The organism is Synechococcus sp. J7-Johnson, assembly GCF_024345795.1.
Taxonomy (GTDB): domain Bacteria; phylum Cyanobacteriota; class Cyanobacteriia; order PCC-6307; family Cyanobiaceae; genus Regnicoccus_A.
Genome location: NZ_JAGQBU010000014.1, coordinates 1 through 55450, shown reverse-complemented (window position 1 = coordinate 55450; position 55450 = coordinate 1). Strand labels below are relative to the sequence as shown.

Here is a 55450-nt window from a genome sequence, read left to right as displayed (position 1 = left end):
CGTATCGGCGCCCAGCTCCAGCCCAACGGCAGCGAAGTGTTCCGCCCCGCCAAAGGGCCCCTGGAACTGCTCACTCAGACCAATCGCGTCTTTGTGCAGCTGATCCGCCGCACCGTCGATGGCTTCGTGGCCCTGGTCACCCACTTCGGTGAAACCGCTCCCCAGGTGTCGGGGCCGGTCAAGATCGTCGAGATGGGCGCCAGCCTGGCCCGCCAGGGCGGCAGCAGCCTGTTCATCTTCACCGCACTGATCTCGATCAACCTGGCGGTGCTCAATGCCCTGCCCCTGCCCCTGCTCGATGGGGGCCAGTTCGCCCTGCTGCTGCTCGAAGGCCTGCGTGGCCGCCCCCTGCCCGAGCGCCTGCAGCTGGCCTTCATGCAATCGGGCTTCCTGTTGCTGATGGGGCTGAGCGTGGTGCTGATCGTCAAGGACACCAGCCAGCTCTCGGTGGTGCAGCAACTGCTCGGCCGCTGAGGTGCCACGGTTTGCCACGGCCCGCCAGCGGACTCCCCTGATCCTGGAGCGCCTGGAGCTCCACTACCCCCACGCCACCTGTTCCCTCAACTGGCGCACCCCCTGGGAGCTGCTGGTGGCAACCATGCTCTCGGCCCAGTGCACCGACGAGCGGGTCAACCTGGTCACCCCGGCCCTGTTCGAGCGCTTCCCCGATGCCGCCGCCGCCGCCGCGGTTAGCTCCAGCGAGGTGGAGCCCTACGTGAAGTCCACCGGCTTCTTCCGCAACAAGGCGAAGAACATTGTTTCTGCCTCGCAGCTGTTGATGGAGCGCCATGGCGGCGCGGTGCCGGCCTCGATGGAGGAACTGCTAGAGCTGCCGGGGGTGGCGCGCAAGACAGCCAACGTGGTGCTTGCCCATGCCTTCGGCATCAACGCCGGCGTCACTGTCGACACCCATGTGCGGCGGCTGAGCAACCGGCTCGGGCTCACCCGCCAGAGCGATCCGCGCCGGATCGAGCCCGACCTGATGAAGCTCGTGCCCCAGCCGGAATGGGAGAACTTCTCGATCCGGCTGATCTTCCATGGCCGCGCCATCTGCAACGCCCGCAAGCCCCTGTGCGCGGGCTGCCCCCTCGCCGATCTTTGCCCCAGCCATCCCACGCGCTAAGCTTGCCCCTCACCGAAAGAAGTGCAGCAGCCGCATGGCGAAGAAGTCGATGATCGCGCGGGATGTGAAGCGCAAAAAAATTGTGGCTCGCTTCGCCGACAAGCGCGCGGCCCTCAAGGCTGCCTTCGAAGCGGCTGCCGATCCGATGCAGCGCCTGGAGATCCACCGCAAGATCCAGAATCTGCCCCGCAACAGCGCCCCCACCCGCGTGCGCAACCGCTGCTGGGCCACCGGCAAGCCCCGTGGCGTCTACCGCGATTTCGGTCTCTGCCGCAACCAGCTGCGTGAGCGCGCCCACAAGGGTCTGCTGCCCGGCGTCACCAAATCGAGCTGGTAATCCGGCCTGGCTTCTGCCTGCATGACCGCGAGGGTGGCCAGGCGCCACCCTTTTTTGTGCATTCAGGCCCCCGCGGGCCCGAATGCGAGAATGGAGAGTGATAAAAAACGAACATAAGACGAAGTGCCAGGACAGATTCAGACGATCTCCTTCGACGGTCGGGAGATCAAGCTGACCACAGGCTTGTATGCCCCCCAGGCCGGGGGTTCGGTATTGATCGAATGCGGGGACACTTCCGTGCTGGTCACGGCCACCCGCGCCAAGGGCCGCGAAGGGATCGACTTCCTCCCGCTCACCTGTGACTACGAAGAGCGCCTCTACGCCGCCGGCCGCATCCCCGGCAGCTTCTTCCGCCGTGAAGGCCGCCCCCCCGAGCGGGCCATCCTCACCACCCGCCTGATCGATCGCCCCCTGCGGCCCCTGTTCCCCTCCTGGCTGCGCGACGACCTGCAGGTGGTAGCCACCTGTCTGTCGCTGGATGAACGGGTGCCGCCCGATGTGCTGGCGGTAACCGGCGCCTCGATCGCCACCCTGCTGGCCAGGATCCCCTTCAACGGCCCGATGGCTGCCGTGCGCGTCGGCCTGCTCGGCGACGACTTCGTGCTCAACCCCAGCTACCGCGAGATCGAGCGCAGCGAGCTGGATCTGGTGGTGGCCGGCACCCCGTCAGGTGTGGTGATGGTGGAAGCGGGCGCCAACCAGCTGCCCGAGCAGGACGTGATCGAGGCGATCGAGTTCGGCTACGAAGCCGTGGGTGAACTGATCAAGGCCCAGCAGACGCTGCTGACCGAACTGGGCATCGAGCAGGTGTTCCCTGAAGCCCCGGTGCAGGACCCCGCCCTGCCGACATTCCTGGAGCAGGAATGCGGCGCCGGCATCGGTGAGGTGCTCAAGCAGTTCTCCCTCACCAAGGCCGAACGCGACAGCCAGCTCGATGCCATCAAGGCAGAGGTGGCCGGCAAGATCGCCACCCTCTCCGACGACGACCCCATCCGGGTGGCCGCCGCCGGCAAGGCCCTGGGCAACACCTACAAGGGCATCACCAAGAAGCTGATGCGCGCCCAGATCCTCACCGATGGCAAGCGGGTCGATGGCCGCAACCTCGATGAGGTGCGCCCGATCAGCGCCGCCGTGGGCGTATTGCCCAAGCGGGTGCATGGCTCTGGCCTGTTCCAGCGCGGGCTCACCCAGGTGCTCTCCACCGCCACCCTCGGCACCCCCAGCGATGCCCAGGAGATGGACGATCTCAACCCCATGGGTGAGAAGACCTACCTGCACCACTACAACTTCCCCCCCTACTCCGTCGGTGAAACCCGGCCGATGCGCTCCCCCGGCCGCCGCGAGGTGGGCCACGGCGCCCTCGCCGAGCGGGCGATCGTGCCCGTGCTTCCTCCCAAGGAGTCCTTCCCCTATGTGCTGCGGGTGGTCTCGGAGTGCCTCAGCTCCAACGGCTCCACCTCAATGGGCTCGGTCTGCGGCAGCACCCTGGCCCTGATGGATGCCGGCGTGCCCCTCAAGGCCCCCGTGAGCGGCGCCGCCATGGGCCTGATCAAGGAGGGCGATGAGGTTCGCATCCTCACCGACATCCAGGGCATCGAGGATTTCCTCGGTGACATGGACTTCAAAGTGGCCGGCACCGAGAAGGGCATCACCGCCCTGCAGATGGACATGAAGATCAGCGGTCTGGCAGTGAGCACCATCGCTGAGGCCGTCAACCAGGCCCGCCCGGCCCGGCTGCACATCCTCGAGAAGATGCTCGAAGCGATCGACAAGCCCCGTGACGTGCTCTCCCCCCATGCCCCACGCCTGCTCAGCTTCCGCATCGACCCGGAACTGATCGGCACCGTGATCGGTCCCGGCGGCCGCACGATCAAGGGCATCACCGAGCGCACCAACACCAAGATCGACATCGCCGACGGCGGCATAGTCACGATCGCCAGCCATGACGGCGCCGCCGCCGAGGAAGCCCAGCAGATCATTGAGGGGCTCACCCGCCGCATCAGCGAGGGCGAGATGTTCAACGGCTCCGTCACCCGGATCATCCCGATCGGTGCCTTCGTCGAGATCCTCCCCGGCAAGGAGGGCATGATCCACATCTCCCAGCTCTCCGAAGCCCGGGTCGAGAAGGTGGAAGACGTGATCAAGGTGGGCGATGCCGTGACCGTGCGAGTGCGCGAGATCGACAACCGCGGCCGCATCAACCTCACCCTGCGGGGCGTGGCCCAGGAAACTGTGCCGGTGGCCTGATCAGAACTTGGTGCGCCTGATCCAGTAATCAACAATCGAACCGCTTTCAGCTCAGCTGAAGGCGGTTTTTTATGGACTGAACATTGGCTTATGCCGCTCAGATCAACAGTCCACCGCTAAAGCTCGAGAGGTCGGCAGAAGCGGTGAAGATCTGAAGGCTCGGGTCGAAGAGCGGATCCTGCAGCGTCCGCTCGATCGTGGGATCCCACACGTAGATGTCAGCGCCCACCACGGTGGTCACCCCAAGAACATCGCCCCGCACGATCAGTCCGTCGGTATCCCTGATGAAGCGGCCATTGCTATCGGTGGAAGGCTCATACCGGGTGATCGCCACCCCATCAGCCACTTCGTCGTACTCGATCAGATTGCTGTAATCAAGAAAGCTGCCGAAGCCGAAAATCAGCACCTTGTCGCCTTCAGCGGCATTGAAATCCTCGATGCGATCATTACCGCGCGAGAGGGCAAAGCGATCAGCGCCGAGGCCACCGAAGAGGCGATCATCGCCGCGATTGCCATTTAGGAGATCATCACCTCCGCCGCCGTAGAGCCAGTCGTCGCCCTGACCTCCGGAAAGCGAATCGAAGCCGGCTCCACCGCGCAGGGTGTCGTTGCCAGCGTTCCCCCGCAGCACATCATCCAGCTGACGGCCCAGCAGCAGGTCGTCGCCCGCCAGGCCTCGGATCGTGTCCATGCACTCGGTGCCGGTGAGGGTGTCGTTGCCCTCTGTGCCGGTGATCTCCTGACCAACCAGAAAGTTCTCGTTAAGCGCTGGATCAACAAACGCCGGCTGGCCCTGCTCGGCCAGAAACTGGTTGAGGATCTGCTGGGCCTGCAGAACCTCGAGGGCAGGATCGAGCATTGGTGCGCTCAGGGAACCACAACGCTAGCGAGCGACGAACCAGGCTTCAATCCCAGCCTCCCAGGCCAGGTCATGGGACAGAAGCCAGCAGACGAGCACAGGCTGGCGGCTCAGCCTGATCAAAACCCTCTTGCAGACTCATCTGGCCGGATGAACGCTGCAGACAGCCAACCAAGGCTTTCCCGGCAAAGTCCCTGGAAGGCAAGCCCACCGCCTTAAGCCGGTAGCTATCCAGGCTGGTTTCGAGAGTATAAGCGAACGGTCCCGCAGAGGGGTTGTCAATGGAGGCTCCACCCTGAACCTGGGCCATCTGCAACTGCTGGCGAATAGTGGTGCGCAGCGTCAGTTCAGTGAGGCGATCCCGGAACTGGCTGGAGAGCTGTAAGCAAGCAACAAGAACAATTGTCAATCCAAGGCCATAAAGCATGACGCCTTGAACGAAACCGACATCAGCAGATTCATCGGCGTGAGAACGTCCCCTGGCGCAGTGGGTGACGCTGGAGTGATGGCTGGGTGGAGGCGAATGGGCGAGGTGAAACAGAAACGCGTGACAGGCCATGGAAAGCCCTCGGTCATTAATCAAACCGTAATCACCCGCTTTTCAACAGGCGGTCTTATCTGCTACCAGCAAGCTTGCTGATACTCATTCATAGGCGAGCTTCACACCACAAAGCCCGGATCGATCCGCGCCATGGCGGCAGCAGCCCGCTCGCACAGCTCCGCATGGGACAGGCCATGGCTGGCGATCAGGCAGCCAGCCTGCAGTCCGTCGCCGTTGTTGTACCGGAGGGGGCGGCCATCGGCATGGCTGAACGCACCACCAGCCGCCCGCAGCACCGCCTCCGGTGCCGCCATGTCCCAGTCCTTGGGGGCGCTGCGGCCCGAGAGCGAGAGGTAGAGGTCGGTTTCACCGCGCAGGATCGTGGCAACCTTGCAGCCCACGCTGCCCACCGCCAGCGAGGAGCCCAGGTCCAGGGCCTGCACCAACTGCTCCAGCCGCTGGTCGCGGTGGTTGCGGCTGGCCACCAGCACCAGCTCAGCCGGTTCGCGGCGTTCACTCAGCTGGGGCGCAAACCGCTCACCGGCCGGATTCTCTCGCCAGGCACCCCCGATCAGATCCTCAGCCGCCGCCCCCACCAGACCGAACCAGAGCTCCTCCTTCTCGGGCAGCAGCACCACGCCGAGCACCGGCTGGCGCTGGTGCACCAGCGCCAGATGCACCGCATACTCGCCGGTGCCCTGCAGGAAATCCCTGGTGCCGTCCAGCGGGTCAAGGATCCAGAGCCAGTCGGCCTCCAGGGACACCCCAGCGCTGAGCTGCTCCTTGGCGGTCTCCTCACTCAGCAGGGTCCAGGGGGCGTCTGGGAAGGCCTGGGCGAGACCCTCGAGCAGGTGCTGGTTCACCGCCAGATCGGCCGCCGTCACCGGCCCCTCACCCCCCTCATCCACGCTCAGCGCTGCTCCGTAGCCGAAGGGGGGCTGTTCACCGCGCGCGTAGGCCCTCAGAATCGCCGCCGACTCCCAGCAGAGGCGCCGCAACAGCGCCAGCAACTCCTCCAGATCGAGGCCGGCGGGCAGACAGCAGGAGGCAGCCATCATGGATACGGCCAGGGTCGGACAGAGCCGCATTGTGGAGCAAGCCAGCGAGCCCGCCGCCGGAGTGTTGTACCTGGTGGGAACACCGATCGGCAACCTCGGCGATCTCTCCCCCCGGGCCCGGCGGGTGCTGGAGGGGGTCGACCGGATCGCCTGCGAAGACACCCGCCACAGCGGCCAGCTGCTGGCCGGCCTGGGCATCCGCAGCCGCCTGCTCAGCTTTCACCAGCACAACCAGACCGCCCGTATCCCCGAACTGCTCGCCGCCCTGGCTGCGGGGGAAAGCCTGGCGGTGATCAGCGATGCGGGTCTGCCGGGCATCTCCGATCCGGGCGAGGTCCTGGTGGCGGCCGCCCGCGCCGGCGGCCATGCGGTGATCTGCGTACCTGGCCCCTGCGCCGTGACCACGGCCCTGGTGAGCAGCGGCCTGCCCAGTGGCCGCTTCTGCTTCGAGGGGTTCCTGCCGGCCAAGGCCGGCCTGCGCCGCCAGCGGCTGCAGGAGCTGGCGGCAGAGCAGCGCACCCTGGTGCTCTTCGAGGCACCCCACCGGCTGATCGAGCTGCTCGACGACCTGCTCACCACCCTGGGTGACAGGCCATTGCAGGTGGCGCGGGAGCTGACCAAACGCCATGAGCAGCAGATCGGGCCCAGCGTCAGCGCCGCCCTCGAACACTTCCGCCGGGTGCCACCCCGGGGCGAATGCACCCTGGTGCTGGGCGGCGCGGCACCGGAGCAACCACCCCTGCTCAGCGACGCCGAGCTGACCCAGGAGTTGCGCGAGAAGGTGGCCGCAGGCCTGAGCGCCAGTGATGCAGCTCGCCAGCTCGCGGCTGAAACCGGCCTCTCCCGCCGCAGCCTCTACGCCCTGCTGCACCAGCCGGAGTGAAAGCGGGCGCTGCCTGCGCTGGGCCTGAGCTGGATGGGTCATGCTGAAGGCCGAGCTGCCCCACTCCCCTCCGCCCTGGCCATGCTGCTGCGCCTGCGCCTGTTGCTCACCAGCCTCGGCGGCGGATTGCTGCTGCTGCTGATCCTCTGCCTCGGCGCCCAGAACCTGGAGGAGCGCCCCAGCCTGCGGCTGGGTATCGGCCGCAGCGCCCCCCTGCCCAGCGGCTTCCTGGTGGGGCTGGCCCTGGCGGCTGGGGTGATCAGCGGCGGCAGCGCCACCGCCCTGTTGCTGCCCCGCCGGGATCAGCCGCCGGGGAGGGCGTAGAGCGCACCTTCCAGCACCACCCGGGTGATGCCCTGCCCCACGAGGTAGGTGGCCGTGCGCTGAATCACCTGGCTGTCGGGCATCTTGATCACCCGCTGGGTACGGCCGCACTGACGCTTGGCCTGGCGCGGATTGGCGAACACCACCAGGGCCTGGCGCGCCTGTTCGTCGTCGGGGAGGGCGCCGAGCTCGGGGAAATCACTGAGGGGGCGAGCCTGCAGCTCCACCGTCTTGTCCACCAGCATGTACAGGCTGGCGGGCAGGGGAGCGTTCTCCAGCGGCTGGCAGACCACCGCCGAACCCTGCTGCAGCCCCGAGCTGAGGTTGGCGCCCGCCATCACCGGCACCATGGTGAACACATTGCCTTCCGCGTCGGTGTCATCACCGTCGCCGTCGTCGCTCTCGCCGTCGTCAACCTCGACGTCGTCGCCCTCGGCATCCTCGCCGAAATCATCAGCGTCATCGATCGCCAGCACAGCGGGGCCGGAGCCGTCCTCGTCAGTGTCGGGCTCGATCTCCACCAGATCGAAGTCGGCTTCAGCCTCGAACAGTTCTGCCCCTGGCAGTTCGGGCTCTGGCAGTTCGGGCTCGGACAGCTCGACCTCTGGCAGTTCTGCTTCAGAAAGTTCTGCTTCAGAAAGATCGGCGATGGCAGGCGCCAGCGGCAGGGGCATCTCCTGCTGATCCAGCAGCTCCGCGGGGCGGCCGCGCTCTTTTTTGAGCTGCTCGTAGAGCTCGGGGGTGAAGGCACCCTTCACCACTCGGGTCACGGTGTTGGGGCTGCAGCCGAAGCTGTCTGCCAGGGCCGCGCTGGACTCACCAGCCCGCCACCGCTGCACCAGCTCCTGTTTCTGGGCGTCACTGAGCCGGGAGGCCGCCATCTAGCAAGTTGCGCAGCAGCCCAATCTAGGCTGATGCAGTGGGCCGTTAGCTCAGCTGGATAGAGCATGCGACTTCTAATCGCACGGTCGCTGGTTCGAATCCAGCACGGCCCGTTCCCCCACCCGCCGGCGTCTGGCGCTCCAGAAGCCACACCAGCATTCCCTGACTGGACCCCATTTCGGTAGCAGCAGCGCCGACAGCTCCAGTGATTTGTCAACAATCTTGACAAAACCATTGAACCCGAGAGGCCCGCCCCATGGCCCTCGCACGACGCGTCGAACTGGTGCCGCTGGAGCGCACCTCCTCAGGCAATGCCCTCTTCAGCCAGGCCCAGCCCAGCGACGAAACCCTGATCGCCGATCTGGCCCCCCATCAGCCCGTCTCGCTCTTCTGCCACCGCCGCCAGACCGATCAGCTGATCCTCCTGCGCGGTTCCCTAGAGCTGGTGGTGCTGGAGGACGGCCGGCTCGTGCGCATTCCCCTGCGGGAAGACGAACCCCTGCTGGTGCGCATCCCCCCGGGCGTGCCCCACGGGGCGGTCAACAGCAGCCGCCACTACGCCACGGTCGTTAATGCCGTGCTGCGTCACGGCCCTGCCGACCCGCGCGACTACAGGCCGCGGCCACTGCCCCACAGCCTGCGGGCTCAGTGGCAGCAACTCATGGGCGTGCCCGCGCCAGCAGATCCTCCGCAGCCGGCAGGCGCAGCCGATCCGCCCAGCCACACCGACCATTGGCAGGCGTGATTCAGGTTGTGCCAGTCCTCGCCGAGGGTGATGAACGGCCGCTCACCGGCGAGGTGGGCCAGGTGATGGGCTTTCCACCAGCTCGGTCCCAGCTGCCCTGCCGAGGTCCCCATCAGACAGGGAAACTGGAGCTTGCGCGACGCCTTGCTCTGGGCAAACAACGGCTGCACGGTGATCTTGGAGAGGGCGTATCACCTGACGGGGTGCAGCTACAGGGATTTGTGCAGATTTACTGGCGTCTGTTATAGGGGCGGACAGCAAGAGACTCTCAGGGTCTGCCTAGACAGCCACTTCGGGCTGTTGGAGGTTCTTCTCAGCAGTCAGACAGGGAACAGGCATGGTCACCGTTCCATCCGAACTCACCAGGGTCACGGCATCGCGGTAAAAACGCGGGGTGGAGAGCATCAGCCGCCAAGCCTGACCCATTCCCATCAGCTGAAAAAGACTAGGGTGATGAGCCAACAACAACTCTCTTACTTTAGGATAATAGTTGGTATTTAGACCTGGAAAAACATGATGTTCGGAATGGTGGGAAAAGTTGAAGTGCAGCAGATCGATCCATGCCGGCACCAGAAGGGAGAGCGAACTCACCAATGGATCATTATCCTCGGTGAGCGGGGAAAGCATGTGATTGGTGTAGATATAGACCATCGAAATCGCATAGCCTACCCATAGGGGCAAGAAGTACCCAAGCAATAGTGGAACTGGCCGAAGACCGATCCAGCTGATTAACCCAGCATGGAGGGCAACCACAACCATCAGCTCAAGGGCGATGGCCTTGCGCTCAACCTTGCTCACCTGAAAGGCTGCCGGAGTGAAAAGAGTATTGGCGGTGTTGAAGAGAAGCACCGAACAGGTCGTGCGGAAGTGGTGCAACGGCCAGGCACTGGTCATACCTAGGGCCAGGATCAACGGATGCACCTCGCTGGAGGGCGCGATCCAGCGAAACAGGCGCTTGCCCCAGCTGCTGGGTTGACTCTCGAGATAGCTCCGATCAGTATCCACCAAGCCATTGGTGTGGCCATGGTGTTCGCGGTTATGCACTGCCTGCCAGAGGGTTGGGGTCATCCACGACACGCTGAATGCCACCAGCCCAACCAGCCGCCGCAGCGGCCGCTGCCGCGGCAAGCTGCCGTGCATCAGGTCATGAGCTAATAGCCCCAGGACGAAGACGCTGTTACCCATCACCACCGCAAAGGGGAGCCATAGCAGCAGCGCGGCCAGGGGAAGACGGTCGAGCTGGGAAGCGATTTGCCATCCGAGCGCCAGGATTGCCAGGTTGATAGGAATCAGACCCAGCCTGGCCGGGTCGGTCTTAAACGCCTCAGCAGGCAGCAAGGGACGCAGTTGACGAGCAACTGCCAGGGGCTCCAGAGGCGGCCATGCCAAGGCTGAACCAGAAGCTTCGACGGGCGCTGCGGAAATGGTGATATCGGACAAAGAGATTCGGAACGAGCCCGCAAAGAGCCTCGTGCTCCCTACTTGGCGATCACCATTCTTAACAGAAAGCCACCCCAGACGGGTGAAGGGCACCTCTGGATGGTCTGAACCGGCGGGATCGCGCTGGCTCCGGGACCGGAGACTCAGGCTGCCAGAGCCGCGGCCACCGCCGGGTTGCTGTACCAGCTGCGCACACCCTCACGCACCGGGATCACGCCCAGCTCGGCGCGCAGTTCCTCGAGGTCCTGCCCCATGCGCTCCTCCCAGATCACCGGGAAGAGCCGCTGGGCGGCGGCACCGGTATCGAGGCCATCCACGATCAGCCGCAGAATGGCCCTGGCCGTGCGTGCCTGATCCTCAACGCTGCTGAGTTCGGCGGCGGGGGTGCTGCCCATCAGCCAGCTGAGCATCAGCGACACCAGATCGGTGAAGCCCAGACCTGGATGGTTGAACTGTCCCACGCTGATGCTGATCACCCCGATCTCCCCGTAGTTGTCGAGGCTGTAGCCGCTGAGGATGTGGTGGAGATCGTGGGTGGCGAACACCCGGTAATTGATGTAGTCGGCTTCGGTCTCCAGGTTGTTGTAGAAGGCTGGTTCAGGGAAGAAGTTGATGTCGTAGCCGTGGGCGTTGAGCACCGAGGCGTAGGTGTGTCCGAGCGTGCCCTTGGGCAGGGCTGCCAAGGCCTCCACGTCGTAGGGGCCGCAGAGCCGGCGTTCCTTGATCAGGGCGGCGGAGGCCGGGTCCTTCTCCAGGATCCGGGTGCACAGTTTCATCGGATTCGACTCCCGCAACCGATGGGACAGCAGAAACACATTCCCCGCGTCCTTACCGCCCCCCACCGCCAGGTCGACGAGTTCGAGGAAGTCCTGCAGGTTGTGCTGGGAGGCGATCGAGTTGAGGAAGCGGAAACCCATGGCGTGTGGCGCAATGTGAAGCTGTGGTGCTGTGGAGCTGTGGTGCAGGCCGACGGCCGTGGCGAGCCCTTCTGGCCTGGAGATGACGGCCTGATCTGGCCAGTCAGCCGCGATCCTGATCGATAGGGTTGCGCCGAGTAGCGCGAACGGCATCAGGCCGATGTCAGCAATCCCCCGCACGTCCCCCCGGCTGAATGCCTGCGGCCGAAACCGTGGCTAACAAATGGATGGAGTGCGGAAAAGCGCATGACCGCAACCAGCCCGGCCCGACCCGCCGCATCCAAGCCATCCCCTTCGGCCGAGGAGATCGCCAGCCGCAAAATTGCCCAGGTCATCCGCCGGCATGGGGCCCAGCCCGATGCCCTGATCGAGGTGCTCCACCAGGTCCAGGAGATCCATGGCTATCTCCCGAAACAGGCTCTTGATCAGGTGGCCCGCCAGCTGCGGATGCCCTTGAGCCGGGTCTACGGAGTGGCCAGCTTCTATCACCTCTTCACGCTGGAGCCCCCCACACCCCACCGTTGCGCCGTCTGCCTGGGTACAGCCTGTTTCGTCAAAGGGGGGGCCGACGTCGCTGCCCGCCTCGAGCAACGGCTCGGGGTCAAACTCGATGACCCGGCCGGCAACGGCATCTGGGCCGTCCAGCATGTGAGCTGCCTTGGTGCCTGCGGCCAGGCGCCGGTGCTGGTTGTCGACGGTGTGCTGGTCACGAAGCTGCCGATTGATCAGCCCGAGGCCCTCGATGCCGTGCTCGAGAGCACGGGCATGCCGGCAGCAGGAGCGGTGCCCGCATGAGCAGCTCTGGCTCAACCACCCCTGCCCGTCAGCTGCGCTGCTGCGGGGCCAGCGGCTGCCGCAGCGCCGGCAGCGAGGAGTTGCAGGCCGCCCTGGAAGCGGCCCGGGATGCCGCAGGCCACACGGCCCAGGAGCTTGCGATCAAACCGGTGGGCTGCCTGCGGCTGTGCGGCAGGGGGCCACTGGTGGCCTGCGACGGCCCCGGCGGCACCACCCTCTATGGCGCCGTTCCACCCACCGAGGCGGGCGCCCTGATCGAGGCCGCCCGCCTCGGCGACCACGGCAACGACACCCTTCAGACCAGCCGGCTTGACCCCCAGCTGCCCTTCTTCGCCCTCCAATCGTCCGTGGTGCTGGAAGGCTGCGGCCAGGTGGATCCCGAATCGATCGACGATGCGATCGCCTTCGGGACCTACAGCCAGCTGCGCCGCTGCCTGCATGAACTCACCCCGGAGGAGGTCCGGGAGCAGGTGAAGCGCAGCGGTCTGCGCGGACGGGGAGGCGGGGGTTACCCCACGGGTCTGAAGTGGGACACGGTGGCCCTGCAGCCGCCCGGTCCCCGCTATGTGGTCTGCAACGCAGACGAAGGCGATCCCGGTGCCTTCATGGATCGCAGTGTTCTCGAGAGCGATCCGCACCGGCTGCTGGAGGGTCTCGCCATCGCGGCCTATGCCGTCGGTGCCGACCGGGGCTACGTATATGTCCGCGCCGAATACCCCCTGGCGGTGGAGCGGCTGCGCAAGGCCCTGCAGCAGGCCCGGCGCGCCGGGCTGCTCGGCAACGGCATCGATGGCACCTCCTTCTCTCTGACGATCGAGGTGCGCGTCGGGGCGGGCGCCTACGTCTGCGGCGAAGAAACTGCCCTGCTGCAGTCGATCCAGGGGCAGCGAGGCATGCCCAGGCCCCGCCCCCCCTACCCGGCCCAGTCCGGGCTGTGGGGCGCGCCCACCCTGATCAACAACGTCGAGACGATGGCGGCCGTGCCGGTGATCCTGCGCGAGGGCGGCGACTGGTACGCCTCGATGGGGACGGCCGGCAGCAAGGGCACCAAGGTGTTCGCGCTCTCCGGCGCCGTGACCAACACCGGCCTGGTGGAGGTGCCGATGGGTACCACTCTGCGCAGCGTCGTGGAGGTGATCGGCGGCGGCGTCCCCGACGGCTCGCCGATCAAGGCCGTGCAGACCGGCGGCCCCTCCGGAGGCTGCATCCCCGCCGAGCTGCTCGATACCCCGGTCGACTACGAAAGCCTGATGGAACTGGGTTCGATGATGGGCTCGGGCGGCATGGTGGTGATGGGAGAAACCACCTCGATGCCGGAAGTGGCGCGCCACTTCATGCGCTTCAGCGTCAACGAAAGCTGCGGCAAATGCGTGCCGTGCCGCGCCGGCACCGTGCAGCTCGCCCAGCTGCTCGACAGATTCGTCGAGCGGCGCGCCAGCCCCGCCGACATGGCGAAGCTGGATGCGCTGTGCCGCATGGTGAAAGCCACCAGCCTCTGCGGCCTCGGGCAGTCAGCTCCCAACCCGGTGCTCAGCACCCTGCGCTACTTCCGCCACGAATACGAAGCGGCCTGCCGTCAGCCCGCCCTGTGTGAGCAGCCATGAGCGTCATCACTCTCAGCGTGAACGGCAAGGAGGTCGCCATCCCGGAGGGTGTCAGCCTGCTGGAGGCCACCCGGGCCGCCGGGGTGGATATTCCCCTGCTCTGCCACCTCGACGGGCTCGAGCCCGTGGGGGCCTGCCGGCTGTGTCTGGTGGAGGTGGAGGGAAGCAACCGGCTCATGCCCGCCTGCACCACCGCTGCCAGCGAGGGGATGGCGATCCACACCCACACCCACCAGCTGCTCGACTACCGCCGCATGGCCGTGGAACTGTTCTTCGCGGAAGGCAACCACATCTGCGCCTTCTGCGTGGCCAACGGCAACTGCGAACTGCAGAACGTGGCCGTGCAGGTGGGAATGGACCACTCCCGCTTCCCCTATCAATACCCCCAGCGCGTCGTCGACGCGTCCCATCCGCTGTTCGCCATCGACCACAACCGCTGCATCCTCTGTACCCGCTGTGTGCGGGTCTGCGATGAGATCGAAGGGGCGCACGTCTGGGACGTGGGCAGCCGCGGCAGCCATTGCCACATCGTGGCCGGGCTGGATCAGCCCTGGGGAGAAGTGGAGGCCTGCACCAACTGCGGCAAGTGTGTCGACGTATGTCCCACCGGAGCCATCTTCCACAAGGAAGACACCACCGCCGAGAAGCTGCGCCACAGCGACCGCCCCGCCCTGCTCAAGGCCGCCCGCGACGAGCACGTCTGGAGAAACCAATGACCACACCCGACCCATCCACGCCTGAGCCAGCCGCGCCTGAGCCATCCGCCGCAGGGCTCCCGGATCGACCCAAGCTGCGGCTGGCCACCGTCTGGCTGGCGGGCTGCTCGGGCTGCCACATGTCGTTTCTGGATCTCGACGAATTTCTCTTCGATCTGGCCGCTGTGGCCGATGTGGTCTTTTCACCCGTGGGGATCGACACCAAGACCTACCCCGAGAACGTCGATGTGTGCCTAGTGGAGGGCGCGGTGGCCAACGTGGACAATCTCGAGCTGGCCCGCATCGTGCGCCAGCGCACGCGGCTGGTGATCTCGTTCGGTGACTGCGCCGTCACCGCGAACGTGCCGGGTCTGCGCAACCTCTTGGCCAGCGCCGATGGCAGCAGTCAGCAGGCGGTTCTGGAGCGGGGCTATCTCGAACTGGCTGACACCGGAGCCCAGCTCCCCTTCGCCCCCGGGATCGTGCCCGAGCTGCTGCCACGGGTGCTGCCCCTGCATGAGGTGATCGCCGTCGACCTGTTCCTGCCCGGATGCCCACCCTCGGCCCAGCGGATCAAGGAGGCGATCGCCCCGCTGCTGGCCGGAGAGCGGCCGGTGATGGAAGGGGCCGAGATGATCCGATTCGGCTGATGGAGTCCCGTCCCCCCGCTGCTGCCGCCATGACCCGCACCGTCGTCATCGATCCGGTCACCCGCATCGAAGGGCACGCCAAGATCACCCTCCACCTCGATGCAGCCGGCCACCTGATCGACACCCGCTTCCACGTGGTGGAATATCGCGGCTTCGAGAAATTCTGCGAGTGCCGCCCGTTCACCGAGATGGCGGGCATCACCGCCCGCATCTGCGGCATCTGCCCGGTGAGCCACCTGCTCTGCGCCGCCAAGACCGGCGACAAGCTCCTGGCCGTGCAGATCCCCCCAGCCGCCGACAAGCTGCGGCGCCTGCTCAATCTGGCTCAGCTCACCCAGAGCCACGCCCTCTCCTTCTTCCACCTCAGCAGCCCCGACTTCCTGCTGGGCTGGGAGAGCGATCCGGCGAAGCGCAATGTCTTCGGGCTGATGGCAGCCGATCCTGATCTGGCCCGGGCTGGCATCCGCCTGCGGCAGTTCGGCCAGCAGATCCTGGAACTGCTCGGCGGTCGCAAGATCCACTCCGCCTGGGCGGTCCCCGGCGGCGTGCGCACGCGCCTCAGTGTCGAAGCAAGGGACTGGATCCTGGATCGCCTCCCCGAAGCGAAGGCCACCATCACCCTGGCGCTCGGTCTCTACAAGACCCTTCTCGATGGCCCCCTGCAGAAGGAGCAGCGGGTTTTCGGTGATTTCCCCAGCCTGTTCATGGGTCTGGTGACCCCCGATGGCAGGTGGGAACACATCGATGGGATGCTCCGCTTCCGCGCCCCCGACGGCACGATCGTGGCGGATGGCCTCAGCGAGGACGACTACGCCTCCTTCCTGGGGGAAGCGGTGGAACCCTGGAGCTACCTCAAGTTCCCCTATTACAAACCCCTGGGATACCCAGATGGGATCTACCGGGTGGGCCCCCTGGCCCGGCTCAATGTCTGCGATTCGATCGGCACCCCCTGGGCCGACAGGGAACTCGAGGAGTTGCGCGACCGCAGCGGCCGGGTGGCAACCAGCTCCTTCGCCTATCACCATGCCCGGTTGGTGGAGATCGTGGCCTGCCTCGAAGCGATCGAGCAGCTGGTGAATGATCCGGAGTGCAGAAACAGCCGGGTCCGGTCCCGCGCCAGCCTCAACCGCAACGAGGCGGTGGGGGTGAGTGAGGCGCCGCGCGGCACCCTCTTTCACCATTACCAGGTCAATGACGACGGCCTGCTGACCCGGGTAAACCTGATCATTGCCACCGGCCAGAACAATCTGGCGATGAACAAGACCGTCCACCAGATCGCCAAGGAGTACATCCCTGATCCGGTGCCGGCCGGCACCGAGATTCCCGAGGCCATGCTCAATCGGGTCGAGGCGGGCATCCGCTGCTTCGATCCCTGCCTTTCCTGCTCCACCCATGCGGCGGGGCAGATGCCCCTGCACCTGCAGCTCCTTTCAGCCGACGGGCAGATCCTGGCCGAACGCCGGCGTTGACCAGGCCGGAGTTGAGCAGGCCGGCGTTGAGCAGGCTGGTGATCGGCATCGGCAACCCCCTCCGCGGCGACGATGGCGTGGGTTGGCATCTGGCCGGAACCCTGACTGATCATTCCGATCTGGTTGAACACTCCGATCTGACCGTCGCGATGGTGCATCAGCTCACGCCGGAGCTGGCCGCCGACCTGGTCGACCGCAGCGGCGTGCTGTTCATCGATGCCTGGCTGGCTGCCGCGGCGGACCCAGCGGAGGCTGCCCGACCGCAGCTGTGTCCGCTGGCCTCCGCACCTACCGGGCCGGGCAGCAGCAGCCATCACCTGGAGCCGGGCGCCCTGGTGGCGCTGGCCGACCTGCTGTTCGGCAGCCGGCCTGCAGCCACGATCCTGCTGATGCCGGCCTTCGCGTTTCCCCATGGAACGGCGATGAGTGCCTCCCAGGCAGCCCTGCTGCCCGAGGCCCGGCGCCTGCTCCGCACCTGGCTGGACCACTCCCTTGCATGAACTGAGCCTGATGGAAGCGGTGCGTGATCTCGCTCTCGAGCGGGCGGGGGAGCACCGCGCCCGCCGCATCAGCACCATCACCCTGCGGATCGGCAGCCTGGCGGGCGTGGAGCCCGACGCGCTGCGTTTCGCCTTCGACGTGGTCATGGCGGGAACGCTTGGGGAGGGGGCCACCCTGGTGATCGAATCGATCCAGGCCCATGCGTTCTGCTACGCCTGCCGCCAGACGTTCCCGGCCCATGACGGGGTCTGTGAATGTCCTGACTGCGGCTCGATCAGCCGCGACCTGGTTCAGGGTCGGGAGCTGCAGCTCGCTTCGCTGGATCTCGACTGCGACGACGATCCGCTTCAGCCATGAGGTCGCACCGCGATGGCACTTCCCTAGTGAATGGCAGCTCCTGCATGCGCTGACTAGCGTCTGATCAGGCTCTGTATCGCTGCGAGCCCTTCACCGTCCGCCGCCTGGGGAGTCCGCCGCCGATGTGCCTCGACTGCAACTGTGGCGCCCCCACCCATACCCACACGCACGCCCACACCCATCTGGAACTGGGACAGGATCTGCTGAGCCGCAATGACACCCAGGCCGCGGCCAACCGATCGCGATTCGGGGCCGCGGGCGTGCCGGTGATCAATCTGCTGTCGTCGCCTGGTTCGGGCAAGACCGCTCTGCTGGAGCGCATGGCCCGCGACTGGGGCGCCAGCCATCGGATCGCGGCGGTGGTCGGTGATCTGGCGACCGACAACGATGCCAGACGCCTGCAGAACGCAGGACTGCGGGCGATCCAGATCACCACCGGCCAGGCCTGCCACCTGGAAGCGGGAATGGTGCAAAAAGCCCTGGCGACGCTCGAATCGGACGGCATCGATCTGGCAGCGCTGGATCTGCTGGTGATCGAGAACGTAGGCAATCTGGTCTGCCCCTCGGCCTACGACCTGGGCGAGAGCCTGCGGGTGGTGATGCTTTCGGTGACGGAAGGGGAGGACAAACCCCTGAAATATCCGGCCACCTTTCATGCCGCCGACGTGGTGGTGATCAGCAAGATCGACCTCAGTGCCGCCGTCGGCTTCGAGCGCAGCCAGGCACTGCGCCACATCGCCCAGGTGGCGCCCCGGGCCCGGGTGGTGGAGGTGTCGGCCAAGTCGGGGGCCGGCATGGACGAGCTTCTGGCCGTACTGGGGCTTCCGATCCCGGCGCCCCTGTGAAGCCCAGGGCACGGCTTCAGCTGCGCTGCAGCGGGATCGTGCAAGGGGTCGGCTTTCGTCCCTTCGTCCACCGGCTGGCCATGGCTCTGGAGCTGGCAGGTGAGGTGGAGAACGTGCGCGGCTCGGTGCGGATCGATCTGGAGGGCGAGCGGGATCGGCTGGAGTCTTTCCTGGAGCGGCTGCCCCGCGAGATCCCCCCTCCGGCACAGCTGGAACCGTTGGAGCCGTGCTGGTTGCCGCCCACAGCCATCACCCCTGCCGCGACGGTACGGATCGCCGCAGGCGCCGCCACGCCGTTAGGCATCGGCCTGGTGGCGCCATCGCTGGCGGCCGATCGGGCACCCTGCGCAGCCTGCCTGGCGGAGCTCAGCGACCCTGCCGATCGCCGCTTCGGCTACCCCTTCATCAGCTGCTGCAGCTGCGGACCTCGTTTCAGCATTGCCACCGCCGAGCCGTTCGCCCGCGCCCACACCAGCCTGGCCAGCTTCGTGCTGTGCCCGAGCTGTCGACAGGAGTTCGACGATCCCCACAACCGCCGCTTCCACGCCGAGACGATCGGCTGTCCCGCCTGCGGCCCCCGCCTGAGCCTGCGGATCGGGGCGCAGGCGGCCCAGCCCCAAACCTCTGGGAGTCCGCGAAGAGAGGACAGCGCGACCCTGATCCAGCGCGCCTGCGAACTGCTCGGCGACGGCCGGATCCTGGCCCTGCAGGGGATCGGCGGCTTCCAGCTGCTGGTCGACGCCAGCAATGCCGCTGCCGTGGCCCAATTGCGACGACGCAAGCAGCGACCCGCCAAACCCTTCGCACTGCTGGTCGGCGATCCCGCCTGGATCTCAGCCCACTGCCTGCTCGACGCCGACGAACTGGAGGCCCTGCAGCATCTCGCCGCGCCGATCGTGCTCCTGCGGCGGCGAGCGCCAGTGGCGGAGTCCTTCCCCGGTGTCGCCCCGGGCAGTCCGGCCATGGGGGTGATGCTGCCGGCCTCGCCCCTGCACCACCTGCTGATCCGCGCCTTCGGCCGGCCGTTGGTGGCCACCAGCGGCAACCGCAGCGGCGAAACGCTCTGCACCGATCCGGCCGAAGCGATCGAACGCCTGGCGGGAATCGCCGATGCCTGGCTCTGCCACGACCGCCCGATCGCCCGCCCCCTCGATGACTCGGTGCTGCAGGTGATCGACGGCAGACCGGCCCTGATCCGCCGGGCACGGGGCCTGGCACCCGAGGCCCTGCCCCTGCCGACCGTGCCTGGCGCCGAAGCCACCACATCTGAATTGGCGCCGCAAGTGCTGGTGGCGCTAGGCGGCGATCTGAAGAGTGCTCCCGCCCTAGCGATCGGCAGCCGGGTCTGGCTGGCCCCCCACCTCGGCGACCTGGCCGAGGGGTCTTGCCAGCAACGGCTGGCGGAGGGGGTCGCGGAGCTGCTGGAACGCCATGGTGGTGGCGGCGCCCTGCTCGTCAGCGACGCCCATCCGGGCTATCTCAGCCATCAACTGGCCGCCACCCAGCCGTTTGAACACCGTGAGGTGCCCCACCACCTCGCCCACGCCCTGGCGGTGATGGCGGAGCATCGGCTCGACGCTCCGGTGCTGGCCTACTGCTTCGACGGACTGGGCTACGGCCACGACCCCGTGGCGCCCCTCTGGGGCGGGGAACTGCTGCAGATCGATGGCGACGGCTGGCGCCGACTGGCCAGCCTGCGCCCATTTCCACTACCGGGGGCCGAGCGCGCCATGGCCGAACCGCGTCGCGCCGCCCTGGGCCTGCTGGCCGCGGCCGGATCCGCCGTGCTCCACCATCCGGGCGCCCGCCACACGCTGGCTGCTTTCTCCCAGGACGAACGACAACTATTGCTGCAGGCGATCGCCAGTCGCTGCAACAGCCCGCTGAGCTCCAGCGTTGGACGACTGTTCGATGCGGTGGCCTCGCTGCTGGGTCTGGCTCAGGTGCTCAGCCACGAAGGCCAGGGAGGCCTGCTGCTGGAGGGAGCCGCAGCGCGGGCCCCTGCTGATCCCGGGGCCTATCCGCTGCCGCTCAGGATGGCGGCCGCGACGGCAAAGGAAGGACTGCCAGCGATGGGCCGGCTCGACTGGCAGCCACTGATCGAGGCGTTGCTGGCCGACCAGGACGCAGGCGTCCCCACCTCGGTCTGCGCCGCCCGGTTTCACAACGGAATGAGCCAGGCCTTCCAGGCGCTGGCCGTGTCGGCATCCCGGCACACAGGAGCGGCCAGGGTGGTCCTGGCAGGCGGGTGCTTTCAGAACCGGATCCTGCTCGAAGGCTCCATCCGTGCGCTTCGGGCCGGCGGTCTCACCCCCTTCTGGGGCGAGAGGGTGCCCGCAAACGACGGCGGCCTGGCCCTCGGCCAGGTCTGGGCGGTTCGCTGCAGCCTGCCTATAAACCAGAGGGAAGACCTTCCATCCCAGAGTCAGCTCCATGTGCCTGGCCGTTCCCGGTCTCATCCTCTCGATCACGAGCCGGCCACCGCAATCGGCGCCTGAACAAGGCGGCCAAGGCGACTGCAACGACGACATCTGGCGCATGGCCGATGTCGACTTCGGCGGCGTTCGCCAGCAGGTGAGCCTGGCCTGCCTCCCGGACGCCCAGGTGGGCGATCAGGTGCTGGTGCACGTGGGGATGGCGCTGAGCCTGGTCGAGGAGGAAGAGGCATGAGCACCCTCACGATCGACGGCAACGAGGCCACCGCCCGGGTCTCCTATCGCCTCAACGAGGTGATCGCCCTCTACCCGATCACGCCGGCGTCGCCGATGGGGGAATGGGCCGATGCCTGGAGATCAGAAGGCCGCCCCAACCTCTGGGGAACGGTGCCCGAGATCGTGGAACTGCAGAGCGAAGCGGGGGCGGCCGGCACGGTGCACGGGGGCCTGCAGGCCGGCAGTCTCACGACCACCTTCACGGCATCGCAGGGATTGCTGCTGATGATCCCCAACCTCTACAAGCTGGCCGGGGAACTGACGCCAGCAGTGCTGCACGTGGCGGCCCGTTCCCTCGCCGCCCAGGGACTCTCGATCTTCGGCGACCACTCCGACGTGATGGCGGTGCGGGGAACCGGCTGCGCCATCCTCTGCGCCAACAACGTTCAGGAAGCGGGAGACCTGGCCGCCATCGCCACCAGAGCCAGCCTCCATTCACGGCTGCCGTTCCTGCACATGTTCGACGGCTTCCGCACCTCCCACGAAATCCAGAAGGTGGAGGCGATCGAGGACGAGGTGCTGCGGCAGCTGATTCCCGAGCAGGCGATCGCCGCCCACCGCCAACGGGCTCTCAGTCCCGATCACCCGGTGCTGCGCGGCACGGCCCAGAACCCCGACGTCTACTTCCAGGCGCGGGAGACGGTGAACGGCTTCTACGACGCGGCACCGGCCGTGGTGGCCGAAGCGATGGACGCGTTCGCCGCCCTCACCGGCCGCTCCTACGCCCCCTATGACTACGTCGGGCCGGCCGACGCCGAGCGGGTGCTGGTGCTGATGGGCTCCGGTTGCGAGACCGCGGTTGAGACCGCCGAGGCCCTGCGAGCAAACGGGGAGAAGGTCGGAGTGCTGAAGGTGCGTCTTTACCGCCCCTTCAGCAATGCACTCATGATCCAGGCGCTGCCGGCCAGCACCCGGGCCATCGCGGTTCTCGACCGCTGCAAGGAGCCGGGAGCGGGGGGGGAGCCCCTCTACCTCGACGTCGTGGCGGCGGTGGCCGAGGAATGGGAGCGGCAGCACGGCGGCGGAACGCCGCTGCCCAGGGTGGTGGGTGGCCGCTACGGACTTTCCTCGAAAGAATTCACACCAGCGATGGTGAAGGCGGTCTTCGACCACCTCTGCGGGGAGGATCCCCTCAACCACTTCACGGTGGGAATCCACGACGACCTCACCCACCGCTCCCTGCCCTGGGAGAACGACTTCGTCACCGAAGCGCCCGGGGAAGTGCGTGCCGTGTTCTATGGCCTCGGCTCCGACGGCACCGTGGGCGCCAACAAGAGCACGATCAAGATCATCGGCGAGAGCACCGACCTCCACGCCCAGGGGTACTTCGTCTACGACTCCAAGAAGTCGGGGTCAGTGACGGTGTCGCACCTGCGCTTCGGCCCCCGGCCGATCCGCTCCACCTACCTGATCCAGCGCCCCACCCTGGTGGCCTGCCATCAATGGGATTTCCTGGGCCGCTTCGACCTCCTGGCCGGCCTCGAGACCGGCGGCATCCTGCTGCTCAACAGTCCCTATCCGGCCGAAGAGAGCTGGCGGCGGCTGCCGGAGGCGATGCGCACCACGATCCGGGCGAAGCAGCTGAAGGTCTGGATCATCAACGCCAGCCAGGTGGCCATGGAGGCGGGCATGGGCTTCCACATCAACACCGTGATGCAGGCCTGTTTCTTCGCGGTGAGTGGGGTGCTGCCGCGGGAGGAGGCGATCGAGCGCATCCGCACCGCGATCGTCAAAACCTATGGCCGCAAGGGGGAGGCGGTCGTGGCCATGAACCTCAGGGCCCTCGATGCGAGCCTCGACCACCTGGAGGAGCTGGCCTACGCCGACCTCCCGATGGTTATGGGCGAGGGCGGGCTGGAGCTCGCCTCCAGCGACGAACGCCTGGCCCGTGCTCCGGCCTTCGTGCGTGACGTCATCGTGCCGATGCTGGAGCGCCGTGGCGACGAGCTGCCGGTGAGTGCCCTGCCCTGTGATGGCACCTTCCCGGTGGGCACGTCCCAGTGGGAGAAGCGCAACATCGCCGAGTCGATCCCGGTCTGGGAAGACGATCTCTGCGTGCAGTGCGGCAAGTGCGTGATGGTCTGCCCCCACGCCGTGATTCGCGCCAAGGTGGTGGAGCCCGACGCACTGGCCACCGCCCCCGAGGGGTTCCGCCGCGCCCCCGCCCGCGACCACGACTTCGAGGGGCAGTCCTTCACCATTCAGGTGGGGGCAGAAGACTGCACCGGCTGTGCCCTCTGCGTGGAAGTGTGCCCGGCGCGGGATCGCACCGAGCCGAAACGCAAGGCCATCAACATGGCTCCACAGCGGCCCCTGCGGGAGCAGGCCCGGGGGTACTGGGACTTCTTCCTCAGCCTGCCGGAGGCCCCGCGCGCCGCTCTGAATCTGCGCAAGATCGGCCAGCAGCAACTGCAGCAACCGCTGTTCGAGTTCTCCGGAGCCTGCGGGGGGTGCGGCGAGACGCCCTACCTCAAGCTCGCCACCCAGCTGTTCGGTGATCGGATGATGATCGCCAACGCCACGGGCTGCTCCTCGATCTACGGAGGCAACCTGCCCACAACCCCCTGGACCACCAATGCGGAGGGGAGGGGGCCGTCCTGGAGCAACTCTCTCTTCGAGGACAACGCCGAATTCGGCTTCGGCATGCGGGTGGCGGTGGATCAGCAGCGACAGATGGCGGGCGAACTGCTGTCCCTGCTGGTACTGCCGGCCAAGCTGGTGGAGGCCATCCTCGGCGCCGACCAGAGCGATGAGGCCGGCATCTTTGCCCAGCGCCAGCGGGTCGCCCAGCTCAAGACCCTGCTGCAGGAGCAGGATGCGGAGTCAGGCTCACCGGCGGCACGTCTTCTGAGCGTGGCCGACGCGCTGGTGAAGCGGAGTGTGTGGCTGGTGGGCGGTGACGGCTGGGCCTACGACATCGGCTTCGGCGGACTCGATCACGTGCTCGCCAGCGGCCGCGACGTGAACGCCCTTGTGCTCGATACGGAAGTTTACTCCAACACCGGCGGCCAGGCCTCCAAGGCCACGCCACGGGCCGCGGTGGCGAAGTTCGCGGCTGCGGGAAAAGCCGCACCGAAGAAGGATCTCGGGCTGATGGCGATGACCTACGGCACCGTGTACGTGGCCAGCGTGGCCATGGGCGCACGGGACGAACACACGGTGAGGGCGTTTCTGGAAGCCGAAAGCTATCCCGGACCTTCCTTGATCATTGCCTATTCCCACTGCATTGCTCACGGCATCACGATGGCCAAGGGCATGGCCCATCAGCAGGCGGCGGTCGATTCGGGGCGCTGGCTTCTCTATCGCTACGACCCCCGGCGAACGGAACGGGGCGAGAATCCGCTCCAGCTGGATTCACGGGCTCCGAGCCGCCCGCTGGCCGAGACGATGGCGGAGGAAAACCGCTTCCGCATGCTCAAGTTCAGCCAGCCCCAGCTGGCCCGGCAGCTGGGGCGACAGGCCCAGCATGAGCTCGATCGTCGCTGGGCCCTCTACCGGGCCCTCGCCTCCCAGGAATGCGGCCCAACCACGACCGCGGCAGGGAGGTCCCAGCCATGAGCCCCGATCTGTCCACCACTTACCTCGGCCTGGAGCTGCGCTCTCCCCTGGTGGTGGGTGCAGCGGCACCCCTGAGTGAGGACATCGACCAGCTGGTGGCACTGGAGCAGGCGGGGGCTGCCGCCGTGGTGCTTCATTCGCTCTTCGAGGAGCAGATCGAGCGCGACCAGCTCGATCTGCATCAGATGGGGATGCAGGGCGCCGAGAGCTATGGCGAAGCCCTCAGCTACGTGCCGGAGCATGCCCTGTTCCATGTGGGATACGAGCTCTATCTCAACCACGTCAGCGAAGCCCGTGAACGTCTGTCGATTCCGGTGATCGCCAGCCTGAACGGCACCAGTCCGGGCAGCTGGGTGCGTTGCGCCCGCCAGCTGGAGGACGCCGGTGCCCATGCCATCGAACTGAATCTCTATGCGATCCCCACCGATCCATACCTCTCCAGCGCCGCGATCGAGAACCAGGTGGAGGAGGTGGTGGCTGAAGTGCAGGCCGAGGTGAAGCTGCCCCTGGCGGTGAAGCTCAGTCCCTTCTTCACCAACTTCAGCGCCATGGCACGGCGGCTTGCGGCTGCCGGGGCCGATGGTCTTGTGCTCTTCAACCGCTTCTACCAGCCTGACATCGACATCGAGACGCTCGAGGTGCGCCCCAACCTGTTGCTCTCCACCCCCCACGACCTGCGCCTGCCGCTGCGCTGGATCGCCCTGCTGCACGGCCGCCATCCCCTCGACCTGGCGGCCACCAGCGGCGTCCAGAGAGGAACCGACGTGGTGCGTCTGCTGATGGCAGGAGCCTGCGTGACGCAGATCGTGGCAGCCCTGCTGCGCCATGGCCCCCAGCGTCTCGCCGTGATCGAAGCCGAGCTGAGCCAGTGGCTGGAGGATCACGACCACGCCACAGCGCGGGAGCTGATCGGCTGCATGAGCCAGCAACGCTGTCCTGATCCAAGCGAATACGAGCGTGCTCAATACATGCGCGCCATCAAGACCTTCCACCCCATTGGCGAGGCCGACCGGCCCGACGGGGAGCCCCTCCCTTCTGACGAGCTGAGCGCGACAGCGCTGCCATGACCAGCACGGTGAACGGGCTGGCGACCCGGCTGGCCGCCATCACCACCAGACCCTGGACCCTGATGGAGGTCTGCGGTGGCCAGACCCACGCCATCGTGCGCTGGGGTCTCGACCAGCTGCTGCCTCCCGGTCTGCGCCTCATCCACGGCCCCGGCTGTCCGGTGTGCGTGACACCGGCAGCCACGATCGATGCCGCCCTGCAACTGGCCCGGCGGCCGGAGGTGATCCTCTGCTCCTATGGCGACATGCTGCGGGTCCCCGGCTCCAGCAGCGACGATCTGCTGGGGGTGCGGGCGGCCGGCGGCGACGTGCGCCTGCTCACCTCGCCCCTGCAGGCGCTGGAGCTGGCGCGCCGCCATCCCCAGCGCACCGTGGTCTTTCTTGCGGTGGGCTTCGAGACCACCGCTCCGGCCACCGCCCTGCTCGCCCGCCAGGCCCTGGGCAGCGGGGTGCGGAACCTTTTGCTGCTCACGGCCCATGTGCGAGTGCCCCCGGCGATGGAGGCGATCCTCAGCGCCGATGGCAACCAGGTGCAGGGCTTCCTGGCGGCGGGGCACGTCTGCACCGTGATGGGCACCGGCGAACTGAACGAGCTGGTGCAACGGCATCGTGTGCCGGTGGTGGTGACGGGCTTTGAGCCCATCGATCTGATGCGTGGCCTGCTGCGCTGTGTGGAGCTCCTCGAGGCCGGACAACCCCAGCTGGCGAATGCCTACCCAAGGGTGGTGAAGCCGGAGGGCAATCCGGCGGCACGGGCGCTGCTTGAAGAGGTGTTCGCCGTGGTGGATCAGCCCTGGCGTGGCTTCGGGATGATCCCTGGCGGCGGGCTTGCCCTGCGCGAGGCCTACGCCAGCCTCGATGTCCGGCGCCACGTCTCCCTGGGCGGCGGCACAGCCGGCGATCCCGGCAACCCCTGCATCAGCGGCCTGATCCTGCAGGGCCGACGCAGTCCACGGGATTGCCCGGCGTTCGGCACTTCCTGCACACCCGAGCATCCTCTGGGGGCGCCGATGGTGTCGAGCGAGGGAGCCTGCGCCGCTTACCACCTCTACCGCCGCCATGACTGAAGCGACGGCCGGAGCGCGGATTCGGCTGGCCCATGGCGGCGGCGGCACGCTGATGCAGCAGCTGATCGACCAGGAGCTGCGCCCCCTCTACAGCGATCCCACCCAGGTGCTCCACGACGCGGCTCGCCTGAAGCTGCCCCATGGCGATCTGGCCTTCACGACCGACAGTTATGTGGTGCAGCCCCTGGAATTCCCCGGAGGAGACATCGGCAGCCTGGCTGTCACCGGGACCGCCAACGACCTCGCCATGGCCGGCGCCCGTCCCCTTCACCTCAGCGTGGGACTGATCCTGGAGGAGGGGCTGGAGCTGGCTGTCCTCCGGCGCCTGGTCGTGTCACTGGCGAACACGGCGCGGCAGTGCGGCGTCACGATCGTGACGGGCGACACGAAGGTGGTGGAGAGGGGCAAGGGCGACGGGGTGTTCATCAACACCAGCGGCATCGGCCTGCTGGCGACCGACCTGCCCATCGATCCGCTGGCGATCGAGCCTGGCGATCGGATCTTCGTCAGCGGCGATCTCGGTCGCCACGGCGTGGCGATCCTGGCGGCCCGCCATGGCCTGGATCTGCACCCCCCCCTGGCCAGCGACTGTGCGCCGCTATGGCCCGTGGTGGAGTCCCTGCTGACGGCGGGGGTGCAGCTTCACTGTCTGAGGGATCTCACCCGAGGCGGGCTGGCCAGCGCCCTCGCAGAACTATCCGGCGCGAGCGGCATGGAGTTCCTGGTGGAGGAGGAGGCGATCCCCGTGGCGCCGCCGGTGGCCCGCACCTGCGAGCTGCTTGGCTTCGAGCCCCTGCATCTGGCCAACGAGGGACGGTTGGTGGCGGTGGTACCTGAACGGTCAGCGGCGACGACCCTGCAGATCCTGGAACCTCTCGGTGGAGCTTTGATCGGAGAGGTCCGGGCTAATGCCGCTCGGGTCCTGCTGCGCACTCGCTTCGGCAGTGAGCGGGTGCTGGTGCCACTGAGCGGCGAACTGCTGCCGCGCATCTGCTGAGGGCCAGGGCACCTGGGGGCAGGGATGATGGGATCTGTTCCCTTGATGCAGTCATGTACACCGACTGGACCTCCGTGATCCTGCTGCTGTTGACCGCCTTGCCGCTGGGGGTGGTGGTGGCCACGGCGGCCTTCTTCATCTGGCGCCAGAAAAAGCTCAAGCAGCGCTGATGTCGCGGCGGGCAGCCCCATGATCAACAAGGCTGCCCTGGCCGAGGCATTCAAGGCAGGTGCGGAAGCTGTTGGAACCCATGCGCAGAACACCGCTGCCTCCGCAGTGGCTGCAGCGCTTCAGACCCATCTGTGCTGAGCCCCTCACCGATGGCGACAAACGAGCTGGATGGGTGAGAACGTGGGGATACCTAGAAGAAGTTGAGAGCTCAGGATCTGTTTCAAGGGCGCTGGGGAACGACACCACAACCCGAGATGACACTCCATCACGGGTTGAGCGGTACTGACTTATCAATCGTTCGGTGCTGGAGCTGGACACGTGGAGATGCTCCAGGGGTTCGTCTTGAAGTCTGAACCGAAAGGCAGACCTTGATCCCGAAACCTTCCTTAAGAGATCCCGGGGCTCAACTCCATCGTCGCAACTGAGTCTTAAGTCGCGACAGATCCAGATCCTGCAGCAGCTCCGTCGCGCTCAGGCGGCTGCCGGCGGGCACCAGATCCAGGCTGGCCGCCATCCGGCCGATCACCGCAGCCGCATCCAGGCCCGCCTGCCGCAAGGGTTCAAGCCCAATGGCATCCTGCCGCTTGGCCAGCCGCTCCCCAGCCTCATCCAGCCAGAGGGGCACATGCCAGGTGTCAGCAAAAGGTCGCCCCAACCGCTCGCTCACCGCCAGCTGCGGCGCCGTTGAGCGCCAGAGGTCAGCTCCTCGCACCACGGTGGTCACCGCCAGCAACAGGTCGTCCACGGCCGAGGTCAGGTGATAGGCGAGCAAACCATCGGCGCGGCGCAGCACCACATCGCCCACCTCGGTGGCCGCGTCCAGGCAGCCCTCCGGACCGATCTCCTCCCTCCAACACAAGGTCCCAGGCTCGAGCCTCAGCCGCCAGCTGGGCAGCCGCCCCTGCCGGGGCCCCCAGCCCACGGACTGATCGCGGCAGGTCCCCGGGTAGAGCGGCCAGCCGCCGTGGGGGGCTGAGAGATCCGCGAGCATCCGGCGGCTGCAGCGGCAGGAATAGAGGGACCCGCCGCGACGCAACGCTGACAGCACTGAGCCGTACAGGCCCTTGCGCTCGCTCTGGCGAAGGGATGGGCCATCCCAGCTGAGGCCAAGCCAGACCAGGTCGGCCTCGATGGCCTCGATGGCCCCTGGACGCTGGCGCGGGCCGTCGAGATCGTCGTGGCGCAACAGAAAACGCCCATTGCTGAGGCGAGCCTGCAGCCAGGCCAGCAGAGCTGTGCGCAGATTGCCCAGATGAAGGACTCCGCTAGGGGAGGGGGCGAATCGCCCCGTGGGCCCCGCGAGCCGACGGCGATCAGCCGCCTCGATCAGCCGCTCCAGCTGTGCGGGGAGGGGAAGCCCCAGGGCTCAGCTCTGGACCTTGTCCTTGAACTGCTTACCGGCAGTGAAGGCTGGCACCCGCTTGGCCGGGATCTTGATTTTTTCGCCGGTCTTGGGGTTGAGGCCCTGACGGGCGGAGCGCTCGCGGGGCTCGAAGGAGCCGAAGCCCAGGATCGAGACCTTCTTCCCTTCCACAACGGAATCCACGATCGTCTCGATCGCGGCGTCGACGACCTTGGACACTTCGGTCTTGGTCAATTCGGTGCGAACCGCAACGAGGTTGACGAGATCAGCTTTGTTCATCGGAGGCGAAAACCTTCAGGAGAATGCGGGAGCTGGACGGAGCGGAAAAACACCCTCTCGCCGGCGCCGGAACGGTACAGCGCGCCAATCGTATGGGGGAAGGGCGGTTCGGGCAACCAAAAACCCCTGCTGAACAATGGTTTGGAGCCGAATCGGCCCCGAACCCGCCCGATCCGGACTCCATGGACCGCCCACCGAAGCCTCAGGAAGGATCAAGCAGACCTTCCTGCAGACCATTCAGCAGGTCATCGAGCAGGCCGCGGCCGCCGTCGATCAGCTTCTCCCCTTGCAGTGCCCCAAGACCCGCTCCGCTGGCGATCCAGCGGGGAGAACCGGGCGGCAGCCAGCGGTGCAGGCTTTCGAGGCTGCGCCGCTGCCGGTCCCAGTGAAAAGTGCGGGCCGTGCGCAGCGGACGGGCCTCCCCCGGCGCGGTCGGCACCAGCAAGCGCCCGCAGAAGAGCACGTCGAGTTCCCCGGCCGCATGGACCACACAGGACCCTGGAGTGGGCCCCGGTGTCCAGAGCGCCCGCAGGCCCCCACCCAGATCAAGCTCATCGCCGAAGGGGGCCAGCCCCTTCACGCCGGGCAGGAGGTAGGCCTCCTGCTCCTGCAACCGCACCGGCCAACCCAGCGCCTCCTGCCAGCGGCGGCAACGCCCATGGCCCTCCCGGCTGGTGAGCAGGATCTTGCCGCCACCGGCCTCTTGCAGAACGGCAAGATTCGCGGCGGTGTAGGCCGGCACATCGATCAGCAGCGGCGCCTGACCCCGGGGCGCCAGCAGCCAGGAGGTCCCCCCCCTGCTGTCGCGGTTGGGGGCGAACACCCACAGTCCGGGGAGCACGGGCGTGGGCGGTCGCCCAGCCTCCATGGTCGTCTCGCCACTCTCCTCAACCGGCATCGAGCCTCCCGAGGGCCAACGCCCCGCACAGCACTAACTTGTAGCGACGGGTGACCCGAGTCCTTGTCTTCGATCCAGCTCGGACATCCCTGGCCCCTCGGGGCAGCGATCACCGCCCGGGGGGTGAATTTCTCCCTGGTGGCCCCAACGGCCACCAGGGTGGAGCTGCTGCTGTTCGCCCGCGGCAGCTCGCCTGAACCCTTCCGGATCATTCCGCTGGATCTGCGCCATCGCTCCGGCGACCACTGGCATGTGGAAGTGGAGGGCATCGGCGAGGGCACCTGCTACGGCTACCGGGTTTATGGGCCATTGATGCCCGGTGGACACGGCTTCAACCCCTCCAAGGTGCTGCTTGATCCCTGTGCCAGGGCGATCAGCGGCTGGGATGTCTACCGCCGCCGTGATGCAATCGGCGCCATCCCAAACACGGCCAGCTGCTTGAAGGGAGTGGTCACGGAGCGGGATCGCTTCGATTTCGTGGCCGCGCCGAGGCCCCGCCACAGCTGGCAGACCACGGTGATCTACGAGCTGCACGTGGGCGGGCTCAGCCGGGGCCAGGGCAGCCCCGTGGCCACCGAGCGCCAGGGCAGCCTGCTGGGCGTGATCGACGCCCTGCCCTATCTGCGCAGCCTGGGGGTCACCGCACTGGAGCTGCTGCCGGTGATGGCCTTCGATCCCCAGGACGCCCCCCACGGGCGACAGAACTACTGGGGCTACAGCCCCCTGAGCTGGATGGCACCCCATCAGGGCTATCTGGTGGGCGACGACCCGCTGGCGGGGCGCCAGCAGATGCGTCAGCTGGTCACCGCCTGCCACCAGGCCGGGATGGAGGTGCTGCTCGATGTGGTCTACAACCACACCAGCGAAGGCAACCAGGACGGGCCGACCCTGAGCTGGCGCGGCCTGGCCGACCACCTCTATTACCACCAGAACATCCGTGGCGACTACCAGGACGTCACCGGCTGCGGCAACACCATCGCCGCCAACCGCCCCCTGGTGAGGAGGCTGCTGCTGGAGTCGATGCGCTGCTGGGCCCTGGAGCTGGGCATCGACGGCTTCCGCTTCGATCTCGGCATCGCCCTCAGCCGTGGCGAGGAGCTGGCCCCACTCGACCAGCCGCCGCTGTTCGAGGAGATCGAGGCCGACCCTGAGCTGAGCGACCTCAAGCTGGTGAGCGAACCCTGGGATTGCGGCGGTCTCTACCGGCTCCATGATTTTCCGGCGCGCCGCATGGGCACCTGGAACGGCCGCTTCCGCGACGACGTGCGCCGCTTCTGGAAGGGGGACGACAGCTGCTGCTGGTCGATGGCCCAGCGGCTGTCAGGGAGTTCCGATCTCTATGGCGGCAAGCCGGCAAAGGCTGGCCGCAGCATCACCTTCATAACCGCCCACGACGGCTTCACCCTCGCCGATCTGGTCAGCTACGGCGTCAAGCACAACCTGGCCAACGGCGAGGACAACCGTGACGGAGACAACCACAACAACAGCTGGAACCACGGGGTGGAGGGGCCCTGCAGCGATCCGCAGATCAGCGAGCTGCGCAACCGCCAGATCCGCAACCTGCTGGGCACCCTCCTGCTGGCGCCCGGGGTGCCGATGCTGCTGATGGGCGATGAAGTGCGCCGCAGTCAGGGGGGCAACAACAACACCTGGTGCCAGAACAATCCCCTGGGCTGGATGCACTGGCGCCCCGACGAAGACGACCAGGCCCTTCATCAGTTCGTGAGCCGGCTGGTAGGCCTGCGCCGCCGCCTCGAAGGCCTGCTCAATCCTGAGAGCCCCCATGCCGACCCCCCCCCCTCCAGGCCGGGCGAGCGGGATCTGATCTGGCGCGAGTGGCACGGGTTGGAGCTGCTCCAACCCGACTGGGGCAGCTGGTCCCACAGCCTGGCCTGGAGCCTGCACGACCTGCGCCACGGCCCCCTGCTCTGGTGCGGCATGAATGCTTACTACCAGCCGATGACCTTCAAGCTTCCTGAGCCCAGCGCCGGCTGGCTACGGCTGATCGACACCGGCCAGATCGCTGGCGATGAACTGCTGGTGTCGCCCCAGCCCTTGAGCGCCGAGACGGCAGCTCTACAGGGCCGCAGCCTCATGCTGCTGGCGGCTCCCCACCTGATCGAGGCGACGGGGCTTTGAAGAAACAAGCGGGCGGCGGGAATCGAACCCGCATCATCAGCTTGGAAGGCTGAGGTTTTACCACTAAACTACGCCCGCACCAGTACAAGCGTACCGTCGGTGGGCGCCCAGCCCGGCCCAACGACCACGGCGAACGCTTGCCTGCAGCATTATGACCTGCGCCTGGTACAGCCCTTCTTGACCTCTCCCGAGACCACGCTGAGCCCCCAGGCGTCCACATCGGTGAGAGATGCATCCAGCCTCAGCGGCGCGGCTCGCCGTCGCATGCTCTGGTCGTATAGCCTCGGTGACGCCGGCACCGGCATGGCCGCCACCCTGCTCGGCTTCTACCTGTTCGTCTTCTACACCGGTGTGGCGGGCCTGCCGGCCTGGATGGCCGGCCTGGTGCTGATGGTGATCAAGGTCTGGGACGGCATCAACGACCCGATCGTCGGCTTCCTCAGTGACCACACCAATAGCCGCTGGGGTCCGCGCATTCCCTGGATCGCCTTCAGCGCCGTGCCGCTCGGCCTGAGCATGGCGGCGCTGTGGTGGGTGCCCCCCGGCAGCGACTGGCAGAAGTTCACCATTTTCGTGCTGATCCAGCTGGTGGCGATGGGGCTCTACACCTGCGTCAACCTGCCTTACTCGGCCCTCGCCTGCGAGCTCACCACCGACACGCCCCTGCGCACCAAGCTCAATGCCCTGCGCTTCACCGGCTCGATCATCGCCGGCCTGAGCGGGCTGGTGCTGGGAGCCCTGCTGGTGGGCGGCGGCGCCGAGGGGTACCAGCGCATGGGCCTGATCTCCGGCACGCTGATCGCCATCACCAGCCTGGTCTGCGCCTGGGGGCTGGCCCCCTTCGCCCGCCACTGCCAGCGCCCCAGCGGCCATCCCGAACCGCTCGGCAAGCAGTTGAGGCGCATCAGCCGCAATGGTCGCTTCCTGCGGGTGCTGGGGCTCTACCTGCTGCTCTGGTGCGCACTGCAACTGATGCAACCGGTGTCGCTGATCTTCCTGACGGTGGTGATGCGCATCCCCGAGAGCTGGAGCACCTGGATTCTGATTCCCTTCCAGCTCAGTGCCCTGGCGGGCCTGCAGCTCTGGAGCTGGGTGGCCTACTGGCACGGCAGGGTTCATGCCCTGCGCTGGGGCGTGGGGCTCTGGGTGGTGGGCTGCATGGCGGCGATGGTGCTGGTGCCGCTCAATCCGGACATCTCCCCCACCGGTTCAGCCGGAAACCTGCTGAATCTCTCTTTGCTGGTGGTCACGATCATGCTGGTGGGACTGGGCGCCGCCACCGCCTATCTGATCCCCTGGGCCCTGCTGCCTGATGCTATCGATGCCGATCCCGACAAACCCGCCGGCCTCTACACCGCCTGGATGGTGATCACCCAGAAGCTGGGCATCGGCGTGGCGGTCTTCGTGCTCGGCAACGTCCTCAGCTTCAGCGGCTACAAGGCCGCCAAGGGGCTGCTCCAGCCCGACTCAGCCCTGCTCACGATCCGGCTGTGCATGGGCATCATCCCGGTGGTGCTGATCGTGGTGGGGCTGGTGGTGATGCGGCGCTGGCCGGAGCGGCGGCGACGGCGTCCAGCACTGCAACCATGAGGCTTCCCCGCTATGTCCAGCGGCTCGGCAGCAGCTGCCTGATCGGCGGGCAGGCGATCTCCGCCCTGTCCAAGGGCCGCATCAACCTCAACGACCTGTTCGAGCAGATGCTGGAAGCCGGTCCCGGCAGCTTCCTGATCGTGATCATCACGGCGCTGGCCGCCGGCACGGTGTTCAACATCCAGGTTGCCGCGGAGCTCACCCGCCAGGGTGCCGGATTCTCCGTCGGCGGCATCCTGGCCCTGGGGCTGGCCCGGGAGATCGCTCCGCTGCTCACAGCCACCCTGCTCACCGGAAAGGTGGCCACGGCCTATGCCGCCCAGCTGGGCACGATGAAGGTGACCGAACAGATCGATGCGATCACGATGCTGCGCACCGATCCGGTGGAATACCTGGTGGTGCCACGCGTGCTGGCGCTGGTGGTGATGGCGCCGGTGCAGTGCCTGCTGTTCTTCGTGGTGGGGATCTGGTCGGGCCAGGTGAGCAGCACCTTCCTCTATTCGATTCCGCCCTCAGTGTTCTGGAATTCCGTGCGCACCTGGATGGAGCCCTCCGACCTGCCTTCAATGCTGGTGAAGGCCGTGGTGTTTGGTCTGCAGATCGCGGTGATCGCCTGCGGCTGGGGCCTCACCACCCGCGGCGGCCCCAAGGAGGTGGGCACCAGCACCACCGGCGCCGTGGTGATGATCCTGGTGACGGTGAGCCTGGTGGATGTGGTCCTCACCCAGGTGCTCTTCGGTGGCTGAGTCATCGGGCCGGCTGCCGGCGGGGGCCCGAGCAGCAAGCGCTGGCCAACGGGGGGGCAGGCGCTGCAGCATGGAGCGATGACGACTCCCACGAGCCCTGCCCCGAGCGGCCCCGATCCAGCCAACGGGATGATTCTGGCGCCCCGCCCCTGGGTGCCCCTGGGGTTGATCGCCATAGGCGTGGCGCTGCTGCTCCTCCAGCGCGTCTGGAGCTGGATCCCGATCGCCGCCGCGGTGGTCGGACTGCTCGGGCTGGTCCTGCTGCTGCAGACCCTGCTGCTGCGGCTGCAGTTCAGCGGCGATGCCCTGCTGGTGTGGAGCCGCTCCACCCTGCTGCGCCGCTTCCCCTACAGCGAATGGATCGGCTGGACGCTGTTCTGGGGACCCCTGCCGGTTCTGTTCTATTTCCGTGAACGCCGGAGTCCCCATCTGCTGCCGGTGCTCTTTGATGCCAACGCCCTGCGCCAGCAGCTGGAGCTGCACCTGAGCGGCCTGCCATGAGCGACATCACCCCCATTCCCGAAACCGGCTCCGAACCACTACCCGAGCCCGAAGCGGCAGCTGCCTCTTCGGCTGCCGCCGAACCGATCGCCTCCGCTCAGCCGGCGGCCCATGGGGAGCTGCTGGAGCTGGCCCTGAGCGATCTGCGCGAGCGCCGGGCGGCCCTGCTGAGCGAGATCCAGGCCCTGGAGCAGCGTCGTAAGCAGCTGGACGCCGATCTCGACGGGAGCCTCAGCGGCCGCGCCGACGGTATCGCCCGCCGGCTCAAGGGTTTCCAGGACTACCTGGTGGTGGCCCTGCAGGATCTGGCCAGCCAGGCGGAGCTGATGGACCTGGTGGTACAGCCCCTGCAGGTGCAGCCCTCACCTCTGGATCCTCAGCCTGAGGCCGTGCCGACAGCGGCGGCCCAGCAGATCGCACCGGCGGCGGCGGGCCAGTTCAGCCAGGACGCCGAACTGATCCGCGATCGCCTCGCCCGCTTTCAGGGACAGCCCGATTTCTATGCCGATCCCTGGAAGCTGCGCCGCAGCCTGGAGCCCGCTGCCGCCGGCCTGCTCGAAGACTGGTTCCTCAACCAGGGCGGGCGGGGTGCCCAGGCCAGCACCGGCAGCCGCAACCGCAATGCCCTGATCACCGCTGGTGCGGTGGCGATCCTGGGGGACCTTTACGGCGACCGCTTCCAGACCCTGGTGCTGGCCGGAGAGCCCGAGCGGCTCGGAGAGTGGCGCCGCGGCCTTCAAGACTGCCTGGGACTGGCCCGGGAAGACTTCGGCCCCAACAGCGGCATCGTGCTGTTCGAGCGGCCCGATGCCCTGATCGAGCGGGCCGACCGGCTCGAGGAGCGTGGCGAACTGCCCTTCATCGTGATCGATGCTGCCGAGCAGGTGGTCGACATACCGGTGCTTCAGTTCCCCCTCTGGCTGGCCTTTGCCGCCACTGCCAACGAACTGGCCCTGGAACAGGACCTGCCGTGAGCCAGCCGCTCCTGCCCCTGCTGGTGCTGGCTGCGGGGTACCTGCTGGGCTCGCTGCCCACGGGCTGGCTGGCCGGCCGCTGGCTGGCAGGCATCGACCTGCGCCAGCTGGGCTCCGGATCCACCGGGGCTACCAATGTGCTGCGGCAGCTGGGCAAGGGCCCCGCCCTGGTGGTGTTCCTGGTGGATGTGCTCAAGGGCACCGCCGCGGTGCTGCTGGCCAAGGCCCTGCTGCAGCCCAGCGGGTTCACCCCCAGCACCGACTGGTGGGTGGTCGCGGCCGGTCTGGCCGCCCTGGCGGGCCACATCTGGCCCGTTTGGCTGGGCTGGAAGGGGGGCAAGGCGGTCGCCACAGGACTGGGCATGCTGCTGGGCCTGGTGCCTGCCGTGGGCCTCGCCTGCTTCGGGATCTTTCTGGCCTGCCTCACCATCAGCCGGATCGTCTCACTCTCCAGCGTCGTGGCGGCCCTGAGCCTGCCCCTGCTGATGTTGGGAGCCTTTGCCGGGGCCGGCACCGGCCTGAGGCCGGCCTACCTGGCCCTGGCGGCGCTCACCACCGTGCTGGTGGTCTGGCGGCACCGCAGCAACCTGAAGCGGCTGCAGGCGGGCGAGGAACCGCGGCTGGGAGAGAAGACTTAGCTCTGGGTAGCCTGCTGGCCAGCTGGATGCCCTAGCCGGCGTTGAGGGCCCGGCTGCGCTCCGCCGCTGCCAGCACCGCCTCGATCAGAGCGCTGCGCACCCCCGCCTGCTCCAGCTGACGCAAGGCCGCGATCGTGGTGCCAGCCGGACTGGCTACCATGTCCTTGAGCTGGGCCGGGTGCAGGCCCTGCTCCTGTATCAGTTTCAGCGAGCCAGCCATCATGCCCAGGGCCAGCTCCAGGGCCAGGGGCCGGGGCAGGCCCGAGGCCACGCCACCATCAGCGAGCGCCTCCAGCAGAACCGCCGCCATGGCAGGGCCTGAGGAGGCCAAGGCCAGCAGACCATCCAGCTGGCTCTCGGGCAGCTCCTTGACCACCCCGACGTGGGCGAAGAGATCCAACACCCACTGGCGCTGCTCGGCCGGCAGGTCGTCGCCCCAGGCCAGACCGGTGATGCCGGCGCCCACCAGGCAGGGAGTGTTGGGCACGGCCCGCACACAACGCCAACCGGGGAAAGACCGCTCCAGCCGTTTCAGGGTCACGCCGGCCAGAACTGAAATCAGCAGTGGAGCGTCGTCGCCAGGTGGCGGCGGCGGCGCGCCGGCCGCCACCGCTGCGAGCAGCTGGGGCTTGACCGCCAGCAGCACAGCTGGGGCAGCCCAGGCCTGAGCCGGATCACGACCCACGGCCACACCGAGCTCCGCCTGGAGGCGCCTGGCCGAGTCTGCGCTGGCGACCACGGCCTGTACCTGATCACGGGGGATCACCCCCTGATCAAGCAGCGGAAGCAGAAGAGCCCGGGCCATGCGGCCCAGGCCGATCACACCAAGACCGGAGGGCTTCAGAGGCTGAAACCGGAGGCGGAATCCTGACGGCCCCAGGCAGGGCTTGGAGCGGCCGGATCGCTCTCGCCGCCGGCGGGTTCGCGGCTGGACACGATCGTGGGCGAGGAGGGTTCTTCGCTGCTGGCGGTGGTGACCGTGACACAGCTGGGGGCGAACAGGAAGATGCTCTCGCCCACCCGCTCCTGGTGGCCATCGATGGCGAAGGTGCCGCCCGCCACGAAGTCGACCGCACGCTGGGCCTGGTCCGGCTCCATCATCGTGAGATTCAGGATCACGGTCTTGCGGTCACGCAGGGCCTGGATCGCCCGGGGCATTTCATCGAAGCTCCTCGGCTCCATCAGGGTGACCTCCGCCGCCGAGGAGGAGAGCCCCGGCATGCCGATGACGTTGCTGGAGGAGCTGACGGAGCCGAAGGGATCGTCGCTGCTGAAGTCGCTGGTCAGGGCGAGGGCACTGCCGCTGGAGAGGGCCGGCCGGCCGGGGGGTGCCGAACTGGCAGGCGAATCGCCGGGGTCGTAGTCCAATTCGTCGTCGTAGTCACCGTCGAGGTAGTCGTCTCCGGAAACGACGGCACGCAGGCGGGAGAACAACGACACCGTGGGCACCTTCGGTTGGAGATGTACTTACTTAGCGTCCCATGCCTTCGGTTGCAACTGGACACAACCTGGATACCGATTTCCGACACAAGGTTCAGGCCCTGGCGCCGAACAGGGCCGAGCCGATCCGCACCCAGGTGCTGCCGGCCCGCACCGCCTCGGGCCAGTCGTTGCTCATGCCCATCGAGAGCTCCCCAAGGCCCAGGGTCGCTGCCAGCGCAGCACAGTCCTGGAACAGCCTGAAGCGCTGATCGGCCTCCAGCCCCAGGGGAGCGATCGTCATCAGACCCACCGGCACCAGGGGCTCCAGCGCCCGCAACCGGGGCCAAAGCCGCTCCAGCTCCCCGGGCTCGAATCCCGTCTTGCCGGGATCGCTCCTCAGCTTCACCTGAAAGAACAACCGGGGGCTGAGTTGCTCCTCAGCGGCGATCCGCTGCAGCCGCTCGGCCAGGGCAAGACCATCGACGGAATGGATCGTGCCGAAATGGCGCAGCACCCCCCGGGCCTTGTTGGCCTGCAGCCTGCCGATGAAATGCCAGTCGAGAGGCTCGAGATCGGCCAGTTCCACCTGCTTGGCCTGCGCCTCCTGCAGGCGGCTTTCGCCGAAGCTGCGCAGCCCCAGGGACACCGCCTCGCGCAGACGGACCGCCGGCTGCCCCTTGCTGACCGCCAGCAGACGAGCCTGGGGGGGCAACTGCCCCTGCAGGGCCTTCAGCCGCTGGGCAAGGTCGTCAGCGGGCATCGCCGATCAGATGAAAGTCTGATCGAACAGCTGGCGCCAGCGGGGCAGATGCACACTGCCATCACGTCGGGCCCGCGCCAGGTTCTGCTCCGCCACGTGGCGGGCATCCATCAGCGGAATCACCTCGAACTGGGCCCCGCGTGGCTGCAGGGTCACCAGGAAGAACATCCGCTGGGCGTAGAGGGTGGCGAATAGATCGCGACCTTCACCCGCTGGAGCCACCCGATACAGGAGACCGAATGTCGGATGATTGAGATAACGCTCTGTGGTCGCGTCGACGCTCACTGACGGCTGCAATGGCTACCAATTACAGCGCACCGTACTGCCAGCGCAGTCCGAGGAACACCACCAGGGCTCCAGCCGCCACCAGGTTGAGCCAGCGAGCCGCCCGCCTGGCCAGCCGCATCTGGGCCGGCGGCACCCACTGCCCGCCCCTGGCCATCAGGGCTTCGGCCCCCTGCTCCGAGCGCAGCAGCAGGTTGGCGAGCAAGCGCTCCGCCACGGAAAGCAGCAGCCCGAGCCCACTCTTCCAGCCCAGGCTCTTGAGGTTCACAGCCCGGGTGGCGATCGAGCGCAGCAGGTTCTGGAACTCCTCCTGCACCAGCGGCAGAAAACGCAGGGAGAGGAGCAGGGTGAAGCCGAGCCGCTCCACCGGCAGCCCCAGGGCGCCAAGCGGCGTGATCACCCAGCTCAGCGCCCACACCAGTTCCTCCGGCGGGGTGGAGAGCAACAGCAGGTTGGCGCTGTGCAACAGGGTGAACAGGAGCGTGGCGCTGTTCAGACCGAGCTCGGCTGAGCGGCGGTTCACCACCAGCGGCCCGATCGGCAGGGGTCCGAGCTGGACCGGCCCCCAGCGCAGCACCTCCCAGGGCAGCCCTTGACGCTGGGGAGCTGGCCCGCCTCCGGGGGGTGGGGCCAGCAGGAGTTCCCGGGGGGAGCGCATCGCGCTGGCGGAGGCCACCACACCCACAGGCACCAGGGAGGCCAGCAGGCCCACCAGCAGGCAGAGAGCCAGCAGCACCGGCAGGTTGCGCCGCCAGAGGCGCCAGGGCAGACCGCAGACGGCCGTGATCAGCAGCAGCAGCGCCACCAGGGTCAGACGCCACTGGGGACCTGCCAGGACCGGCGTGGCCAGGAAAGCCAGGGTCCAGCCCAGCTTCAGTCGGGCATCGAGCCGCCGCAGCCATCCCCGCTGCCCATCGACGTACTGGCCGATGGGCAGCTGACGCAGCCAGTCCATCAGGAGAGCACCATCAGGAGGCGGAGCGGCTCTGCTGCTTAGCCAGGTCCTTCTCGGCGTCGCGCTGCTGCTTGCCGCGCCAGAACAGCCGGATCGGAGAGCCATCGAAACCCAGACCTTCGCGGATCTGGCGCTCCACGTAGCGGCGGTAGGTTTCGCCGAACAGCTTCGGGTCGTTCACGAACAAGGTGAAGCTGGGCGGCCTGGTGGCCACCTGGGTGCCGTAGTAGATGCGGCCCTGGCGCCCACCGCGACTGGTGGGGGGCGAACGCCAGCTCACAGCCTCCTGCAGCACCTCGTTCACCACCGAGGTGGTGACCCGGCGGCGGTGCTGCTCCACCGCCATCAGGGCCAGGGCAAAGATGCTCTCCACCCTCTGGCCGGTGAGGGCGGAGGTGAACAGCATCGGCGCCCAGTCGAGGAAATAGAGCTTGGCGCGCAGCTCCTTCTCCATCGCCGCCATGGTGTGGCTGTCCTTCTCGATCGCGTCCCACTTGTTGACCACGATCATGCAGGCGCGACCGTCCTCTTCAATGCGCCCAGCCACCCGCTGATCCTGTTCGGTGACACCATCGAGGGCATCGATCACCAGAACACACACGTCACTGCGCTCCACAGCCTTGAAGCTGCGGTTGATGCCGAAGTATTCAGGTCCGTAACTGACGCTGCGACGGCGGCGGATTCCGGCGGTGTCTAGCAGCTTCCAGGTCTTGCCTTCCCGCTCGATCGTGGTGTCGATCGTGTCGCGGGTGGTGCCGCGGATCGGGCTCACGATCGCCCGCGCCTCGCCGCAGATCGAGTTGAGCAGGCTGGATTTGCCCACATTTGGCCGCCCGATGATCGCCAGCTGGATCGGCTCCTCCGTCTCCTCCTCAGGAGTGGTGGGCAGAAAGCCGATCACCTTGTCGAGCAGTTCCCCGGTGCCGGCCCCGTGGATGGCCGAGACGGCAAAGGGCTCACCCAGGCCCAGACCCCAGAAATCAGCGGCCATGGCCAGGCCCTGATCCGGCGATTCGCACTTGTTCACCGCCAGCAGCACCGGCACCTTCTGGCCGCGCAACCAGTCAGCGATGGCCTGATCAGCAGCGGTGAGCCCCTGCTGGCCATCGACGATCACCACCGCCACGGCGGCTTCTGCCAGGGCCAGGTTGGCCTGCTCCCGGATCTCCGGCAGGAACTCACTGTCGTCATCGAAAACGAGACCGCCGGTGTCGACCACACGGAAGCGACGATCTCCCCAGTACCCCTCCTGGTAGGTGCGATCACGGGTGACGCCGGGCTGATCGTGAACGATCGCCTCACGGCTGCGGCAGAGCCGATTCACCAGGGTGGATTTGCCCACATTGGGCCGCCCGATGATGGCGACGACTGGAAGCGCCAAGAACTGTTATCTCAACAACGATTACCTGCTTCAACCCTACAGACTGAAGCCGCTTTGATAAAACGCCTCGATTTGCGGCGGAAGCACTGGGGTTCCTGCGTCTTGAGTGAGCCCTCATCAGTGCTTGATCTTCAGTGAGCCGGCTTCATTCCACCGGCTTCAGTGCACCGGTGGATCGCCGGGGTGCCCCTGAAGCGGCGACTCCGGTGGCACCAGCGGCTCAGGCAGCGGCCCCTGCTCGGGCAGATCCTCCCCACGGGCCGCCAGATCGGCCAGCAGCCAGTTCACCGCCGTGGCCCGGCGCGTGCGGCGCGGCACCAGTTCGCCGATCCGGTAGCCGGCGAAGCCGAGCTGACCTTTGAGCAACTGCTTATGCTCCGCGGGGATGGAGCGGGTCAGGCGCACGCTTGCAGGGCGCGTGGCGATCAGCTCCGGTGCCTGAGGGAAGGCCTCGGCCCAGGTGGCCGGAGTGGCTGATGTGGCCAGCCAGGGCTTGCTGGTGCCTGGCTTGCCCGCAGGATCGCTGACCGCGCCGGCCTGGGGCCGATAGCCCAGCCGCCGCCAGATCAGCTCACAGACGAAGCGGTCGCTGAGGCGGTCGTCCAGGATCATCATCAACAGAGTGCGGCTGAGTGGCTGGGGATCCGGGCCGCCCTCCGGCTGCGACGCTGTGGCCATGGCTTTCAGCTTCTTCAACGATGCACCCCTGAGCCTGCCGGGTCGCGGAACGCCGCGGAGCCTGCGCTGCCGGGTGCTGCAGTCACCCCTGGCCGGCGTGAGCGACCGCATCTTCCGTGGCTTCGTGCGCCGCTGGGCGCCCGATGCCCTGCTCTTCACCGAGATGGTCAACGCCACCAGCCTGGAGCTGGGCCACGGCAGCGACAAGATGGCGGGGCTGGGGGCTGAAACCGGGCCGATCGCCGTTCAGCTGTTCGACCACCGGCCCGGTGCGATGGCGGAGGCGGCCCGGCGGGCCGAGGGTGAAGGCGCCTTCCTGGTCGACATCAACATGGGTTGCCCGGTGCGCAAGATCGCCCGCAAGGGAGGCGGCAGCGGCCTGCTGCGCGACCCCGCCCTGGCCTGCCGGATCGTCGAGGCCGTAAGCGCGGCCGTCACGGTTCCGGTCACCGTCAAGACCAGGCTGGGCTGGTGCGGCGACTCCTCCGATCCGGTGGGCTTCGCCCTGGCCCTGCAGGCGGCTGGAGCCCAGGCCCTAACCCTGCATGGCCGCACCCGCGAGCAGGGATTCTCCGGATCAGCCGACTGGGACGCCATCGCCCGGGTGAAGCAGGTCCTCTCCATTCCCCTGATCGCCAACGGCGACATCACCGGCCCCGAGCAGGCCCTCGACTGCCTGGAGCGCACCGGCGCCGACGGCGTGATGGTGGGCAGGGGCACACTCGGAGCCCCCTGGCTGGTGGGCCGCATCGACGCCGCCCTGAGCGGCAGGCCGCTGCCGCCGCTTCCGGGCACCCCTGAACGGCTTGCCCTGGCACGGGAGCACCTGGAGGCCCTGGTGGCGGCCCGGGGCGAGCAGGGGCTGCTGATCGCGCGCAAGCACCTGGGCTGGACCTGCCAGGGCTTTGCCGGTGCCGCCAGGCTGCGCCATCAGCTGATGCGGGCACCCAGTCCATCGGCGGCGCTGGAGCTGCTGGCCGGAGCTGGGCAGATGCGCTTCTCGAAGTCGCAGGAGTAGATCGCCGGCCTCTGCCAGCTCACCGGAATTTCAAGTAGGTCGCGGCTGCCGGTGATCGCCTGAACCGCCAGCAGCACCGCCACAAGGATGTTCACGCTTACGTGCAGGCGGCGCATCTTCAGGGAGCGGAAGATTTCCGGCTTGGCCGACATCGAGAACAGCATCAAGCCGGTGAGCAGCACACCGCTCCAGTAATGGGAGGCCCAGAACGCCCCCTCGAAGGGGTTATCACTCAGGCGCCAGATCTCCGGCTGACTGCCCAGCCCCAGCAAACCCGCCCAGGTGAGCAGCGCGAAGCAGGCCCGCAGATTGGTGGACTTCACCCGCCAGAGGGCCAGCAGGCTGGCGAAGGTGCCCGCACTCACCACCAGCAGCAGAGCCAGGCGCTGGACGCCACCGGCGAAAGGGGGCTCGGGGGTGATGAATTTGCTGGTGAAGGAATAGATCAGGGCCACCAGCACCGCCACCACCATCCCCCCGGTCAGCCAGCGACCGTGATCGGCATGCTCCACCCCCACCGTGGGCGGCTGGGGGTGGATCTTCAACCGACGCTCCCTGGCCAGGATTCCAAGGCGAATGGTCGCCCCCACCACCGGATACACGAACAGAATCACCAGCACCGGGTGGAGCAGTGCGAACCAGTCGATTGGATTCATGGGCCTCCAGGCGGTTCACTCAGGCAAGCATCCTGGCCGTGATCAGCCCAGTCCGCCCCGGTGTCGGGGAGCACCTCGGGCCAGCCGCAGCGGATCAGCAGCAGGGAGAAGTAGGAGGAGGCTCCATCGCCATCGGGCGGCACCGCCGAGGCCGGCGCCACCGTCTGCTCGGGCCAGCCCACCCGACGGGCAAAAAGGGCGCCTTCCAGCAGCCCCAGGCGATCCAGCAGGGGCCGCACCCAGCTCCAGCGGGCACCCAGCTTGAGCAGGGCCAGCACCGGCCTCTGGCCTTCAGGGCCGGCCAGAGCAGTCTCCAGGAGCGTCTGCAGTTCGGCGGGATCATCCGGGGTGGGCAGCACCTGCAGGGTCTGGCGCTGCAGGGCCAGGGGCCAGGCGCCTGCTGCCGCCGCCGCCGAAGCAGCTGTGATCCCAGGGATCAGGCGCAGTGGACAGCCCGGGTGGCGCTCCAGCAGCTCGAGCAGCACGTAGGAGGCACTGGCGAACAGGGAGACATCGCCCTCGCACAGCAGCACCACCCGCCGTCCGGCCGCCACCTCCATGGCCAGGGCCTCGGCGGCCAGGCGCCAGGCGCGGCGGCGCGGAGCCGCCGAGGCCACCATCGGAAACAGCAACGGCAGGCGCCGCTGCTCCGGCCTCAGCCAGGGAGAGACGATCCGGGCGGCCATCCCCTCGGCCTCCAGCCGCGCCACCGGGTAGGCCACCACCTCGGCCGCCTGGATCGCCCGCACCGCCGCGACGGTGCAGAGCTCGGGGTCACCGGGGCCGACCCCCACAAGCACCAGACCCGGCCTGGAATCCGAACCGGAGGCGGCACCCAGCACCGAGGCTGCATCAAAGCGATCGATCACAGGGGTGCTCCTGGCGGCGCCTGCCAGCACGCTTTCTAGGCTGAAGCCCGATCCCCTCGCCGCTGCGCCGCCGTGAGCCGCCTGCAGATCCACCCCGTCAACCCGCCAAACCCAGTCCAGAGCAGCCCGGCCAATGCCCCGTTCAGCAGCGACGACGGCACGGTGATCGCAGCCGAGCTGGCCGCCCGCGGTCTGCGCTTCGAGCGCTGGCAGACCCGGGGTGAGCTGGCGGACGGCGCGGATCAGGAGGCCATCCTCAGCGCCTATGCCGGCGAGGTCGCCCACATCCAGTCCCAGGGGCCCTACCCCAGCGTCGATGCGATCCGGCTCGGCCCAGACCACCCGGAGCGAGAGGCCCTGCGCCAGAAGTTCCTGGCAGAGCACACCCACGCCGAAGACGAGGTGCGCTTCTTCGTGGAGGGGCGGGGCCTGTTCTGTCTCCACATCGGTGAGGAGGTGCTGCAGGTCCTCTGCACCAGGGGCGACCTGATCGGTGTGCCCGCCGGCACCCGCCACTGGTTCGACATGGGCGCGGCCCCCAGCTTCACCGCCCTGCGCTTCTTCAACAACCCCGACGGCTGGGTGGCCAGGTTCACCGGGGACGACATCGCCTCCCGCTTCCCCCTGCTCGACCCCTAACTGTGCATCCGGGGCTGGGGGTGGAGCTGGGCCAGCAGCTCGGCTTCCCGGGCGGCCAGCTGCTCCAGCCGCTCCATCACCACAGAGCGGGGCCAGCGGCGCTCACACAGCACCCAGTAGAGGCCGAAGTGACGCGCCTCACTGGCCAGCAACTCCCCATAGAGCTGCCGCAGCTCGGGGTCAGGGCTGTGGGCCGCCAGCAGGGCCATCCGTTCGTGACTGCGGGCTTCGATCAACCCCGCCACCAGAAAGCTGTCGAGCATGCGCTCGGGTTCCGGGCGCCGCACCAGCTTGGCGAGGGCCGCGCCGTAGGGAGGTGCCGCCAGCGGACGCAGGGCCTGCCCCCGGCTCCCCAGCAGAGCCAGCACCCGCTCGAAATGCTCCAGCTCCTCCCGCGCAAGGGGGCTGAGAGCGGCCGCCAGAGCCTCGTCGGAGGGGTAGCGGAACATCAGCTGCAGAGCCGCCCCGGCCGCCTTGCGCTCGCAGTGGGCGTGATCGATCAACAGATCCAGCGGATGGGCCAGGGCCTGCTCCAGCCACTCGGGGCCGGTGGGCGCCGCCAGCCAGCGCACCCGTGCCACCGCAGCCGCCGGGGCAGTCACGAGCGGCTGCGCAGGTGGTCGACCAGGCCTTCGAGAGCCAGCCGGTAGCTGGTGGGCCCGAAGCCGCAGATCACTCCCACGGCGCGGTCGGCGAGGAAGGAGTGATGGCGGAAGGGTTCGCGGGCATGGGTGTTGCTCAGGTGCAGTTCCACGTAGGGGATGGCCACCGCCAGCAGGGCATCGCGCAGGGCGATCGAAGTGTGGGTGTAGGCGGCAGCATTGATCAGGATGCCGGAGCTCTGGCCGCGAGCCGCCTGGATGCGGTCCACCAGGGCGCCTTCGTGGTTGCTCTGGAACCAGGCCAGCTCAACACCCAGCGCCATGGCCCGCTCGGAGAGATCGTCGCGGATGGCCTCAAGGCTCGAGGTGCCGTAGAGACCAGGCTCGCGGCTGCCCAGCAAGTTCAGGTTCGGACCATTGAGGGCGAGCAGCTGCATGAGGAAGGTCGGCTGGTAAGTTGTCGAGGTGTGGTTCGGGTCGGTGCCCGAGTGGTTAATGGGGGCGGACTGTAAATCCGCTGGCTCTGCCTACGTTGGTTCAAATCCAACCCGGCCCACCTTTCCACATGCCCTTGTAGCTCAGCGGTAGAGCACTCCCTTGGTAAGGGAGAGGTCACGAGTTCAAGTCTCGTCAAGGGCTTTTCAACTCACCATTGTACTGCTCAACTCAGCATTGAGCTGCCTTTTTCTGCAGCTGATTCTGGCTTGTTGATGAATCCCGAGATGACCAGACTTTCTTCTCAATCTCGGCGCTGATTCATCCGAATCGGTCGTAGCGCTCATCCATGTCGCACTCATCGATAGGGATGTCCAGGCCGGATCGATTGTCGCGGCCAGACTCCATCTCTGGCCAGACTTAGCTCGGTTGCCACCCCGTCGATGAGCATGAACTCCCTCACCCCCTCCGCCACCGCTGCTGGCGCAGGCGGGCCCGTTGACCCCGGCGGGCAGTTCTCGACAACCGCCCTGAGGGAGCTGGTGAGCTCGGGTACCACCAGGCCGCTCGCCTGGCGGCGTGCCCAGCTCCAGTCCCTCGACTCGCTGCTCGCGGATAACGAGCCAGCCATCCTCGAGGCGCTGAGCGCCGATCTCGGCAAACCGCCGGTGGAGGCGTACTTCGAAGTGGTGGCCGTGCGGCAGGAGCTCCGCCTGGCCCAGCAGAAGCTGAAGCGCTGGATGGCACCAAGGCCCGTTGCCGTTCCCCTCTCCCAGCGGCCCGGAAGGGCGGAGCTGGTGGCTGAACCGCTCGGCTGCGTGCTGATCATCGGGCCGTGGAACTATCCCTTCTCGCTCACGCTCCAGCCCCTGGTGAGCGCCCTTGCGGCTGGCAACACCGCCGTGCTCAAGCCTTCCGAGCAGGCGCCCCACACCTCCGCCCTGATTGCCCGGCTGGCGGGCCGCCACCTCGATCCCCAGGTGGTGGTGGTGCGGGAGGGCGGCGCCGAGGTGGCCGGTGAGCTGCTCGATCTCCCCTTCGATCACATCTTCTTCACCGGCGGCGGCCGGGTGGGCCGGCTGGTGATGGCCGCCGCGGCCCGTAATTTGACGCCGGTGACCCTCGAGTTGGGCGGCCGCAGCCCGGCGATCGTGCTGGCCGATGCTGATCTGGAGGTGTCCGCCCGGCGGCTGGCCTGGGGCAAGGGTCTCAATGCCGGGCAGACCTGCATCGCCCCCGACCACCTGCTGGTGGAGGAAACGGTGCGGCCGGCCCTGATCGAGCGGCTGCGGGGTGAGTTCCAGCGGGCCTACGGCGACGATCCCCTCGCCTCCCCCGACCTGGCCCGCATCATCAACCAGGCCCAGTTCGAGCGGCTGCTGGCCCTGCTGGAGGGCGCCAGGCGGGATGGTCGGGTGCTCAGCGGCGGCCAGGTGGATCCCCAGACCCGCCGGATCGCACCCACCTTGATCGCCTGCGAGCCTGCCTCCGAACTCCTCTCCGGCATCAACGATCCGCTCCTGGCCGGCGAGCTGTTCGGCCCCTTGTTGCCGGTGGTCGGCATCACGGGGCTGAACGAGGCCATCGACCTGATCCGCCAGGGGCCCAAACCGCTGGCTCTCTACCTGTTCAGCCGCAGCAGCACGGCCCAGGACCAGGTGCTGGCCGGCACCAGTTCCGGCGGCGTCTGCCTCAACGACGTGGTGATGCAGGTGGGGGTGCCTGAGCTGCCCTTCGGCGGTGTCGGCGAAAGCGGCATGGGCCGCTATCACGGCCAGGCGGGCTTCGACACCTTCTCGCACCTGCGCAGCGTGCTGCGCCGACCCTTCCGCTTCGATCTGCCCTTCCGCTACCCGCCCTATGGAGATCGGCTCAGCCTGATCAAAAGGCTGCTGGGTTGAATGCCGAAACGAAGTCGGCCGGGACTCGTGGTGAAGCGGGGGCTGGCGTTCCGGGGAGGTCTCCGTAAGGTTCACCCAGCCGAACGCCATCCATGAGCAGCCCGCAAACCTTGCGCCGTGTCCTGGCCGCCCTGGTCCTGGCCCTGGTTCTGCCCTTGCCGGCAGTGGCGGCTCCCCAACACGTGGTCAAGTCGGGGGAAACCCTCTCGGAGATCGCCGAGCGCTACGGAGTGTCGGTGCAGCGATTGCTTCAGCTCAACGGCATCAAGGACCCCAATCTGGTGGAGGCCGGCACCCGCCTGAAGCTGCCCGATGGGGCCAAGACAGCGCCGCGGGCCGGTTCGGGTTCTTCAGGGACCGGCAGCCACACCGTCAGCGCCGGCGAAACCCTCTCAGAGATCGCTGAGCGCTATGGCCTTTCGGTGCAGAAGCTGAAGGATCTCAATGGCCTCAAGGACGCGGATCTGCTGCAGGTGGGGCAACGCCTGAAGGTGCCCCCGGCGAAGAATGCGGCCAAGCCCACGAAGCCCGCCAAGCCCGCCGCCAAGCCAGCGCCCCCCGCGGCGGCAGGAGCGAAGGCCGCTCGGGTGCACGTGGTCAAATCCGGTGAAACCCTCTCGGAGATCTCCGAGCGCTACGACGTGCCAGTGGCCCGGCTGGTGAGCCTGAACAAGCTGGAAGCTCCCGACAACCTGCAGGTGGGCACCAAGCTCAGCCTGGGGCCCGCCAGCGGAACCCCAGCCGCCAAACCAGCAGCAGCCAAACCAGCGCCGGCCAAATCGACCCCGGCCCCCCAGGTGACGGCCCAGCCAGAGCCGAAACCAGAGCCAAAACCAGCGCCTAATCCGCCCGAGCAAACCAAGCAACCTGAGCCCCAGGCCAAACCGGCCACCACACCTGCGGCCGCCGCCAAACCCCCTGCCGCCAAGCCCCAACCCATGCCCGATCCCAGCAACACCGCCCCCCCCGACTGGCGCACCTACGGTCCGCTGCAGGTGGATTTCTCCAACTGGCGGCCGATGGGCGGCAGCCAGGTGGCTCCAGCTCTCAACAGCGGCGGTCAGCCGGTGTTCGTGGCGATCAACTGCGCCGCCCGCAAGATCAATGCCACCGGTGCAGCGGGCGCCTGGACCAGCTGGGAAGATCCCACCACCGATTACGAGGAGCAGCTGATCAAGGACGTCTGCAAGCAGACCGCAGGCTGAAGTCAGGCCGCCCAGCGCAGCGGCCAGGGCTGGCTGAGGTAGTGGCGTCCAGCGGTGCGCAGCCAGAGACGCTGGCTGCCATCGTCGCTTTCGCTGATCAGCTCCTCCTGCACCAGACGACGAGTCAGCCATCCCCAGCGCTGCTCATCGCCGGCATGGGCCTGCTCCAGTGCCCCGGCCAGCCGGCGCAGGTCCACCCCATCCTTCTGGGCCAGGGCCTCCAGCACCCGCACCGCATCCAGCGACCAGTCGCTGATCGAGCGGGGCCGCCGGCAGACATCGCAGCGGCCACAGGGCGGCACCAATTCCCCCACCGTCAGCAGCAGGGCCTGTTCACGGCAGCTGCTGCCCTCCGCCACGGCCTCCATCTGCCGCAGCTGCTGCTGGGCGATGTCACGACGCGGGCGCTCCTGGTCCTGAAGTTCCGGACTCATCTGCCGCGCCGAGGCCCGCATCGCCCAGCCCAGGGAGAGCCGATCAGCCGGATCGAACAGCACCAGGCAGCGGGCGGGAAGCCCGTCTCGGCCAGCCCGGCCCGACTCCTGCAGATACCCCTCGGCGCTGGCCGGCAGGTCGAGGTGCAGCACCAGGCCCACATCCGGCCGGTCCACCCCCATCCCGAAGGCCACGGTGGCCACCAGCACCGGCGTCGGACTCTCCTGGAAATGCTCCAGGGCCAGCTGGCGACTCTCCGGGTCCATGCCCGCGTGGTACGCGATCGCCTCACGGCCAGCGGCAGAAAGGCGGGCGGCCCAGTGCTCCACCGAGCGGCGGGTGCGCGCGTAGATCAGCACAGCCCCCCGCGCCCGCTCCAGCGCCTCCAGCAACAGGGCCATGGGGTCCTCTGGACGCCGTTCCATGGCATAGGTCAGGTTGGAGCGCCTGGCCGAACGCACCTGCACAAGGGGGCGCCGCAACTGGAGCAGGCGGATGATGTCGGCGCGGACCCGGGGTGCCGCCGTGGCACTGAGGGCCACCAGCGGCACCCCGGGGCAGAGGCTGCGCAACTGACCCAGCCGCCGGTAATCGGGTCGGAAGTCGTGACCCCAGGCACTGATGCAATGGGCCTCATCCACCGCCAGGGCCACCAGGCGCCCCTGCTCCAGCACCTCCTCCAACAACTGGCGGGTGGCCTCGGCCTGCAGACGCTCCGGGGCCAGGTAGAGCACCCGCAGCCGATTCTGCTCCAAGCGGCGCAGCAAGGCCCGGCGGCTGGGCAGATCCAGTCCCTGGTGCAGGCTGGCCGCCGGGATGCCCCGCCGTTGCAGCTGGCTCACCTGGTCCTGCATCAGGGCCACCAGGGGGGAGACCACCAGCACCAGGCCCTGCCGTACCAGAGCCGGCAGTTGAAAACACAACGACTTGCCAGCTCCGGTGGGCATCACCGCCAGACAATCCTGACCGGAGAGCAACGCCTCCACCACCGGCCGCTGCCCCGGGCGGAAGGCCGTCCACCCGAAATGACGCTGGAGCTCCGATTCGAGCGGATCCGCCGCCACCGCCACGTCAGCCCCGCATCGCTGCGACCTTAACCCTCGCTCCGCTCAGGGCAAGGGCGGAGGCGTCAGCTGGTCGGGGGTCTCCTCCACCAGTTGCAGGCGCACCCGCTTCCCCCCCGAGAGCTCTCCTAGGGATACCCGCAAGGTGGTGCCGCTCAGACTCTGCAGGGCGGTGAGCAGCTCGCGCAGATGGGGGGTGCTGCTGCCGCTCTCCACCCAGAGGCGTTCCTGCAGCCCCCCCAGCCGCCGCCAGCTGGTGTGCAGCTTGAGCACAGCGCTCTCCAGCTGCTGGGCCTGACCGACCGCATCGGCGAACAGGCCGAGGGCATCGAGCCGCTGAGCCTCCTGCAGGGCCTTCTCGAGGTTGAGATTCCCCTGCTGAAAAGCGCGCACGGCGAGGCCGGCCTCGGCCGCCTTGCTCAGCCAGCGGGCGGTGCTGGTCACATCCTTGACCCGCTCCAGCTCCGGTTCCTCCCGCAGGGCCCGGCGCAGGTCGTCCTGCTGGGGTTCGGGCAACTTGGCCAGCTCTCGCACCAGGGGGGCCACCACCCGCGGGGGCAGCAAGTTCTCCTGGGTGCGCTGGCGGATCTCCTCAGGCAGCAGCGGGCTGGTGGCGGCGGTGAATTCATCGCTGAGGCGCCGCACCTGCTTGCGGGTGATCTGCTGGCCATCATTGGCAGCTTCACTGATCATCTGCTGAACCTCCGGATCGGCCAGGGCCGTGTCGAGGAAAGCACGCTTGGAGAAGTTGTTCACGCTGCCCTCCTCCAGCAGTCCGTCCCCGACGAGGTTGTCGGCGGAATCGGCGAGCTGGATCAGGCCGTAGGCCCGGGTCTTGCTGATCTCCCGCTCCCTAAGCCATTGCAGGAAACCGGTGCCGCGGCCCTCACCGCCCCGCTTCTCCCGGTCCCGCACCGCCCGCAGGATCCTGCCCCGCCAGATCTCCGTCTGCAGATCGAAGCGGTCACAGACGGCCCAGGCCTCCTCCAGACGGGAGAGGAACTCCATGGTGCTGATGTCGTCCCGCTCCGGATCGGGCAGCTCCAGGCTGAGGACGGGTGCCTCCATCGACGACCAGCGGCGCAATCGCTGATGCTGCCACGCAGACCCGTGACAGCGAACGACGAAACGTGACGCCCGCGGTTCAGAGCCCCTCTGGGGCGGGTATCTTCCGACTGGCAGTCACCCAACAACAGCGCAGCGATGGCGATCTCCCGCGGCGACAAGGTGCGCATCAAGCGGCCTGAGTCTTACTGGTTCAACGAAGTCGGCACGGTGGCGTCCGTCGACACCTCTGGCATCCGCTACCCCGTGGTGGTGCGCTTCGAAAAGGTCAATTACAGCGGCTACAGCGGCTCGGAAGGCGGCATCAACACCAACAACTTCGCCGAAAGGGAACTCGAGTCGGCCTGAGCCCCCTTCCGAGCCAGCCCGTTCGGAATCCACCGCATCTGATGCGCCATCCGTCGGGAGCCCTGCTTCCGGCGGATTTTCTTTGGCCATGCTGGGCCCTCTGCCTGGCAGGCTGCCCGGATCGATGCTGAACGGATGCCCGAGCTGCCTGAAGTGGAAACGGTTCGGCGCGGGCTGGAGCGTCAGCTCAGCTCATTCGAGATCGGGCGGGTCGAGGTGCTCAGGCAGCGAACCATCGCCGCCCCTGAGCAGATCGATCAGTTCCGGGCCGGGCTGATCGGGGCTCGCGTCGGGGCCTGGAGCCGTCGGGGCAAGTATCTGATGGCTGAGCTGAGCCGCGGCGGCCTGCCGGCAGGCCATTGGGGCGTTCATCTGCGCATGACCGGGCAATTTCTCTCGCTGGAGGAGCCCCGCGAGCCCTGCCTCCATACCCGGATGCGGTGCTGGAGCCGGCAGGGGCAGGAACTGCGCTTCATCGATGTGCGCAGCTTCGGCCAGATGTGGTTCATTCCCCCCGGCCTCGATTGCTCCAGCGTGATGACAGGTCTGCAGAAGCTGGGGCCTGAACCCTTCAGTGCGGCCTTCAGCGCCGCCTACCTGAGTCAGAAACTGAAGGACTCCGTGCGGCCCATCAAGAACGCCCTGCTCGATCAGGCGCTGGTGGCTGGAGTCGGCAACATCTACGCCGATGAATCCCTGTTCGCAGCTGGCCTGGCCCCCCAGCGCCGAAGCGGCAGCCTGAGCCTCGTGGAGCTTGAGCGCCTGCGCCAGTCGCTGATCGAGGTGCTCGAAATCAGCATCGGATCCGGTGGCACCACCTTCAGCGACTTCCGGGATCTCAGCGGCACCAATGGCAACTACGGAGGCATCGCCTGGGTGTATCGCCGAGGCGGTCAACCGTGCCGGCGCTGCGGCCAACCGATCCAGCGCGATCGCCTGGGCGGTCGCAGCAGCCACTGGTGCCCCAACTGCCAGCATTGAAGTGGATCGGGGACGGTGCGAGAAGATAGGGCCATGCCGTTGAAGGGTCCGTGCCCACATCCGCCCCCGGGGAGCAGGAGCAGGCCAGGGCACTGTGCAGCGTCATCGCAGCGATCCATGCCAGGGGCTGGTGCGACGGCACAAGCGGAAATTTCAGCTGCGTGAACCGGCTGGAGCCCCTGGAGCTGCTGATGGCCCCCAGCGGGGTCGACAAAGGCTCGATTCGCCCTCAGGACCTGATCCTGGTGAATGCAGAAGCCCAGGTGATCGAAGGCAGCGGAGCAGCCAGCGCCGAAACCCTGCTGCATCTGGAGATCGTCAATCGCACGGGAGCCGCTGCTGTGCTCCACACTCACTCCCAGGCCGCCACCCTGCTCTCCCGCCGCGCCCTGCAGGCCGCAGCAGCACAGCCTGAAGCTGAAGCAACGAATCCAGCCGAAGCGGCAAAAGCCGGCGAAGCGGCCGTACGGATCGAAGGCCTGGAGATGCTCAAGGGCCTCACCGGCATTCACAGCCACAACACCTCCATCACCATTCCGGTGCTGGCCAACGATCAGGATCTGCGCCGCCTCAGCAATGCCGCCTCACCACGCCTTGACGACGCACCCCACGGGTTGCTGATCGCCGGTCACGGTCTCTATGCCTGGGGTCACGACCTGTTCAGCGCCCGCCGTCATCTGGAAATCCATGAATTCCTGCTGGAGCAGAGCTGGCGTGAGTTGCTGCTGCCACCCCTCCCCAACCCATGACAAGTTCCAGACCATTTCTGGCTGACATCAGCCATGTGCTTCTCGATATCGAAGGCACCACATGTCCGGTAAGCTTTGTGGCCGACACCCTGTTTCCCTATGCAAGGTCTCGTCTGGAGTCCTTTCTGATGGAGCATGAACAGGATCCGGATCTGAAGCCTTTGCTCTGCGATCTGCAGGAGGCCTGGCAAAACGACAACAGCGACGCCACTAACAATGCGGCCACCATGAAAGACCCAATCGCCAGGAAAGACGTCGCCAGCCAAGACACCCATCAAAGCAAAAGCGATCATTGGCATCAGCAGGAGTCTCGACAGCAAACAGCCCAGCAACCCAGCCTCCATCAACTCTGCACCTTCCTCCAGTCCCTAATAGATAACGACCGGAAGCTCACCTCTCTCAAAGAATTGCAGGGATTGATCTGGAACGAAGGTTACGCCAATGGATCGATGCGCGCTCCCCTGTTTGCCGATGTAGCGCCGGCCCTGGAGCGATGGCATGCTGCAGGTCTTCAACTGGCGGTCTACTCATCAGGATCTGTAGCGGCTCAGCAACTCCTCTACGGTCACTCCGATGCTGGAGACCTGCGCCAACTGTTCTGCGGCTGGTTCGACACCCGTGTCGGACCTAAACAGGATCCAGCCAGCTATCTCAGGATTGCCGACTCTCTCGGTGCACCCGCCAGCAATATCCTGTTTATCAGTGACTCTCTGTCCGAACTCAATGCCGCCCAGCTCAGCGGCCTGCCCGTGATCTACAGCAGCAGACCAGGCAATCCAGAAGATGACCCAGGCCCCTATTTCCAGATCACAACCCTCGAGCAGGTTCCCCTCCCATCCTAAACAGCACCAATTTCACTATCAACGCCAACAACAACTACGCCGCTGACGACGACATCACAAACAGCGCTACCTGACGCTACGCACAAAAAAAGCCACCCCAAGGTGGCTTTTGAACAAAACTGATCTCAGCAGCGCTGAAATCAGATGTAGAGCGTTCAGATTATTTTATCCTGGCATTGAGCTATTTTT

58 protein-coding genes and 4 tRNA genes (1 of these 62 cut by a window edge) are annotated in these 55450 nt (G+C 67.3%); 38 read left to right on the top strand and 24 right to left on the bottom strand.

Going from position 1 to position 55450, the window contains the following annotated elements:
- The 4 genes from rseP to KBY93_RS09035 form a co-directional block, all read left to right on the top strand.
- On the top strand, positions 1-474 hold the 3' end of the coding sequence (gene rseP, locus KBY93_RS09050; RefSeq protein WP_255093990.1) for an RIP metalloprotease RseP. The gene continues 615 nt to the left of window position 1, outside the view; only the last 474 of its 1089 coding nucleotides appear in the window; its start codon lies off the left edge, out of view; the stop codon is at positions 472-474.
- Between the two features lies 1 nt (position 475).
- The gene (nth, locus tag KBY93_RS09045) at positions 476-1123 is read left to right on the top strand and encodes an endonuclease III (RefSeq protein ID WP_255093989.1); all 648 of its coding nucleotides are present in this window, start codon (positions 476-478) and stop codon (positions 1121-1123) included.
- 34 nt (positions 1124-1157) lie between these two features.
- Positions 1158-1460 (top strand): 30S ribosomal protein S14, encoded by a 303-nt coding sequence (rpsN, locus tag KBY93_RS09040; protein ID WP_255093988.1) that lies wholly within the window; start codon positions 1158-1160, stop codon positions 1458-1460.
- 123 nt (positions 1461-1583) lie between these two features.
- Positions 1584-3707, top strand: coding sequence for a polyribonucleotide nucleotidyltransferase (locus KBY93_RS09035; protein WP_255093986.1), 2124 nt, complete (start codon positions 1584-1586; stop codon positions 3705-3707).
- A gap of 97 nt (positions 3708-3804) precedes the next feature.
- Here the strand turns inward: KBY93_RS09035 and KBY93_RS09030 are convergent, their stop codons facing one another.
- From KBY93_RS09030 to KBY93_RS09020, 3 genes are all read right to left on the bottom strand, one after another.
- Entirely contained in the window at positions 3805-4566 is a 762-nt protein-coding gene (locus KBY93_RS09030) for a calcium-binding protein (RefSeq protein WP_255093984.1), read from the bottom strand.
- Between the two features lie 70 nt (positions 4567-4636).
- The gene (locus KBY93_RS09025; RefSeq protein ID WP_255093982.1) at positions 4637-5125 is read right to left on the bottom strand and encodes a hypothetical protein; all 489 of its coding nucleotides are present in this window, start codon (positions 5123-5125) and stop codon (positions 4637-4639) included.
- Between the two features lie 101 nt (positions 5126-5226).
- A complete protein-coding gene (locus KBY93_RS09020; RefSeq protein WP_255093981.1) occupies positions 5227-6165 on the bottom strand; it encodes a 3'(2'),5'-bisphosphate nucleotidase CysQ in 939 nt (312 codons plus the stop codon).
- Here KBY93_RS09020 and rsmI point away from each other — a divergent pair.
- Positions 6164-7048, top strand: coding sequence for a 16S rRNA (cytidine(1402)-2'-O)-methyltransferase (rsmI, locus tag KBY93_RS09015; protein WP_255093980.1), 885 nt, complete (start codon positions 6164-6166; stop codon positions 7046-7048). The genes KBY93_RS09020 and rsmI overlap by 2 nt on opposite strands.
- An 81-nt stretch (positions 7049-7129) precedes the next feature.
- Positions 7130-7372, top strand: a complete 243-nt coding sequence (locus KBY93_RS09010) for a hypothetical protein (RefSeq protein WP_197167440.1) — start codon at positions 7130-7132, stop codon at positions 7370-7372.
- Here the strand turns inward: KBY93_RS09010 and KBY93_RS09005 are convergent.
- The gene (locus KBY93_RS09005; protein WP_255093979.1) at positions 7351-8253 is read right to left on the bottom strand and encodes a hypothetical protein; all 903 of its coding nucleotides are present in this window, start codon (positions 8251-8253) and stop codon (positions 7351-7353) included. The two genes, KBY93_RS09010 and KBY93_RS09005, sit on opposite strands and share 22 nt — an antisense overlap.
- A 40-nt stretch (positions 8254-8293) precedes the next feature.
- On the opposite strand from KBY93_RS09005, the gene KBY93_RS09000 reads away from it, so the two are divergent.
- Positions 8294-8367, top strand: a tRNA-Arg gene (locus tag KBY93_RS09000).
- 143 nt (positions 8368-8510) lie between these two features.
- Positions 8511-8999: a cupin domain-containing protein gene (locus KBY93_RS08995; RefSeq protein WP_255093978.1), complete on the top strand. Its 489-nt coding sequence runs from the start codon at positions 8511-8513 to the stop codon at positions 8997-8999.
- A gap of 279 nt (positions 9000-9278) precedes the next feature.
- Here the strand turns inward: KBY93_RS08995 and KBY93_RS08990 are convergent, their stop codons facing one another.
- Together KBY93_RS08990 and KBY93_RS08985 are read right to left on the bottom strand one after the other, a co-directional pair.
- Positions 9279-10532, bottom strand: a complete 1254-nt coding sequence (locus tag KBY93_RS08990; protein ID WP_255093977.1) for a fatty acid desaturase — start codon at positions 10530-10532, stop codon at positions 9279-9281.
- Between the two features lie 50 nt (positions 10533-10582).
- Positions 10583-11356, bottom strand: a complete 774-nt coding sequence (locus KBY93_RS08985) for a Coq4 family protein (protein WP_255093976.1) — start codon at positions 11354-11356, stop codon at positions 10583-10585.
- Positions 11357-11602: 246 nt separating this feature from the next.
- Here KBY93_RS08985 and KBY93_RS08980 point away from each other — a divergent pair, with 246 nt between their 5' ends.
- The 14 genes from KBY93_RS08980 (at position 11603) to hypE (ending at position 27672) form a co-directional block, all read left to right on the top strand.
- Positions 11603-12151 (top strand): NAD(P)H-dependent oxidoreductase subunit E, encoded by a 549-nt coding sequence (locus KBY93_RS08980; protein WP_255093975.1) that lies wholly within the window; start codon positions 11603-11605, stop codon positions 12149-12151.
- A complete protein-coding gene (locus KBY93_RS08975) occupies positions 12148-13755 on the top strand; it encodes a NuoF family protein (protein WP_255093974.1) in 1608 nt (535 codons plus the stop codon). The genes KBY93_RS08980 and KBY93_RS08975 overlap by 4 nt, the downstream gene beginning before the upstream one ends.
- Positions 13752-14471, top strand: a complete 720-nt coding sequence (hoxU, locus tag KBY93_RS08970; protein ID WP_255093973.1) for a bidirectional hydrogenase complex protein HoxU — start codon at positions 13752-13754, stop codon at positions 14469-14471. Before KBY93_RS08975 ends, hoxU begins: the two co-directional genes overlap by 4 nt.
- Complete coding sequence (locus tag KBY93_RS08965) at positions 14468-15100, top strand: oxidoreductase (RefSeq protein WP_255093972.1); 633 nt, start codon at positions 14468-14470, stop codon at positions 15098-15100. The genes hoxU and KBY93_RS08965 overlap by 4 nt, the downstream gene beginning before the upstream one ends.
- Before the next feature lie 29 nt (positions 15101-15129).
- On the top strand, positions 15130-16569 hold the full coding sequence (locus KBY93_RS08960; protein ID WP_255094014.1) for a Ni/Fe hydrogenase subunit alpha: 1440 nt from the start codon (positions 15130-15132) through the stop codon (positions 16567-16569).
- A 26-nt stretch (positions 16570-16595) separates the two neighbouring features.
- On the top strand, positions 16596-17069 hold the full coding sequence (locus KBY93_RS08955; RefSeq protein ID WP_255093970.1) for a hydrogenase maturation protease: 474 nt from the start codon (positions 16596-16598) through the stop codon (positions 17067-17069).
- Entirely contained in the window at positions 17062-17427 is a 366-nt protein-coding gene (gene hypA, locus KBY93_RS08950; protein ID WP_255093969.1) for a hydrogenase maturation nickel metallochaperone HypA, read from the top strand. Before KBY93_RS08955 ends, hypA begins: the two co-directional genes overlap by 8 nt.
- A 122-nt stretch (positions 17428-17549) precedes the next feature.
- Positions 17550-18272, top strand: a complete 723-nt coding sequence (gene hypB / locus KBY93_RS08945) for a hydrogenase nickel incorporation protein HypB (RefSeq protein ID WP_255093968.1) — start codon at positions 17550-17552, stop codon at positions 18270-18272.
- Entirely contained in the window at positions 18269-20770 is a 2502-nt protein-coding gene (gene hypF, locus KBY93_RS08940; protein ID WP_255093967.1) for a carbamoyltransferase HypF, read from the top strand. The genes hypB and hypF overlap by 4 nt, the downstream gene beginning before the upstream one ends.
- The gene (locus KBY93_RS08935) at positions 20706-20942 is read left to right on the top strand and encodes a HypC/HybG/HupF family hydrogenase formation chaperone (protein WP_255093966.1); all 237 of its coding nucleotides are present in this window, start codon (positions 20706-20708) and stop codon (positions 20940-20942) included. The genes hypF and KBY93_RS08935 overlap by 65 nt, the downstream gene beginning before the upstream one ends.
- Positions 20939-24541, top strand: a complete 3603-nt coding sequence (nifJ, locus tag KBY93_RS08930) for a pyruvate:ferredoxin (flavodoxin) oxidoreductase (RefSeq protein WP_255093965.1) — start codon at positions 20939-20941, stop codon at positions 24539-24541. The genes KBY93_RS08935 and nifJ overlap by 4 nt, the downstream gene beginning before the upstream one ends.
- Positions 24538-25608: a dihydroorotate dehydrogenase-like protein gene (locus KBY93_RS08925; RefSeq protein WP_255093964.1), complete on the top strand. Its 1071-nt coding sequence runs from the start codon at positions 24538-24540 to the stop codon at positions 25606-25608. The genes nifJ and KBY93_RS08925 overlap by 4 nt, the downstream gene beginning before the upstream one ends.
- Positions 25605-26675 carry a hydrogenase formation protein HypD gene (gene hypD / locus KBY93_RS08920; protein WP_255093963.1) on the top strand — a complete coding sequence of 357 codons (1071 nt, stop codon included), beginning with the start codon at positions 25605-25607 and terminating at the stop codon, positions 26673-26675. Before KBY93_RS08925 ends, hypD begins: the two co-directional genes overlap by 4 nt.
- On the top strand, positions 26668-27672 hold the full coding sequence (gene hypE, locus KBY93_RS08915; protein ID WP_255093962.1) for a hydrogenase expression/formation protein HypE: 1005 nt from the start codon (positions 26668-26670) through the stop codon (positions 27670-27672). The genes hypD and hypE overlap by 8 nt, the downstream gene beginning before the upstream one ends.
- Positions 27673-27828: 156 nt before the next feature.
- Here the strand turns inward: hypE and KBY93_RS08910 are convergent, their stop codons facing one another.
- From KBY93_RS08910 to KBY93_RS08895, 4 genes are all read right to left on the bottom strand, one after another.
- Positions 27829-27990 (bottom strand): hypothetical protein, encoded by a 162-nt coding sequence (locus tag KBY93_RS08910; protein ID WP_255093961.1) that lies wholly within the window; start codon positions 27988-27990, stop codon positions 27829-27831.
- Positions 27991-28246: 256 nt separating this feature from the next.
- Complete coding sequence (gene gluQRS / locus KBY93_RS08905) at positions 28247-29206, bottom strand: tRNA glutamyl-Q(34) synthetase GluQRS (protein ID WP_399222896.1); 960 nt, start codon at positions 29204-29206, stop codon at positions 28247-28249.
- A gap of 3 nt (positions 29207-29209) precedes the next feature.
- Positions 29210-29485 (bottom strand): HU family DNA-binding protein, encoded by a 276-nt coding sequence (locus tag KBY93_RS08900; protein ID WP_094555763.1) that lies wholly within the window; start codon positions 29483-29485, stop codon positions 29210-29212.
- Positions 29486-29687: 202 nt separating this feature from the next.
- Complete coding sequence (locus KBY93_RS08895; protein WP_255093960.1) at positions 29688-30383, bottom strand: MBL fold metallo-hydrolase; 696 nt, start codon at positions 30381-30383, stop codon at positions 29688-29690.
- A gap of 63 nt (positions 30384-30446) precedes the next feature.
- On the opposite strand from KBY93_RS08895, the gene KBY93_RS08890 reads away from it, so the two are divergent.
- Positions 30447-32522 carry a glycogen-debranching protein gene (locus tag KBY93_RS08890; protein WP_255093959.1) on the top strand — a complete coding sequence of 692 codons (2076 nt, stop codon included), beginning with the start codon at positions 30447-30449 and terminating at the stop codon, positions 32520-32522.
- Positions 32523-32529: 7 nt separating this feature from the next.
- Here KBY93_RS08890 and KBY93_RS08885 read toward each other — a convergent pair.
- Positions 32530-32600, bottom strand: a tRNA-Gly gene (locus KBY93_RS08885).
- A gap of 99 nt (positions 32601-32699) precedes the next feature.
- On the opposite strand from KBY93_RS08885, the gene KBY93_RS08880 reads away from it, so the two are divergent.
- From KBY93_RS08880 to plsY, 5 genes are all read left to right on the top strand, one after another.
- On the top strand, positions 32700-34112 hold the full coding sequence (locus KBY93_RS08880; RefSeq protein ID WP_255093958.1) for an MFS transporter: 1413 nt from the start codon (positions 32700-32702) through the stop codon (positions 34110-34112).
- Entirely contained in the window at positions 34109-34858 is a 750-nt protein-coding gene (locus KBY93_RS08875; protein WP_255093956.1) for an ABC transporter permease, read from the top strand. Before KBY93_RS08880 ends, KBY93_RS08875 begins: the two co-directional genes overlap by 4 nt.
- Before the next feature lie 78 nt (positions 34859-34936).
- The gene (locus KBY93_RS08870; protein ID WP_255093955.1) at positions 34937-35359 is read left to right on the top strand and encodes a DUF3119 family protein; all 423 of its coding nucleotides are present in this window, start codon (positions 34937-34939) and stop codon (positions 35357-35359) included.
- Entirely contained in the window at positions 35356-36333 is a 978-nt protein-coding gene (locus KBY93_RS08865; RefSeq protein WP_255093954.1) for a DUF3086 domain-containing protein, read from the top strand. The genes KBY93_RS08870 and KBY93_RS08865 overlap by 4 nt, the downstream gene beginning before the upstream one ends.
- Positions 36330-36971 (top strand): glycerol-3-phosphate 1-O-acyltransferase PlsY, encoded by a 642-nt coding sequence (gene plsY / locus KBY93_RS08860; protein ID WP_255093953.1) that lies wholly within the window; start codon positions 36330-36332, stop codon positions 36969-36971. The genes KBY93_RS08865 and plsY overlap by 4 nt, the downstream gene beginning before the upstream one ends.
- 31 nt (positions 36972-37002) lie before the next feature.
- Here the strand turns inward: plsY and proC are convergent, their stop codons facing one another.
- The 7 genes from proC to KBY93_RS08825 form a co-directional block, all read right to left on the bottom strand.
- A complete protein-coding gene (proC, locus tag KBY93_RS08855) occupies positions 37003-37815 on the bottom strand; it encodes a pyrroline-5-carboxylate reductase (protein WP_255094012.1) in 813 nt (270 codons plus the stop codon).
- Positions 37812-38411, bottom strand: coding sequence for a cell division protein SepF (locus tag KBY93_RS08850; protein WP_255094011.1), 600 nt, complete (start codon positions 38409-38411; stop codon positions 37812-37814). The genes proC and KBY93_RS08850 overlap by 4 nt, the downstream gene beginning before the upstream one ends.
- Positions 38412-38505: 94 nt before the next feature.
- Entirely contained in the window at positions 38506-39153 is a 648-nt protein-coding gene (locus KBY93_RS08845) for a YggS family pyridoxal phosphate-dependent enzyme (protein ID WP_255093952.1), read from the bottom strand.
- A 6-nt stretch (positions 39154-39159) separates the two neighbouring features.
- Complete coding sequence (locus KBY93_RS08840) at positions 39160-39438, bottom strand: PipX family protein (protein ID WP_094555773.1); 279 nt, start codon at positions 39436-39438, stop codon at positions 39160-39162.
- Between the two features lie 22 nt (positions 39439-39460).
- Positions 39461-40393 (bottom strand): CbiQ family ECF transporter T component, encoded by a 933-nt coding sequence (locus KBY93_RS08835; RefSeq protein WP_255093951.1) that lies wholly within the window; start codon positions 40391-40393, stop codon positions 39461-39463.
- A gap of 13 nt (positions 40394-40406) precedes the next feature.
- Entirely contained in the window at positions 40407-41774 is a 1368-nt protein-coding gene (gene der / locus KBY93_RS08830) for a ribosome biogenesis GTPase Der (RefSeq protein ID WP_255093950.1), read from the bottom strand.
- A 159-nt stretch (positions 41775-41933) separates the two neighbouring features.
- Positions 41934-42452 carry a DUF1823 family protein gene (locus KBY93_RS08825; RefSeq protein ID WP_255093949.1) on the bottom strand — a complete coding sequence of 173 codons (519 nt, stop codon included), beginning with the start codon at positions 42450-42452 and terminating at the stop codon, positions 41934-41936.
- Here KBY93_RS08825 and dusB point away from each other — a divergent pair.
- A complete protein-coding gene (gene dusB, locus KBY93_RS08820) occupies positions 42451-43470 on the top strand; it encodes a tRNA dihydrouridine synthase DusB (protein WP_255093948.1) in 1020 nt (339 codons plus the stop codon). The genes KBY93_RS08825 and dusB overlap by 2 nt on opposite strands.
- Here the strand turns inward: dusB and KBY93_RS08815 are convergent.
- Together KBY93_RS08815 and KBY93_RS08810 are read right to left on the bottom strand one after the other, a co-directional pair.
- Positions 43383-44126, bottom strand: coding sequence for a DUF4079 domain-containing protein (locus tag KBY93_RS08815; protein WP_255093946.1), 744 nt, complete (start codon positions 44124-44126; stop codon positions 43383-43385). The genes dusB and KBY93_RS08815 overlap by 88 nt on opposite strands.
- Positions 44123-44920 carry a precorrin-2 C(20)-methyltransferase gene (locus tag KBY93_RS08810; protein WP_255094010.1) on the bottom strand — a complete coding sequence of 266 codons (798 nt, stop codon included), beginning with the start codon at positions 44918-44920 and terminating at the stop codon, positions 44123-44125. The genes KBY93_RS08815 and KBY93_RS08810 overlap by 4 nt, the downstream gene beginning before the upstream one ends.
- A gap of 147 nt (positions 44921-45067) precedes the next feature.
- Between KBY93_RS08810 and KBY93_RS08805 the strand changes: the two genes are divergently transcribed.
- On the top strand, positions 45068-45634 hold the full coding sequence (locus KBY93_RS08805) for a cupin domain-containing protein (protein WP_255093945.1): 567 nt from the start codon (positions 45068-45070) through the stop codon (positions 45632-45634).
- On the opposite strand, the gene KBY93_RS08800 is transcribed toward KBY93_RS08805, so the two are convergent.
- Both KBY93_RS08800 and aroQ read right to left on the bottom strand, forming a co-directional pair.
- A complete protein-coding gene (locus KBY93_RS08800) occupies positions 45631-46236 on the bottom strand; it encodes a tRNA-(ms[2]io[6]A)-hydroxylase (protein ID WP_255093943.1) in 606 nt (201 codons plus the stop codon). The two genes, KBY93_RS08805 and KBY93_RS08800, sit on opposite strands and share 4 nt — an antisense overlap.
- Positions 46233-46673 (bottom strand): type II 3-dehydroquinate dehydratase, encoded by a 441-nt coding sequence (gene aroQ / locus KBY93_RS08795; protein WP_255093942.1) that lies wholly within the window; start codon positions 46671-46673, stop codon positions 46233-46235. The genes KBY93_RS08800 and aroQ overlap by 4 nt, the downstream gene beginning before the upstream one ends.
- A 37-nt stretch (positions 46674-46710) precedes the next feature.
- Between aroQ and KBY93_RS08790 the strand changes: the two genes are divergently transcribed.
- From KBY93_RS08790 to KBY93_RS08775, 4 genes are all read left to right on the top strand, one after another.
- Positions 46711-46792, top strand: a tRNA-Tyr gene (locus tag KBY93_RS08790).
- A gap of 11 nt (positions 46793-46803) precedes the next feature.
- Positions 46804-46875: transfer RNA gene (locus tag KBY93_RS08785), tRNA-Thr, on the top strand.
- 239 nt (positions 46876-47114) lie between these two features.
- Positions 47115-48572, top strand: coding sequence for an aldehyde dehydrogenase family protein (locus KBY93_RS08780; protein ID WP_255093941.1), 1458 nt, complete (start codon positions 47115-47117; stop codon positions 48570-48572).
- Between the two features lie 92 nt (positions 48573-48664).
- Positions 48665-49777: a LysM peptidoglycan-binding domain-containing protein gene (locus KBY93_RS08775; RefSeq protein WP_255093940.1), complete on the top strand. Its 1113-nt coding sequence runs from the start codon at positions 48665-48667 to the stop codon at positions 49775-49777.
- Positions 49778-49779: 2 nt separating this feature from the next.
- Here the strand turns inward: KBY93_RS08775 and KBY93_RS08770 are convergent, their stop codons facing one another.
- Together KBY93_RS08770 and KBY93_RS08765 are read right to left on the bottom strand one after the other, a co-directional pair.
- Positions 49780-51276, bottom strand: a complete 1497-nt coding sequence (locus tag KBY93_RS08770) for an ATP-dependent DNA helicase RecQ (RefSeq protein ID WP_255093938.1) — start codon at positions 51274-51276, stop codon at positions 49780-49782.
- A gap of 45 nt (positions 51277-51321) precedes the next feature.
- Positions 51322-52344 carry a hypothetical protein gene (locus KBY93_RS08765; RefSeq protein ID WP_255093936.1) on the bottom strand — a complete coding sequence of 341 codons (1023 nt, stop codon included), beginning with the start codon at positions 52342-52344 and terminating at the stop codon, positions 51322-51324.
- A 135-nt stretch (positions 52345-52479) separates the two neighbouring features.
- Between KBY93_RS08765 and KBY93_RS08760 the strand changes: the two genes are divergently transcribed.
- From KBY93_RS08760 to mtnC, 4 genes are all read left to right on the top strand, one after another.
- On the top strand, positions 52480-52689 hold the full coding sequence (locus KBY93_RS08760; RefSeq protein WP_094555785.1) for a photosystem I reaction center subunit IV: 210 nt from the start codon (positions 52480-52482) through the stop codon (positions 52687-52689).
- Positions 52690-52824: 135 nt separating this feature from the next.
- The gene (locus tag KBY93_RS08755; protein ID WP_255093935.1) at positions 52825-53670 is read left to right on the top strand and encodes a DNA-formamidopyrimidine glycosylase; all 846 of its coding nucleotides are present in this window, start codon (positions 52825-52827) and stop codon (positions 53668-53670) included.
- 50 nt (positions 53671-53720) lie between these two features.
- Positions 53721-54419, top strand: a complete 699-nt coding sequence (gene mtnB, locus KBY93_RS08750; RefSeq protein WP_255093934.1) for a methylthioribulose 1-phosphate dehydratase — start codon at positions 53721-53723, stop codon at positions 54417-54419.
- Positions 54420-54454: 35 nt separating this feature from the next.
- A complete protein-coding gene (gene mtnC / locus KBY93_RS08745; protein WP_255093933.1) occupies positions 54455-55261 on the top strand; it encodes an acireductone synthase in 807 nt (268 codons plus the stop codon).
- Positions 55262-55450 lie beyond the last annotated feature (189 nt).

Coding starts and splice junctions, on each gene's coding strand:
- hypE (WP_255093962.1), top strand. CDS start 26,668: ATGACTGAAGCGACGGCCGGAGCGCGGATTCGGCTGGCCCATGGCGGC.
- KBY93_RS08815 (WP_255093946.1), bottom strand. CDS start 44,126: ATGAATCCAATCGACTGGTTCGCACTGCTCCACCCGGTGCTGGTGATT.
- aroQ (WP_255093942.1), bottom strand. CDS start 46,673: ATGCAGCTGCTCGCCCTCAATGGTCCGAACCTGAACTTGCTGGGCAGC.
- KBY93_RS08870 (WP_255093955.1), top strand. CDS start 34,937: ATGACGACTCCCACGAGCCCTGCCCCGAGCGGCCCCGATCCAGCCAAC.
- KBY93_RS08755 (WP_255093935.1), top strand. CDS start 52,825: ATGCCCGAGCTGCCTGAAGTGGAAACGGTTCGGCGCGGGCTGGAGCGT.
- nifJ (WP_255093965.1), top strand. CDS start 20,939: ATGAGCACCCTCACGATCGACGGCAACGAGGCCACCGCCCGGGTCTCC.
- KBY93_RS08975 (WP_255093974.1), top strand. CDS start 12,148: ATGAGCAGCTCTGGCTCAACCACCCCTGCCCGTCAGCTGCGCTGCTGC.
- KBY93_RS09030 (WP_255093984.1), bottom strand. CDS start 4,566: ATGCTCGATCCTGCCCTCGAGGTTCTGCAGGCCCAGCAGATCCTCAAC.
- KBY93_RS08875 (WP_255093956.1), top strand. CDS start 34,109: ATGAGGCTTCCCCGCTATGTCCAGCGGCTCGGCAGCAGCTGCCTGATC.
- KBY93_RS08845 (WP_255093952.1), bottom strand. CDS start 39,153: ATGCCCGCTGACGACCTTGCCCAGCGGCTGAAGGCCCTGCAGGGGCAG.
- KBY93_RS08985 (WP_255093976.1), bottom strand. CDS start 11,356: ATGGGTTTCCGCTTCCTCAACTCGATCGCCTCCCAGCACAACCTGCAG.
- hypB (WP_255093968.1), top strand. CDS start 17,550: ATGTGCCTCGACTGCAACTGTGGCGCCCCCACCCATACCCACACGCAC.
- KBY93_RS08900 (WP_094555763.1), bottom strand. CDS start 29,485: ATGAACAAAGCTGATCTCGTCAACCTCGTTGCGGTTCGCACCGAATTG.
- KBY93_RS08980 (WP_255093975.1), top strand. CDS start 11,603: ATGACCGCAACCAGCCCGGCCCGACCCGCCGCATCCAAGCCATCCCCT.
- hoxU (WP_255093973.1), top strand. CDS start 13,752: ATGAGCGTCATCACTCTCAGCGTGAACGGCAAGGAGGTCGCCATCCCG.
- KBY93_RS09005 (WP_255093979.1), bottom strand. CDS start 8,253: ATGGCGGCCTCCCGGCTCAGTGACGCCCAGAAACAGGAGCTGGTGCAG.
- KBY93_RS08775 (WP_255093940.1), top strand. CDS start 48,665: ATGAGCAGCCCGCAAACCTTGCGCCGTGTCCTGGCCGCCCTGGTCCTG.
- KBY93_RS08925 (WP_255093964.1), top strand. CDS start 24,538: ATGAGCCCCGATCTGTCCACCACTTACCTCGGCCTGGAGCTGCGCTCT.
- hypD (WP_255093963.1), top strand. CDS start 25,605: ATGACCAGCACGGTGAACGGGCTGGCGACCCGGCTGGCCGCCATCACC.
- rpsN (WP_255093988.1), top strand. CDS start 1,158: ATGGCGAAGAAGTCGATGATCGCGCGGGATGTGAAGCGCAAAAAAATT.
- KBY93_RS08960 (WP_255094014.1), top strand. CDS start 15,130: ATGACCCGCACCGTCGTCATCGATCCGGTCACCCGCATCGAAGGGCAC.
- KBY93_RS08865 (WP_255093954.1), top strand. CDS start 35,356: ATGAGCGACATCACCCCCATTCCCGAAACCGGCTCCGAACCACTACCC.
- KBY93_RS09010 (WP_197167440.1), top strand. CDS start 7,130: ATGCTGCTGCGCCTGCGCCTGTTGCTCACCAGCCTCGGCGGCGGATTG.
- KBY93_RS08835 (WP_255093951.1), bottom strand. CDS start 40,393: ATGGACTGGCTGCGTCAGCTGCCCATCGGCCAGTACGTCGATGGGCAG.
- KBY93_RS09025 (WP_255093982.1), bottom strand. CDS start 5,125: ATGGCCTGTCACGCGTTTCTGTTTCACCTCGCCCATTCGCCTCCACCC.
- KBY93_RS08935 (WP_255093966.1), top strand. CDS start 20,706: ATGTGCCTGGCCGTTCCCGGTCTCATCCTCTCGATCACGAGCCGGCCA.
- KBY93_RS08895 (WP_255093960.1), bottom strand. CDS start 30,383: ATGCCGGTTGAGGAGAGTGGCGAGACGACCATGGAGGCTGGGCGACCG.
- KBY93_RS08780 (WP_255093941.1), top strand. CDS start 47,115: ATGAGCATGAACTCCCTCACCCCCTCCGCCACCGCTGCTGGCGCAGGC.
- dusB (WP_255093948.1), top strand. CDS start 42,451: ATGGCTTTCAGCTTCTTCAACGATGCACCCCTGAGCCTGCCGGGTCGC.
- KBY93_RS08765 (WP_255093936.1), bottom strand. CDS start 52,344: ATGGAGGCACCCGTCCTCAGCCTGGAGCTGCCCGATCCGGAGCGGGAC.
- rsmI (WP_255093980.1), top strand. CDS start 6,164: ATGGATACGGCCAGGGTCGGACAGAGCCGCATTGTGGAGCAAGCCAGC.
- KBY93_RS08825 (WP_255093949.1), bottom strand. CDS start 42,452: ATGGCCACAGCGTCGCAGCCGGAGGGCGGCCCGGATCCCCAGCCACTC.
- KBY93_RS08995 (WP_255093978.1), top strand. CDS start 8,511: ATGGCCCTCGCACGACGCGTCGAACTGGTGCCGCTGGAGCGCACCTCC.
- KBY93_RS09020 (WP_255093981.1), bottom strand. CDS start 6,165: ATGATGGCTGCCTCCTGCTGTCTGCCCGCCGGCCTCGATCTGGAGGAG.
- KBY93_RS08965 (WP_255093972.1), top strand. CDS start 14,468: ATGACCACACCCGACCCATCCACGCCTGAGCCAGCCGCGCCTGAGCCA.
- KBY93_RS08760 (WP_094555785.1), top strand. CDS start 52,480: ATGGCGATCTCCCGCGGCGACAAGGTGCGCATCAAGCGGCCTGAGTCT.